Annotated in this window: 47 protein-coding genes, 3 tRNA genes, 2 pseudogenes and 1 riboswitch (2 of these 53 cut by a window edge); of the genes and pseudogenes, 18 read left to right on the top strand and 34 right to left on the bottom strand. The window is 42.9% G+C overall.

What is annotated here, in order from left to right; translation table 11 throughout:
• The 3 genes from glnD to Xets_RS04055 form a co-directional block, all read left to right on the top strand.
• Positions 1-440, top strand: the 3' portion of a protein-coding gene (glnD, locus tag Xets_RS04065; protein WP_187651190.1) for a bifunctional uridylyltransferase/uridylyl-removing protein GlnD. It extends 2,239 nt beyond the left edge of the window; only the last 440 of its 2,679 coding nucleotides appear in the window; its start codon lies off the left edge, out of view; its stop codon occupies positions 438-440.
• Between the two features lie 13 nt (positions 441-453).
• Positions 454-1,278 carry a 2,3,4,5-tetrahydropyridine-2,6-dicarboxylate N-succinyltransferase gene (gene dapD, locus Xets_RS04060; RefSeq protein ID WP_099133475.1) on the top strand — a complete coding sequence of 275 codons (825 nt, stop codon included), beginning with the start codon at positions 454-456 and terminating at the stop codon, positions 1,276-1,278.
• A gap of 292 nt (positions 1,279-1,570) precedes the next feature.
• Positions 1,571-1,957 (top strand): DUF3461 family protein, encoded by a 387-nt coding sequence (locus tag Xets_RS04055; RefSeq protein WP_099133473.1) that lies wholly within the window; start codon positions 1,571-1,573, stop codon positions 1,955-1,957.
• An 82-nt stretch (positions 1,958-2,039) separates the two neighbouring features.
• On the opposite strand, the gene Xets_RS04050 is transcribed toward Xets_RS04055, so the two are convergent.
• From Xets_RS04050 to syd, 4 genes are all read right to left on the bottom strand, one after another.
• Positions 2,040-2,486, bottom strand: coding sequence for a flavodoxin (locus Xets_RS04050; RefSeq protein WP_099133472.1), 447 nt, complete (start codon positions 2,484-2,486; stop codon positions 2,040-2,042).
• Positions 2,487-2,521: 35 nt separating this feature from the next.
• Positions 2,522-3,274, bottom strand: coding sequence for a tRNA pseudouridine(65) synthase TruC (truC, locus tag Xets_RS04045; protein ID WP_099133470.1), 753 nt, complete (start codon positions 3,272-3,274; stop codon positions 2,522-2,524).
• Position 3,275: 1 nt separating this feature from the next.
• Complete coding sequence (locus Xets_RS04040) at positions 3,276-3,602, bottom strand: YqcC family protein (RefSeq protein ID WP_099133468.1); 327 nt, start codon at positions 3,600-3,602, stop codon at positions 3,276-3,278.
• A 613-nt stretch (positions 3,603-4,215) separates the two neighbouring features.
• On the bottom strand, positions 4,216-4,767 hold the full coding sequence (gene syd / locus Xets_RS04035; protein WP_099133466.1) for a SecY-interacting protein: 552 nt from the start codon (positions 4,765-4,767) through the stop codon (positions 4,216-4,218).
• A gap of 312 nt (positions 4,768-5,079) precedes the next feature.
• Between syd and Xets_RS04030 the strand changes: the two genes are divergently transcribed.
• The 4 genes from Xets_RS04030 to xni all read left to right on the top strand — a co-directional run bounded on the left by Xets_RS04030 (position 5,080) and on the right by xni (position 10,189).
• Positions 5,080-6,771 carry a cholesterol oxidase substrate-binding domain-containing protein gene (locus tag Xets_RS04030; RefSeq protein ID WP_187651189.1) on the top strand — a complete coding sequence of 564 codons (1,692 nt, stop codon included), beginning with the start codon at positions 5,080-5,082 and terminating at the stop codon, positions 6,769-6,771.
• A 263-nt stretch (positions 6,772-7,034) separates the two neighbouring features.
• Positions 7,035-7,880 (top strand): NADPH-dependent 7-cyano-7-deazaguanine reductase QueF, encoded by an 846-nt coding sequence (gene queF, locus Xets_RS04025; protein WP_099133463.1) that lies wholly within the window; start codon positions 7,035-7,037, stop codon positions 7,878-7,880.
• Positions 7,881-7,993: 113 nt separating this feature from the next.
• A complete protein-coding gene (gene ppnN, locus Xets_RS04020; RefSeq protein ID WP_099133461.1) occupies positions 7,994-9,361 on the top strand; it encodes a nucleotide 5'-monophosphate nucleosidase PpnN in 1,368 nt (455 codons plus the stop codon).
• A 72-nt stretch (positions 9,362-9,433) separates the two neighbouring features.
• A complete protein-coding gene (gene xni, locus Xets_RS04015; RefSeq protein WP_099133459.1) occupies positions 9,434-10,189 on the top strand; it encodes a flap endonuclease Xni in 756 nt (251 codons plus the stop codon).
• Positions 10,190-10,331: 142 nt separating this feature from the next.
• Here xni and Xets_RS04010 read toward each other — a convergent pair whose 3' ends face one another.
• The 10 genes from Xets_RS04010 to Xets_RS03965 form a co-directional block, all read right to left on the bottom strand.
• Positions 10,332-11,747 (bottom strand): TolC family outer membrane protein, encoded by a 1,416-nt coding sequence (locus Xets_RS04010; RefSeq protein WP_187651188.1) that lies wholly within the window; start codon positions 11,745-11,747, stop codon positions 10,332-10,334.
• Positions 11,748-11,752: 5 nt separating this feature from the next.
• Positions 11,753-13,090, bottom strand: coding sequence for an HlyD family type I secretion periplasmic adaptor subunit (locus Xets_RS04005; RefSeq protein WP_099133456.1), 1,338 nt, complete (start codon positions 13,088-13,090; stop codon positions 11,753-11,755).
• A gap of 51 nt (positions 13,091-13,141) precedes the next feature.
• A complete protein-coding gene (locus Xets_RS04000) occupies positions 13,142-14,914 on the bottom strand; it encodes a type I secretion system permease/ATPase (RefSeq protein ID WP_099133454.1) in 1,773 nt (590 codons plus the stop codon).
• A 175-nt stretch (positions 14,915-15,089) separates the two neighbouring features.
• Positions 15,090-15,674, bottom strand: a complete 585-nt coding sequence (locus tag Xets_RS03995) for a tetratricopeptide repeat protein (protein WP_099133453.1) — start codon at positions 15,672-15,674, stop codon at positions 15,090-15,092.
• Entirely contained in the window at positions 15,671-16,999 is a 1,329-nt protein-coding gene (locus Xets_RS03990; RefSeq protein ID WP_187651187.1) for a hypothetical protein, read from the bottom strand. Before Xets_RS03990 ends, Xets_RS03995 begins: the two co-directional genes overlap by 4 nt.
• 179 nt (positions 17,000-17,178) lie before the next feature.
• Positions 17,179-17,508, bottom strand: coding sequence for an AprI/Inh family metalloprotease inhibitor (locus Xets_RS03985; protein WP_099133449.1), 330 nt, complete (start codon positions 17,506-17,508; stop codon positions 17,179-17,181).
• A 170-nt stretch (positions 17,509-17,678) separates the two neighbouring features.
• Positions 17,679-19,112: a serralysin family metalloprotease gene (locus Xets_RS03980; protein ID WP_187651186.1), complete on the bottom strand. Its 1,434-nt coding sequence runs from the start codon at positions 19,110-19,112 to the stop codon at positions 17,679-17,681.
• 528 nt (positions 19,113-19,640) lie between these two features.
• Positions 19,641-20,738 carry a 23S rRNA (cytidine(2498)-2'-O)-methyltransferase RlmM gene (rlmM, locus tag Xets_RS03975; RefSeq protein WP_099133446.1) on the bottom strand — a complete coding sequence of 366 codons (1,098 nt, stop codon included), beginning with the start codon at positions 20,736-20,738 and terminating at the stop codon, positions 19,641-19,643.
• Entirely contained in the window at positions 20,731-21,126 is a 396-nt protein-coding gene (locus tag Xets_RS03970; protein WP_099133444.1) for a DUF423 domain-containing protein, read from the bottom strand. Before Xets_RS03970 ends, rlmM begins: the two co-directional genes overlap by 8 nt.
• A 29-nt stretch (positions 21,127-21,155) precedes the next feature.
• Complete coding sequence (locus Xets_RS03965; protein ID WP_099133442.1) at positions 21,156-22,079, bottom strand: transcriptional regulator GcvA; 924 nt, start codon at positions 22,077-22,079, stop codon at positions 21,156-21,158.
• A 406-nt stretch (positions 22,080-22,485) separates the two neighbouring features.
• On the opposite strand from Xets_RS03965, the gene csdA reads away from it, so the two are divergent.
• A complete protein-coding gene (gene csdA / locus Xets_RS03960; RefSeq protein ID WP_099133530.1) occupies positions 22,486-23,694 on the top strand; it encodes a cysteine desulfurase CsdA in 1,209 nt (402 codons plus the stop codon).
• A gap of 317 nt (positions 23,695-24,011) precedes the next feature.
• On the opposite strand, the gene Xets_RS03955 is transcribed toward csdA, so the two are convergent.
• On the bottom strand, positions 24,012-24,458 hold the full coding sequence (locus tag Xets_RS03955) for a VapA/VapB family virulence-associated protein (RefSeq protein WP_187651185.1): 447 nt from the start codon (positions 24,456-24,458) through the stop codon (positions 24,012-24,014).
• 477 nt (positions 24,459-24,935) lie between these two features.
• Between Xets_RS03955 and csdE the strand changes: the two genes are divergently transcribed.
• Positions 24,936-25,394: a cysteine desulfurase sulfur acceptor subunit CsdE gene (gene csdE, locus Xets_RS03950; protein WP_099133048.1), complete on the top strand. Its 459-nt coding sequence runs from the start codon at positions 24,936-24,938 to the stop codon at positions 25,392-25,394.
• Positions 25,395-25,400: 6 nt separating this feature from the next.
• Here csdE and tcdA read toward each other — a convergent pair whose 3' ends face one another.
• Positions 25,401-26,213, bottom strand: coding sequence for a tRNA cyclic N6-threonylcarbamoyladenosine(37) synthase TcdA (gene tcdA, locus Xets_RS03945; protein WP_187651184.1), 813 nt, complete (start codon positions 26,211-26,213; stop codon positions 25,401-25,403).
• Positions 26,214-26,288: 75 nt separating this feature from the next.
• Positions 26,289-27,386 (bottom strand): murein transglycosylase A, encoded by a 1,098-nt coding sequence (gene mltA, locus Xets_RS03940; protein WP_099133046.1) that lies wholly within the window; start codon positions 27,384-27,386, stop codon positions 26,289-26,291.
• Positions 27,387-27,613: 227 nt separating this feature from the next.
• Between mltA and Xets_RS03935 the strand changes: the two genes are divergently transcribed.
• The 3 genes from Xets_RS03935 to Xets_RS03925 all read left to right on the top strand — a co-directional run bounded on the left by Xets_RS03935 (position 27,614) and on the right by Xets_RS03925 (position 28,045).
• A tRNA-Met gene (locus tag Xets_RS03935) sits at positions 27,614-27,690 on the top strand.
• A 133-nt stretch (positions 27,691-27,823) separates the two neighbouring features.
• Positions 27,824-27,900, top strand: a tRNA-Met gene (locus Xets_RS03930).
• Between the two features lie 68 nt (positions 27,901-27,968).
• Positions 27,969-28,045: transfer RNA gene (locus Xets_RS03925), tRNA-Met, on the top strand.
• Positions 28,046-28,226: 181 nt separating this feature from the next.
• Here Xets_RS03925 and amiC read toward each other — a convergent pair.
• A complete protein-coding gene (gene amiC / locus Xets_RS03920; RefSeq protein ID WP_099133045.1) occupies positions 28,227-29,474 on the bottom strand; it encodes an N-acetylmuramoyl-L-alanine amidase AmiC in 1,248 nt (415 codons plus the stop codon).
• Between the two features lie 239 nt (positions 29,475-29,713).
• Here amiC and argA point away from each other — a divergent pair, with 239 nt between their 5' ends.
• The gene (argA, locus tag Xets_RS03915) at positions 29,714-31,048 is read left to right on the top strand and encodes an amino-acid N-acetyltransferase (RefSeq protein ID WP_099133044.1); all 1,335 of its coding nucleotides are present in this window, start codon (positions 29,714-29,716) and stop codon (positions 31,046-31,048) included.
• A 28-nt stretch (positions 31,049-31,076) separates the two neighbouring features.
• On the opposite strand, the gene recD is transcribed toward argA, so the two are convergent.
• The 15 genes and pseudogenes from recD to rppH all read right to left on the bottom strand — a co-directional run bounded on the left by recD (position 31,077) and on the right by rppH (position 51,312).
• Positions 31,077-32,993 carry an exodeoxyribonuclease V subunit alpha gene (gene recD, locus Xets_RS03910; RefSeq protein WP_187651201.1) on the bottom strand — a complete coding sequence of 639 codons (1,917 nt, stop codon included), beginning with the start codon at positions 32,991-32,993 and terminating at the stop codon, positions 31,077-31,079.
• Positions 32,994-32,998: 5 nt separating this feature from the next.
• On the bottom strand, positions 32,999-36,646 hold the full coding sequence (recB, locus tag Xets_RS03905; RefSeq protein ID WP_187651183.1) for an exodeoxyribonuclease V subunit beta: 3,648 nt from the start codon (positions 36,644-36,646) through the stop codon (positions 32,999-33,001).
• Positions 36,643-39,528 (bottom strand): pitrilysin, encoded by a 2,886-nt coding sequence (ptrA, locus tag Xets_RS03900; RefSeq protein WP_187651182.1) that lies wholly within the window; start codon positions 39,526-39,528, stop codon positions 36,643-36,645. Before ptrA ends, recB begins: the two co-directional genes overlap by 4 nt.
• 19 nt (positions 39,529-39,547) lie before the next feature.
• Entirely contained in the window at positions 39,548-42,976 is a 3,429-nt protein-coding gene (gene recC, locus Xets_RS03895) for an exodeoxyribonuclease V subunit gamma (RefSeq protein WP_099133040.1), read from the bottom strand.
• Entirely contained in the window at positions 42,969-43,340 is a 372-nt protein-coding gene (locus Xets_RS03890; protein WP_187651181.1) for a prepilin-type N-terminal cleavage/methylation domain-containing protein, read from the bottom strand. The genes recC and Xets_RS03890 overlap by 8 nt, the downstream gene beginning before the upstream one ends.
• Complete coding sequence (locus Xets_RS03885) at positions 43,337-43,795, bottom strand: YgdB family protein (protein ID WP_099133038.1); 459 nt, start codon at positions 43,793-43,795, stop codon at positions 43,337-43,339. The genes Xets_RS03890 and Xets_RS03885 overlap by 4 nt, the downstream gene beginning before the upstream one ends.
• Before the next feature lie 22 nt (positions 43,796-43,817).
• The gene (locus Xets_RS03880) at positions 43,818-44,429 is read right to left on the bottom strand and encodes a prepilin peptidase-dependent protein (RefSeq protein ID WP_187651180.1); all 612 of its coding nucleotides are present in this window, start codon (positions 44,427-44,429) and stop codon (positions 43,818-43,820) included.
• Positions 44,426-44,932: a prepilin peptidase-dependent protein gene (locus Xets_RS03875; RefSeq protein WP_222941501.1), complete on the bottom strand. Its 507-nt coding sequence runs from the start codon at positions 44,930-44,932 to the stop codon at positions 44,426-44,428. Before Xets_RS03875 ends, Xets_RS03880 begins: the two co-directional genes overlap by 4 nt.
• A gap of 230 nt (positions 44,933-45,162) precedes the next feature.
• Positions 45,163-45,957 carry a thymidylate synthase gene (gene thyA, locus Xets_RS03870; protein WP_099133035.1) on the bottom strand — a complete coding sequence of 265 codons (795 nt, stop codon included), beginning with the start codon at positions 45,955-45,957 and terminating at the stop codon, positions 45,163-45,165.
• Positions 45,954-46,844 carry a prolipoprotein diacylglyceryl transferase gene (gene lgt, locus Xets_RS03865; RefSeq protein WP_099133034.1) on the bottom strand — a complete coding sequence of 297 codons (891 nt, stop codon included), beginning with the start codon at positions 46,842-46,844 and terminating at the stop codon, positions 45,954-45,956. The genes thyA and lgt overlap by 4 nt, the downstream gene beginning before the upstream one ends.
• A gap of 410 nt (positions 46,845-47,254) precedes the next feature.
• Positions 47,255-47,647 (bottom strand): hypothetical protein, encoded by a 393-nt coding sequence (locus tag Xets_RS03860; protein WP_187651179.1) that lies wholly within the window; start codon positions 47,645-47,647, stop codon positions 47,255-47,257.
• Between the two features lie 2 nt (positions 47,648-47,649).
• Positions 47,650-47,916 (bottom strand): annotated as a pseudogene (locus tag Xets_RS03855) (DUF2778 domain-containing protein); the annotation flags it as partial.
• Between the two features lie 422 nt (positions 47,917-48,338).
• Positions 48,339-48,467: a hypothetical protein gene (locus tag Xets_RS23630; RefSeq protein WP_255430561.1), complete on the bottom strand. Its 129-nt coding sequence runs from the start codon at positions 48,465-48,467 to the stop codon at positions 48,339-48,341.
• Positions 48,468-48,525: 58 nt separating this feature from the next.
• The gene (gene ptsP / locus Xets_RS03850; protein WP_187651178.1) at positions 48,526-50,772 is read right to left on the bottom strand and encodes a phosphoenolpyruvate--protein phosphotransferase; all 2,247 of its coding nucleotides are present in this window, start codon (positions 50,770-50,772) and stop codon (positions 48,526-48,528) included.
• A gap of 9 nt (positions 50,773-50,781) precedes the next feature.
• Positions 50,782-51,312, bottom strand: a complete 531-nt coding sequence (gene rppH / locus Xets_RS03845) for an RNA pyrophosphohydrolase (RefSeq protein ID WP_099133032.1) — start codon at positions 51,310-51,312, stop codon at positions 50,782-50,784.
• Positions 51,313-51,434: 122 nt separating this feature from the next.
• Positions 51,435-51,539: riboswitch (TPP riboswitch) on the top strand.
• Between the two features lie 134 nt (positions 51,540-51,673).
• On the opposite strand from rppH, the gene thiB reads away from it, so the two are divergent.
• The 4 genes and pseudogenes from thiB to Xets_RS03825 form a co-directional block, all read left to right on the top strand.
• Positions 51,674-52,687: a thiamine ABC transporter substrate binding subunit gene (thiB, locus tag Xets_RS03840; RefSeq protein ID WP_370588203.1), complete on the top strand. Its 1,014-nt coding sequence runs from the start codon at positions 51,674-51,676 to the stop codon at positions 52,685-52,687.
• Positions 52,663-54,267, top strand: coding sequence for a thiamine/thiamine pyrophosphate ABC transporter permease ThiP (gene thiP, locus Xets_RS03835; RefSeq protein ID WP_099133030.1), 1,605 nt, complete (start codon positions 52,663-52,665; stop codon positions 54,265-54,267). Before thiB ends, thiP begins: the two co-directional genes overlap by 25 nt.
• The gene (gene thiQ / locus Xets_RS03830; RefSeq protein ID WP_187651177.1) at positions 54,260-54,955 is read left to right on the top strand and encodes a thiamine ABC transporter ATP-binding protein ThiQ; all 696 of its coding nucleotides are present in this window, start codon (positions 54,260-54,262) and stop codon (positions 54,953-54,955) included. The genes thiP and thiQ overlap by 8 nt, the downstream gene beginning before the upstream one ends.
• Before the next feature lie 328 nt (positions 54,956-55,283).
• Positions 55,284-55,457 (top strand): annotated as a pseudogene (locus Xets_RS03825) (transposase); the annotation flags it as partial.
• A gap of 30 nt (positions 55,458-55,487) precedes the next feature.
• On the opposite strand, the gene Xets_RS03820 reads toward Xets_RS03825, so the two are convergent.
• A complete protein-coding gene (locus Xets_RS03820; RefSeq protein WP_187651176.1) occupies positions 55,488-57,191 on the bottom strand; it encodes a glycosyltransferase family 39 protein in 1,704 nt (567 codons plus the stop codon).
• Positions 57,192-57,518: 327 nt separating this feature from the next.
• On the opposite strand from Xets_RS03820, the gene Xets_RS03815 reads away from it, so the two are divergent.
• Positions 57,519-57,671: the 5' end (the start) of a DNA polymerase II gene (locus tag Xets_RS03815; RefSeq protein ID WP_187651175.1), read on the top strand. 2,196 nt of this gene lie beyond the right edge of the window; 153 of the gene's 2,349 nt are visible here — the first part of the coding sequence; it begins with the start codon at positions 57,519-57,521; the stop codon falls past the right edge of the window.

Here is a 57,671-nt window from a genome sequence, read left to right as displayed (position 1 = left end):
TGGTTTTAGATCCTAACGGCCATCCACTGGCATTTGATCGTCACGAACCTATCCGCCGTGCTTTATTGCAAGTTGTGAACGATCCACATCCTAAAGTACCAAAAGCACGTAACCTGCCTGCCAAGTTGCGCCATTTTAATGTCCCAACCAACGTTAACTTTTTACCAACAAAAAATGCTCGCCGTACTTATATGGAGTTGGTTGCATTGGATCAGCCTGGATTATTGGCACGGGTAGGCAATATTTTCGCCGAATTGGGTGTTTTCTTACATGGAGCCCGCATTACGACTATTGGTGAACGTGTGGAAGACTTTTTTGTATTAGCGGATAAAGATCAAAACGCATTACATAAAAAAATAAGGGATGAACTATCAGAAAGGTTGACAGAGGCCCTCGATACACAGGATAAACTACAACAAGATTCTCTTAACAGAAATTAGGAACCGCATACTTATGCAGCAATTACAAACGACGATCGAAAATGCATTTGAAAACCGCATTAACATCACCCCAACTACCGTTGATAGCGCAACCCGCGATGCCATTAACCAGGTGATTCAAATGCTGGACAGCGGCAAATTGCGTGTCGCTGAAAAAATCGACGGAGAGTGGGTAACTCATCAATGGCTGAAAAAAGCGGTATTGCTTTCCTTCCGCATTAATGACAACCAGGTGATGGAAGGTGCTGAAAGCCGCTATTTCGACAAAGTTCCGATGAAATTTGCTGACTATGATCAGGCTCGTTTCGAAAAAGAAGGATTCCGTGTCGTGCCTCCTGCGGCCGTCCGTCAGGGAGCTTATATCGCCCGCAATACCGTATTGATGCCATCTTACGTCAACCTCGGTGCTTACGTGGATGAAGGCACAATGGTAGACACTTGGGCGACAGTCGGTTCCTGTGCACAGATTGGTAAAAATGTTCACTTATCCGGTGGTGTTGGCATTGGCGGTGTCCTGGAACCATTACAGGCCAATCCAACCATCATTGAAGACAACTGCTTTATCGGTGCACGCTCTGAGATTGTAGAAGGTGTTATCGTAGAAGAAGGCTCCGTGATCTCAATGGGTGTTTACATCGGCCAAAGCACCAAAATTTATGATCGCGAAACCGGCGAAATCCATTATGGTCGCGTACCTGCGGGTTCCGTCGTCGTATCCGGTAATCTTCCGTCGAAAGATGGCAGCTATAGCCTATATTGCGCTGTTATTGTGAAAAAGGTTGATGCTAAGACCCGTGGTAAAGTAGGTATTAATGAACTGCTAAGAAATATTGATTAAATTAAAAAGTAACAAGGCCACCCATTGGGTGGCTATCGACATTCATGCTGATTAAGTGTTTTTAACGTAGTTGACAAATTGCTAGGTTTTCTTCCTGAAAGCCCAGAAAGCGCGGCTATAGTTTCTGGCTTCTGTTCATCCATCATGCGAAGTAAAGCTTCGTATTTATTCTAATTTTTGTACGGATACCCTCCATCCCCATTCTCCAATTGACTTTTAACGATGACGAAATGGATAATAAATCCACTATTTTTGGCCTTTCCATTTCATTTAGATGACTAGGTGGCGCGCTATGTACGATAACTTGAAAAGTTTGGGGATCACACATCCTGAAGATATTGATCGCTATAGTCTCCGTCAGGAAGCGAATAACGACATTCTCAAGATTTATTTCCGCAAGGATAAAGGCGAATTCTTCGCCAAGAGCGTTAAATTTAAGTATCCACGCCAGTTAAAGACCATCTCTGACGCACACTCTAGCCAGGGTTATAAAGAAGTCAAAGAAATCAACACTAACCTACGTTATGTTATTGAAGAGTTAGATCAGATTTGCAAACATGATCAGATCGAAGTGGATTTGCAACGCAAAATCCTCGACGACTTACGCCATCTCGAACATGTCGTTGCAAATAAGATTGCAGAAATTGAAGCTGATTTGGAAAAGCTGACCCGTAAGTAATTATGTCAGTTTGTCATACACCGCTTATCCTCCCCAATTCTCCAATCCAATAAAGGCATAAGCGGTGTCGTAGAGCATTTCCTTATAACAAAGTTCCCCACTTCCCAACCCAGTCTTGAGCAAAGACTTCTGGTTCAACTATCTCTATGGCATCAATCAGTAGAACCTCACCGATTCGTTTGGCTCCCTGTTCCTGTAACAGGTCATCAAAAGTACGGCCACCACCACAGAAAGTGTCATAACTACTGTCACCTAGCGCAATCACGCCATAGCTCAGATCGGGCTGATAGCCCAACTTATCATTTAACTCTGTATAGAGCGGCTGGATATTATCCGGTAGATCACCCTGCCCTGTCGTCGAAGTGACCACTAAGACAACTTCCTGCAAATACTTTTGCCATTGTTCTAAGGTTGCATCTTCAAAAACCTCAACCTTATGCCCCTGCTGCTCAAGTATCTGCTGTGCTTCTTCCGCAACCGCTAACGCATTGCCATAAACTGTACCAACGAAAACACCAATCTTTGCCATAGATATTGATCTCTTTAATCGGTTTGATACTGCGTTCATTCATGAATAGTCAAACATTCCAGATCAGGTACAATACCCTGCCAGCCAAATTGCTCAAGCAAATGCTGCCATGGTTGATCCCAGCGCGCAGTGAGGAGAAGGCGCTTTTCTGTCACGGGATGCTTGAGTTGAAGGCGGCTGGCATGCAGCATTAACCTGCCAGTCTGATAATATTTAGCAACTCCTCGATTTTGTCGCAAATCGCCGTGCGTAGTATCCCCAATGATCGGGTGTCGAATATGTGCCATATGTCGCCGTAATTGATGCTTACGACCCGTTTTTGGCATCAGCTCCAACAGACTGAAACGAGATGTTGGATAACGCCCTATCTCAACCGGACGCTCTACTTTTGCCAACGAACGGTAATAAGTAACGGCTGGTTGCGCTGCTCTATCTGTATCAGCAAATTTATCCGCAATTTTATCCAACTGTTCCATTAGGGCGTAGTCGATAATATCATCACCTTCAACATAACCCCGCACAACTGCGTGATACGTTTTTTGTATATCGTGGAATTCAAATTGTTGTGCAAGTGTTCTGGCGACTTCACTTGAAAGCGCCATCAATAAAACGCCCGATGTTGGTCTGTCCAGACGATGGACGGGAAAAACATGCTGTCCAATTTGATCGCGCAATGTCTGCATCACAAAAACAGTTTCATGACGCGCCAGCCAGCTCCGGTGAACCAACCATCCGGCAGGCTTATTAACTGCAACAATATGCTTATCCTGATAAATAATCTCCAGCATATCAGGTATCCTGCGTAAACAGGTTGTCCAATGCCCGTAAGTGTTCAAGTAAAGGAAAAAAACGCTCTACTTCTTCTTTATACACTTCTTCAAAATACGGAGCGATGGTAAATGCCGTCGGCAAACAGGCTTCTTGTTCTATCAAGGCGCGCATCCGTGGAATTAATACCCACTGGAGCCACTCTTCTGCTGACATCGTATCAATGGAAAAAGGTTCAGTGCTTTCAAAGGATTCTGGTTTAGGTGGATAATTTTGCCATATCCCCACCGTTTTCATGGTAGCTTCAATTAATTGCAATTTACGTAAAATTTGTTTCTCGATACTCATGATGTTTCGTCTGATGCTTGTCTGTTGCTCAGATGACAAAAATTGCCACCGTATCATTGGGACGTAAGAGTATCATTGATACGATTGCAGCGGAAAAATTACAGTAGGAAAAATTGCGGTAATAGTTAACAGCAAATAACTAAAAGCAAATAGTTCAAAGCAAATAGAAGTGAAGTAAGAGGAGAGATTTTCCCTCTCCTCTTGAGTGGCTGTCATAGCAATCCTGCTACTTGGGGTGCTTCCTGCTGATTTCCCTGACAAAATACATCCTTGTCTACTATCCTTTATTCAATCATTATACTGATAGTTTTTAGCGTTCCTGCCTGTACCTAGTCATCCTTTGTACCATCTTCCCGATGGATTTATTCCCTGGTTATTGTTTTGCAATGGTTCCTTGCGGAACAGTGAAAGGATCTACGATCCAGCCTCTTGAAACAAGCAACTAAATCAGCATCGTAAGAGATATGAAAAACTCACACTAAGGGAACATTGCGCATCTTATTGATATAGAATGAAAATAATTTCACTGAATAATATTCACGCTATGATTAAAAGAGATATCTCACATTTCATGTGAGATATCTCTTACAAAAAAGCCAATCAATATCTGCAATCAACCATACACAACAGGATTGATAACCGAAAGGAAACTGGCTAAATCTGCGGATAAAATTTTCCTTTCATGGCTACCAAACTGTTCAAAAATCACTTGCCCTGTCAAATTACACACAGAGATCAACCCCATATCGGAATCAGTCGTCCCAATAAAGACGGTAGGCGAGAGTTTTAACCGTTTTTGTGTAATCAGATGGCCAATCAGGTTTTCCTGCAAGCGAATAAAATCATCTTCACTCCATACCTGAATCAGACTGAAATTTTGCTCTGCAAAACTGGCTGTCATATCACCCGCTAACTGCATCACATAGTAATCATGGATGGAGTCCTGCAAACGGATCTCCAGTGCAGTTTCTACCTTGCTAAGCTTTTCTTGGGCAGAAAACGGCCGTGGAAGCCAATGCACCACATCATCTCCCGTGCGCTCGATACAGGGTGAAGATATGCCATACAACTCACTGCTGGCTGGTGGAAACCCTGTTTTCTTTTGCCATAATTCAACATAACGTCGGGTAAAGTCAGAGAGTGCCTCTGTCACATTAAAGGTCATATGATTATATCATCCACATTTTCAGGCTTTATAAGGCTAATGTTACCATCTATCTTATTAAATTATAAAATTTATCATGGTTTTCTATTCTATATCCCCTCGATTTTAACTTAAAATATACAGGATATAGCATTATCAAATAAATAGCAGATATATTTTTATATCGGTTATTTATCAATTTATAATATTAACAACCTACTCAAATGATGAGCTGAATTTTATTCTCATAAAACAATTCTTAACAAATAGATTTATTATTGAATTTATATTAAAAAGTCATCCCCTACAGATTAAGAACTAAGGAAATAGAACATGCCATCATCAGATTCAATTAAACAAGAAGATATTTATTTACAAAATGAGATAATTACCAAAATAGAATATCACTTACCCAATTTTCCCAAAGAAGTCACCTGGAAAATGATTAACTTTAAAAATTGGTCAGGAGAAATTCACGCCGATAATATACCGTGCTGTATACCCAGAACTATTGAAGAGGTTATTTCCGTTATCAATTGGGCATGGAAAAAGAATTATAAATTAAGACCCATCGGGCAATCACATAACTGGTCACCACTGATATTGAAATCAGGGCAAAGTTTCAAAAATCGCATTATGTTGATGGATCTTTCCTCTCATTTTACTCATGTCAATATCGAACATCGCTCTCAATTTTCCATAGTAACCGCACAAACTGGCGTATTGATGGAAACGTTACTAACCCAAATGGAAGAACAGGGTTTAGGTTTTACTGCTATCCCCGCTCCTGGTGATTTAACACTCGGTGCTGCTCTCGCAATAGACGGGCATGGAACTGCCATTAAAGCCGTTGACGAGATCCCGCTTCCTGGACACACATTTGGCTCCCTCAGTAATACGATATTATCCCTATCTGCTGTTGTATGGGATAAAGAAAATCAGCAATATACCATTAAACGCTTTGAGCGAGATGAACCTGATTGTGCTCCCCTATTAACTCATGTCGGGTGCGCTCTGATTTTAGAAGTGCAATTTCAGGCAGGTAAAAATCAACGCCTTCGCTGCCAAAGTTTCACCGATATACCAGCAGATGAGTTATTTTCTCTTCCAGAAAATCCAAAAGAAAAGCGGACTTTTAGTTATTTTCTGGATAAAAGCGGTCGGGCCGAAATAATTTTATTCCCTTTTACAAAAGCACCGTGGCTAAAAGTCTGGAATATAGCACCAACCAAACCAGCTTCCAGTATTGAAGTTAAAACGCCCTATAACTATCCATTTTCCGATAATATTTCATCAACCCTATCGGATATTGCAGATAATATTCTTGCTAACTTCCCGCTAATTACACCTCTTGTCGGTGAAATGCAATATCAACTGACACATGCAGCCTTGCAAAACTATGGAAAAGATATCTGGGGTTGGAGTAAAAACTTATTGTTATATGTAAAACCAACAACATTGCGTGTTACGGCAAATGGTTATGCAGTATTAACCCAACGGACAAATATCCAGCTTGTACTGAATAAATTTTATACCCAATGGAAGAAATTAATACAACACTATGCTAACCAAGGAAAATATCCCATTAATGGCCCCCTTGAAGTCAGGGTTACGGGGTTAGATGATCCTGCTGAAGTGATGTATGCAGGAGCAACGGTTTCCAGCTTATCCGCTATTCGTCCCCGTTTGGATCATCCAGAATGGGATGTCGCCGTTTGGCTTGATGTCTTAACCTTTCCAGAAACACCCTATGCGATTGAATTTTGCCACCAATTTGAACAATGGCTATTCAACGAATTTGATGGTTCTTATGCCTCTGCTCGTGTTGAATGGAGTAAAGGTTGGGCTTATGGTTCTAACACCGCATGGGAGGATAAGGAAGTATTAACCAAAACAATCCCAGCGTCATTTACTGATGGTTTGCCTGCTGATAACAACTGGGCTTCAACCGTTTCAGCATTGCAGAAGCACGATCCACATCACATATTTAGATCGCCATTATTGGATACCTTGTTTTCTAGTTAACCGCTTTCTGATTAGAAAACCCTAATAAATAGCAGATATAGAAATATATCTGCTATTTAAGTTCAATAATACTGATACTTACTCAGCCCATCACGTCAATAATATCGACAATGACGTTGGCTCAGTGAACCTGAGGGATAATGCGCAATAAAAATACGAATCATCATGATTCCTTGATATAGTACAGATAATTTTAGTCACCAAGACGCTCTTTGTCGTAAAGACTATCTGAATGTAAGATTTTTTAGCCTTAAGGAATCCTAATGTCTTTATATCAAGATAATCACGCGCTTTCCCAACTCACATTGGGTAAACCAACCCCCTACCGCGATAACTATGATCCTACTTTATTACAAGCGGTTCCCCGCAGTATGAACCGCGAACCACTTGGGCTATTTCCTGATAATCTCCCTTTTCATGGTGCAGATATCTGGACCATGTACGAACTCTCCTGGCTCAACGCACGTGGCGTTCCTCAAGTTGCCATCGGTCATGTCAGCTTAGATGCGGCCAGTGAAAACCTTATCGAATCAAAAAGCTTTAAACTTTATCTAAATAGCTTTAACCAAACTCGTTTTGCTGATTGGGAAACAGTACAGAAAACCTTGCAACAAGATTTATCTGCTTGCGCCAATGGCAACATTGAGGTTGTTCTGCATCCCCTGCACGATTTCAGCCAACAACCAATTGGCGAATTTGCAGGAAAATGCATCGATAATCAGGATATTGACATTGATGATTATCAATTCAATCGCGATTACCTTAACAACGCAGCAACTGGCCCTGTTGTTGAGGAAACCCTGATTAGCCATTTGCTAAAATCAAACTGCCTGATTACCAACCAGCCCGATTGGGGATCGGTTATGATCCGCTATCAAGGCTCAAAAATCGATCAGGAAAAACTATTGCGCTACTTAGTTTCTTTCCGACATCACAATGAATTTCACGAACAATGTGTCGAGCGCATATTCAATGACCTAATGACGTTATGTGCGCCTGAAAAACTCACTGTTTATGCACGCTATACCCGTCGGGGAGGATTAGATATCAATCCGTGGCGCAGTAACGAAGCGTTTATTCCAACAACAGGAAGGTTAGCCCGCCAATAATCGAAATAACCTGATTAATGACCGCTAGCTAAACTGTTGGATGAAGTCAGCTATACCCAATAGGGTATAAATCATTACTGAGGAATCCCCACAAGGGGTAAAAGGAGTCATTCTTGATTACACATGTCAATCCATTAGGATCAATGGATTTACTCTCTCAGCTTGAAGTAGATATGCTTAAGCGTACCGCAAGCAGTGATTTATACCGCCTTTTCCGTAACTGTTCACTGGCGGTTCTCAATTCAGGTAGTCAAATAGATAGCAGTAAGGAATTACTATCAAAATATCAGAATTTTGATATCAACGTACTGCGTAGAGAGCGTGGCGTAAAGCTGAAACTCATTAATCCCCCCGAAAAAGCCTTCGTTGATGGTAAAATCATCCGTTCTCTGCAAGCCAATCTTTTTGCAGTACTGCGCGATATTTTGTTTGTCCACGGGCAAATTACCGATGCACAGAAGGCACATAATTTGGATATGGGAAATGGTATGCATATTACCAATACTATTTTCTCTATCCTACGCAACGCCAAGGCACTGCATATCTCAGAAGAGCCTAATATGATTGTTTGTTGGGGCGGCCATTCCATCAATGAGAAAGAGTATTTATATGGGCGCAAGGTAGGCAATGAGCTTGGATTACGTGAACTGAATATCTGTACGGGTTGTGGTCCTGGTGCAATGGAAGCACCGATGAAAGGTGCCGCAGTGGGACATGCCCAGCAGAATTACAAAAAAAGTCGTTTTATCGGTATCACAGAACCTTCAATTATTGCGGCAGAGCCACCTAATCCGCTGGTGAATGAGCTAATCATCATGCCTGATATTGAAAAACGTCTGGAAGCCTTTGTCCGTATCGCCCATGGCATCATTATCTTCCCTGGCGGAGTGGGAACGGCAGAAGAATTGCTGTATTTGTTGTCTATCCTGATGCATCCTGAAAACAAAGATCAGGTTCTGCCGCTGGTCTTGACTGGCCCAAAAGAGAGCGCCAATTACTTCCAGGTGCTGGATGAATTTATCGTTAATACCCTGGGGGAACAGGCTCGCAATCACTATCACATTATTGTGGATGCCCCCTCAGAAGTCGCACGTATAATGAAAAAAGCCATGCCGAAGGTCAAAGAAAAGCGCCGCGCGACCGGAGATGCCTATAGCTTCAACTGGTCACTGAAAATCAGCTCTGATCTACAATCTCCATTCACTCCAACCCATGAAAACATGGCTGACTTGAATTTATACCCAAACCAGCCATCGGAAAAACTTGCCTCCGCACTGCGACGCGCATTTTCTGGTATTGTGGCAGGCAATGTCAAAGAAGTGGGTATTCACGCCATAGAAAAACATGGGGCATTCAAGATCCACGGCGATGCAGATATCATGCATCGCATGGATAACCTCCTGCAAGATTTTGTCGAGCAAGATCGCATGAAACTCCCTGGAGGCGCTGCTTATGAACCATGTTATGAGATAATCAAATAAATCGCGGATACCTTTGCTCAATTCAATGAGGCGGGTGCCAGGGAATAGCGCCACGGATGGAATATAACGACCATGATACACCTTTTGATTGTAGATGCCTTAAACCTGATTCGACGCATTCATGCAGTACAGGGAAGCCCTTGTATTCCTGCCTGTGAACATGCGTTAAAACAGTTAATCATCCATGCATCACCAACCCACGCTGTTGCGGTATTCGATGAAGATGGCCGCAACCATAGCTGGCGCCACCATCTTTTCCCTGATTACAAAGCGGGTCGTGCTGCCATGCCAGACAACCTACAGCAAGAATTGCCCCTAATTAAACAGGCATTTAATGCGTTGGGAGTCGCTTGCTGGCACGCGGAAGGGCATGAAGCGGATGATTTAGCCGCAACACTGGCAACCAAAGTCGCTCACAGCGGGCATAATGTCACAATCGTTTCGACCGATAAGGGCTATTGCCAGCTTCTTTCTCCCAATATTCAAATTCGGGATTACTTCCAAAAGCGCTGGCTGGATCTGCCTTTTGTCCAGCAGGAGTTTGGCGTTGAACCAGACCAACTTCCCGACTATTGGGGACTTGCAGGTATTAGTAGCAGTAAAATTCCCGGCATTCAGGGAATTGGCCCAAAAACCGCCGCCACCCTGCTGCAACAAGCAGGTTCACTGGATAATTTATTTCAAAATTTGGACGCCCAGCCAGATAAATGGCGAAAAAAATTGGAGTCTCACAAAGAAATAGCTTATATCAGCCGTGAAATCGCTTCGTTAAGAACTGATTTGTCTCTACAGGGTAATTTGCAGCAATTGCGGCTTATTAGTAGATAAAACCCGGCTCTTTCTATCGGTACGTGCGCCTATAGGTGTATATACCTAGATGTATGTGCGTGATACCCGTTTCTATTATGCGGATCTCAAGGATAAAGAAAACGTGGTATCACACTTTAATCATTTCAATAATGCAATCATCTCAACCAAAATAATCAGCAACTAACTTAATATGTTCACTCTGTAGTTGACCGGATTCATCTAATAACCCAACCCATGCTTTCATATAGTCATATTTTGCCTGAGAGAGTTCACGACGGGCGGTATAAAGCTGTTGCTCAGCATTCAATATATCGACATTCACTCTCTGCCCCAATGCCACACTTTTTTGAGTCGCTTTCACTTGTAATGCAGCCGCTTCCACCGCCGTTTCATAGGCTCGTATCCGCTTTTCACCATTCACGCAAGCGTTATAATTACGCCGCAGTGCATTCAGAATTTCTCCTGTCTGGGCATCCATTTCGAATTTAGTCTTACCATAATTTGCAGCTGATTGGCGCACCGCTGCCGCAGTACCTCCGCCATTATAGAGATTCATGGATATCCGCAATCCAATGGAATCTGTCCGGTATTTTTGGTCGATGCTGTTGTCGCTACTAGATTTATTTTCGCTATGGGAAGCATATAGCTCCAATTTTGGCAGATATCCCGCCCGGTTACGCTCAATATCATGATACGCCACATCCACTTTCTGGCGGGCAGCAGCCAGTTGTGGATTCTGACGTAATGCCAGTTGTTCCCAATCGGCATAGTGTGCTAAATCCAGTTTGATGGTTTTGAATCGCGGAGAGTCGGATAAACGATTAACAGGCACATCTGCTGGCAACGGTATGCCAACTAATAACTGTAAGCCACGAATAGCAGCATCCAGCTCATCTTGCACTGTTAACTCATCAGCCAATACCTGACTGTAACGCGCCTGGGTTTCCGCTACATCGGTACGGGTGCCTTCACCGGAAGAAAATAATTTCTGGTTACGTTCCAGTTGCCCCTCATAGGCTGCCCGCTGTTGGGCAACCTGTGCTAACCGATCTTGTGCATAAGCTACGGCCACATAACTGTTCACCACTCTGACTGCCAATTGCTGGCTATCAACCCGAAAGCGGCTATCACTCATCAAAGCATAAGCCTGACGGGTTCGATAACGCGCCCATGCCTCGAAATCGATCACGGGTTGGGTCAAAATAATCGCACCACTATAGCTATCATACTGTCGATCACGGCTCTCCTTGACGATCCTTCCCCGCTGATCCAAAGATTGCGAATCCATCTTCTGCCAATTTCTAGGTGCATTCTGGTAACTGAAAGATAGCTTGGGCAACAGTTCCGCCAGCCCAAGGTTTTTCTCCTCTCGCCCCGCTTCCTGCTCTTTGATAGCAGCCTGAAACGTCGGATCGTGCTGTAATGCCAGCGCATAAGCCTCCGTTAAGGAAAGCGCACTGGCAAAACGGGGAAATATCAATATCGACACCAGTAATACTGATGCTGGCAACAATGTCCTGGAAAATAGGGGAGATAAATAAGTCCGTCTATTGGCAAAACTGTGATATATCAACATCCCCATTACTCCTCAATCAGCGAGGTAGACGTCCTGTCCATTAATGGCTTGAACAGATAACTCAACAACGAACGCGAACCTGTTTTGACAAATACCTCAACAGGCATCCCCGGTTTGATATTCAACCCTGCCAGTTTCTCCATGCTTTCAGGACTGACTTTCAATCGCATCTGGTAATAAGGTTCTCTTGTCAGACCATCCACCAAACGGTCAGCAGAAACCACCATTACCTTACCCGTGACTTTCGGCGTCCGGTTTTGGTTAAATGCGGTAAACATCAAATCAACATCTTGCCCCACAGTAACTTTATCAATCAGGTTCACCATTAAACGCGCCTCGACTTCCAGCGCACTCTGGGTCGGCAGGATCTCCATTAATTTCTCACCAGAAGCCACCACACCACCTTGGGTAAACACGGTTAAGCCAACCACCGAGCCATCTACCGGAGCAATAATAGAAGTATGTGACCGATCAAATTGTGCCGTTTCCAGCTTATTTCTCAGCTCATTCGCCAAGACCTGTACATCAGCTAACTGGCTGCGCACTTCACGTTGATAATCCGCCTGACGCTGGATAACTCGCTGCTGCGTTTCCTGCCGCTGTTTTTCAAGTTGGCCAATTTTTCCGGTCATTTCCGCGATACTGCCACTTAATTCACTTTGGTTACGCAGTAATTCCAGATAGCGGTTGCGGGGGAAATAGCCCTCTTCCGTCAGGGGCTGCAAATTCGTCACCTGTTCCTTGAGAGAGACTTGCTGCTGCTGTTTACTCACCAGAGCTTCACGCAGCCCCCTGATTTGAAAATTCAGTCCCTCTTCGGCCTGCTGCATTCCCGCCAGATCACTACGCAACATTTCACGACGTGATAAAAAGAGCTGTTTTTGCAAGGCCAGAGTCTCATTAATACGCGGCTCCGATTGTTGATTCAGTAACATAGGTGGAAAAACAATGGCATCTTGCCCTTGCTGTTCGGCCAAAAGTCGGGCTTCTGTTGCCAATGTGGTGTAAAGCTGCTGTTTCAGGGAATCAATTTGTGCATTAACCTGCACCTGGCTGAGCTGAACCAAAACCTGTCCAGCTTTCACTTGCTCCCCTTCTTTCACCTGAATTTGGCTGATAATGCCATTAACCGGAGACTGTATCGTTTTACGGTTACCATCAACCACGACAGTACCAGAAGAAGCCACCCCTTTATCGAGTGGCGCAAATGCCGCCCAGATGAAAAACCCCACAATGCCGATCCCAATAATCAGCCAACCTATTCGCAGGTAACGATTTGCATCCAGCGGCAATAATTCCGACACCTCATTTTGGGCGTCCTTTGCGTGAGTCTGATAGGACATCTTTACTCCCAGATAGAAATATCCCAAGGATTGAAATATGGCTGAATCATGTTACGAGGCACGTTCGACCGCTTTTAACTGTGATTGTGACGAAGACTGAGATTGGGATAGCGCCGCCATTACTTGCTGGGAAGGGCCAAACATTTTCATTTTCCCCTGTACCAACAGCAAAATTTTGGTTGTTTGTGAGAGCAATGAAGGTCGGTGCGTGATAACTATCACTGTCTTACCTTGTTCTCGCAATTGCGCGATCGCATGGCTTAAGGCTTTTTCGCCAATATCATCCAGATTCGAGTTAGGTTCATCCAACACCACAAGCGATGGGTTGCCATACAAGGCACGCGCCAAACCTATTCGTTGTTTCTGTCCACCGGATAACCCCATGCCACCCGCACCGATTACCGTGTCATAACCCCGCTCAAGATTAAGCACCAACTCATGAACACCGGCTTTTTTCGCCGCCTCAATAACTTTTTCAGGTTCAACGTCATTAAAGCGTGCGATATTTTCCGCAATCGTACCGCCAAACAGTTCAATATCCTGTGGCAGATAACCAATGGATGCCCCTAACTCATCTTTGTTCCATTGGTAGATATCAGCATCATCAAGCCGTACAACACCTTCTTGCGCCGGCCATATCCCTACCAGCAGGCGAGCCAATGTCGATTTCCCCGACGCACTGGGACCAATCACACCCAGAACATCACCGGCATTCAAGGCTAAATTGATATCCTGCAAGACATATTGATTATTTGGTGATAATCCGTTTTGCGAGGCCTGGAGTGCCCGTGTTTTACTCGGTGGCATTGCCGATACTTTTTCCATCAGCAACACGCCCTTAGGCGCTGGCAATGACATGCCACTTTTGCGTTCTGGCTGCGCTTTTAGTAACTTATCCAGCCGCTGCCAGGACAAGCGGGCAGCATTCCAACTCTTCCATGCCTGTATCAATTGTTCAATCGGCGACAACGCTCTTCCCATCAAAATGGAACCCGCAATCATCATGCCGGGGGTAATATTCCCTTCAATCGCCAACCAGCCACCCAAGCCAAGAATCAACGACTGCAAGGCCATACGGATCGTTTTGGTCAGTGCCGTGATAGCGGCCGAACGTTCACTGGCAATACGCTGAAAATTGAGAAAACGCTGATGCAAGCCAAACCAACGACGGCGCAGTGCTGGCAACATACCAAGTGCTTCAATCACTTCGGCATTACGCAAATTGGTACTGGCTAAATTGGCTGAGCGCAAAGAAAGCTTACTGGCTTCTGCCAAAGGTGCTTGAGATAACCACTGGTTCAGCACCGCCAGCGCGATCAATATGATCGCCCCAAGTAGCGCCAACAACCCCAAATATGGGCTGAACAGGAAGATGACGCAAAGATAGACAGGGAACCAAGGGGCATCAAAAAAGGCAAACAGGGCATTGCCGGTTAAGAACTGACGGATGGTCGCCAAATCATTAAGCATTTGCCCTGCATCAGTGGAACCATTTTTCAGGTTGGATTCATAGGAAGCGGTATAAACCCGTTGATTCAGGCACATATCAAACTGACTGCCGATGCGGATCACCACCTGACTTCGGATATACTCCAGCCCGCCCATCATGGCGAACATACCCAACGTGATCAACGTCAGCATCAGCAAGGTCATTTCATTACTGGATGGCAGTACTCGATCATATACTTGCAGCATATAAATGGAGGGAACCAGCATCAGCAAGTTGATAAATGCTGTAAATAATCCAATAGTCCAGAAGACCTTACTGTGTGCACGGATAACCTCCGTGATTTCATTCCCTTGCTGCTTGAGATTACTTACCATTCTTCTTTTCCTGCTTAAAACGCAATCAATTATAATTAACAACAAAAACAGCAATAATTAATTTTTAACTCGGCTGTTTATTCATCATACGGCGGCTATCATTCCCTTCTTTGGCCGCCGTATTTTTAGATAATTTTCATGAAATCAAATTACGCTATTTATTTCATGTCTAAATTTATTTTCCTGATTTTTTTAATTTAACGACATCATTCCAATTGTTAATAAAGTACGTGCATTCATTACACCCAATTTGACTTGCTTTCTTATAATACTCCTTCGCTTTATTAAAATCTTGTTTTACGCCTATTCCATTCAAATAATTAGTCCCAATAGTGCGGTAACCTTCAAAATAGCCATTTTCTCCAGCCTGTTCAAAAAGAGCGCGTGCTTCAGCGAATTTATTTTCTTCTTCAAGAATAAATCCTAAATTAACCATAGATTTTAGCTTAAATTTATCATTTCTAGAAATAGATAAATGATATCTTTCACTGGCCTCCTGATGATTACCTACAGTGTTTTGTATTACGGCAAGCATCCAATTTGCTTCGGGATCTCCAGCATTTGCTTTATTTACCAACTCAAAATATTCACTTTCATTTTTAGGCATTGGAATAGGTAATGCTGATAAAAAATCATCCGGATAATTAAATATAGCCGATGGAATATTATGATTGGTCATGTTTGAACTCTGCGCCATAAAAGATAAAAATAATATGGAATAAATGAAATTCTTTTTATTTTTAAAAAATAAACCAATCATAATATAACCTCGCTAAAAATATCATTTACTCCTACTATGTCAATGTGAGAGGTAACTGATTCAATTGTCTTATTTTTATCCACTGCAAAATACATATCAACTATCTTAGTCACATTTCCATTATCCCAGTTCACGGTGCTTTCCAGCCCATGAATGTTACCGTTAATATCTTTGAATCCGTTTTCCTTATGCGCAAGATTGATAGAAGAAATCCCTGATTCACTTAATTTATGTAACTCTCCGCTGTCAGTTATCGCATCATGATTAGCATCAATCCATAACTCTAATGAGTTCCACAGACTATCATTTTGATCAAAAATACCATCATTATTATCATCGAGATCGGCTAATGCCGCGAATCCATGATCTGCTTTGGTGCCATTTTTTAAGATCGAGTTATTCCCAAACAGTTCATTTCCATTGTTTATTTTCCCATCTCTGTTTTTATCCCATACTAAAAATGCACTGTTTGACTCTATCCATCCTGAGCTTTCAATAATTCCGTTATTATCGTGATCAAAAAAGAGGTTACCGTTTTCTGCTATAGTCGTAATACCATCACCAGTGAGATCAATAACAAGTGGGGTTTCTTTGTTTTCAAATTCATTAATGTGTTGTTCAATAATCTCTTTCACTTGATTTAAATCTAAACCTAGAGGATGTATTATCCCATCTGGAGTTAATCCGTGTAATGGTTGAATATAATCTAAATAATGTGCATCATTATCTGCCTCTGTGACTGCTAAAATAGAGTTTACAAAATCTATACAATTATTGGTAAGGAGATTATAATTTTCTTTGAAATCTGAAAAATTCGCCCAATCATTATCAAAATTACCATTTTTCAATTCAGAGATGTATCTTTCTATATTACCAACAACATTCTCTGAATATAATGGATATGTGACACTGACAACCTTTGATGCATCGTATGCCATAGAATCTCTAAATGTTAGGTTATCAACTCCTCCGACTCTTTTGTCATCACCTAGACCCCATCCGATAGATTCTCCCTGAAATTCAACCCATGCATGTCCAAAAGGAGATGCGCTAACGATTCCTGCTTCATTCGTATATTTCGTCCCTGATGGGGCTATTTTTATTGTTATACCACCATGGTATGGCAATAAGTCGGCATCAGTTCTGTTATGATATGTACCTGGAGACTTTCCACGCATGACGTCGTAGGCCCCAATAAATCCATATGAGTGTCCAGAGGGTATTGGCGACATAGGTCCAGATGGTATCGATGTCGGTGACCAAGGCTTAGTTGTTACAGGTGACATAGGCCCAGATGGCGTAAATGGAAATGGAAAAACTGGCATAACGGTTTCCTTATTGAAAGTTAAAGAAATTTCACCTCACCCTGAGGGAAGATTAATGATAATAGAAATCATTTTCAATAAAAATATTAATAATTGCCAACCAGCCACCTAAGCCAAGGATCAACGACTGCAAAGCCATACGTATAGTTTTGGGCAACACCGTGATAGCGGCTGATCGTTCACTGGCAATACGCTGAAAATTGGGAGAATGTCATGACCAGTTCCCTGCCATCAACAAAGTAAGCAATCCACTGTTCTGACTCATGACTAAAAAAAGCCACACTATTGCCATCATCATCAGTCAATGTTATGCCATCTGGAGATGGATACCATCCTTCAACAGGCTGCCCAATCAACTCAGTCACACACGCATTACCTTTTAAAGCCCAAATTGAGCCTTCGGGTAAACGGACATCGGTCAATTCAATACTGCACAGCTTATTTCCATCGGAGAGTTGCCATAATCCTTTCAACTCACCTGCGGTTGGAAGCCTCAAACTACTCGCCATACATCCTCCTGCCAAAAAAAGAGAGAAAATTATCGATAAGAGCAATTTCGATCTATAAAACCGACAGCCACAACGCAAGAAGTTCACCATTTTCACCTTTCCATCATGTCCATAATATTGCCGTATCCTGAGGGGAACACGGCAATATTCTATTAATGTGATGACATCAATTAGACGATGAAATCTGCTTCAGTTAACGGTTGACCGACCACTTTCACCAGAAAATCGTTGCCCGCCAGATCACCACCAAGGCTGATTTCCAGATCAGTTACCTCCTTCACTTCGTCATAAGTAAACAGGACTTCGCCTGCCTTACCTGAGAACGAATCCACAAATTTGATATCGCCATTACCACCGAAATTGAATTCAGACAAATCGATCTTATCCTCACCAGAGACGAAATCGTGGATCCAGTCTGGATTATCTTTCAGCGATTCTTTTCCATCCAGATAAACAAAGGTATCGTTACCTTCTCCACCCCACAGATGATCACCGCCCAGACCGCCATAAATGATGTCATCGCCTGCGCCACCTTTCAGGGTGTTGTCTGCACTGTTACCGACCAGAATATCGTCGCCGCTGCCGCCAATCGCGTTCTCAATAACGACACCACGGGCAATAGAAACGTTGCCTTTCAAACCACCAACGTCAGAGAAAGCGCCTTCATTCAGGTTGATACGCTGATTTTGGGTAAAGCCGGAGAAATCAAAAGTATCTTCACCCCCCGCATCCCAGACACTGAACACCAGTTTGCTGTTCGCATCAGTGGCCGTCATAAAGTCGCGGTCGGTATTGGAATTAAAACCATATATGGTATCACCCGTACGGGTTTCCATATTTGCACCATACAATTTCTGAATGGCAGAGATATCATTCAACAGAGGCGCCGATGAATATTCATATTTAAAATCTTGGCCTGTATATTTTTCAGTGAAATAACTCATGACCGTATAGGCACGAGTATCTTCAAAATATTCTGCTTTAGTGATATAGCCTGGCCGCACTTTATCAGAAGCATCATAATCGGCAGGGTGCTCCAATCCTAGTGCATGGCCAATTTCATGGGTGAAAGTCTGACGAGCATAACCATTCACATCAATATCATTGTCTACAAAAGTATGGCTTGTAGCGTCATACCATGTAAAAGCGTTTTTTTGTCCTTGTGGCAGAGTTGCAAATGCATAATCATCGTTGTCACTATGATCAAAGAAACCAAAAGTGATATTCGCTTTTTTAGCACTACTTACTTCGGTAAATTTAATATTGGCAACATCAGACCAGGATTGTAAAGAAAGTTTCGCTGCTTCTTTTTGTTCTTCATTAAAAGCACTGAAGCCAGAAATTTCAAACAACGGCATTATAGCCGGTGTCGACTCCATGAAATAGTACGATAATTTCAAAGTGCCAGAAGAATCAACATACTTATTGGACCACTTATAGTGGCCTCGCAGAAGCTTATCAGGTGCATTGTCTCCTAATGGCTCATGAGCAACCCGAATAGAGGTGTCGTAATTTGGAACATAGGCTTTAAGAAATGAATTAACTTCCTGAACGGAATTGGAATCAGATAACCCTGTATAGGTATACTTTTTCTTTGAGGCCATATAAATCTCCTGTAAAAACAAGACAAATATCCTAAAAACCCGAAATTTTGATAATAACGGAGGTAAAAGTTTTAAATTCTTTCTAAGCCCCACTTAGAAATAAAACTCCAGAATAAAATAGCGTTAGTTACTGTCTGTGTAAAAATAATTAATATACTTTTTTAGAATACATATTGAACAAATTTAATTTATGTAATTAATTATTAATTTCTCAATGAAATTTTTTTGATAATAAAAAAACAACATGATTTAGTAATAAATAATGTTGTTTTTATCTGCTAAAAATTGATCTTAAGAAAGAATTATCTCTTTACCTTTTTTTCTCTACTTTTTTAAAGGCGGGTTGTTTTTTGTTCAACTTGAAATTAATTCCATATCCCTGGATTTCACATTGTGTATTTGCGATAAGGGTAACTGAAATAGTTGAATTAAGTGGTATGACAACAGATAAATAGGATAATAAGACGATAGATAGAATAAATAAGTGCTGCCAATAAGGCAGCATATTTAACACAGTAAAGGATTATATCAATAATCCCGATCAGCAGCATACAGAGACCAGATACGACGAATGTGTACAGTGATCTCTTCACGATCGTGATACAGGTGTTTCGCCTGAATCTGCGCATTCACACCATTCTCTTTCAATTGCTGTTCTATTTTTTGCAATAGATGAGCGACTTCCTCATAACGCTTTTTCATCGGCAATTTAAGATTGAATATAGCCTCACGGCACCAGCTTTTTACCAGCCAATCTGTCATAAGTTGGGCAACTTTGGCAGGTTTCTCAACCATATCACAAACCAGCCAGTAAATATTTTTCACTGATGGTTCAAATTTAAAACCATCCACACGATGATGCTTTACTTGGCCTGTTTCCATCAAACTATCAGCCATCGGGCCATTATCTACCGCATGAACCATCATACTGCGTTTTACGAGTTGGTAAGTCCATCCTCCCGGACAAGCACCGAGATCCACTGCGTGAAGGCCGCTACCCAGACGCTCTTCCCATTCGTCATAAGGAATGAATATATGAAAGGCTTCCTCCAGTTTCAGCGTGGAACGGCTTGGTGCATCTGAAGGGAATTTCAGGCGAGGAATGCCCATATAAAAACGGGAGTTATTATTGCTATAGGAATACCCCACATAACAACAGCCCGAAGCGATGAAAAAGACATGGATAACAGGACGACTATAATTTTCCTTTGCCAGCAAAAGCTTTTCCTGACGCATCGCATTACGTAACGGAACCGTAAACTTACGGCAAAACTTCATCAGCTCCTTGCTTTCATTGGTATCCGGCACCTCGACACGCAGTTCACCTGCCCTCTCAATGACACCAATCAGCATACCGACAATCGGGGTAATGCGATCTTCCTGCGGTAAATCTTTCAGCAATTCGCCTACAACCAACATTTGACGAGCAAAAACCAATTCACCGAACGGTATTTCACGGATCAGGCGATCCGCATCATCGGGCTGATAACACTCAAACAGCACATATCCACTGTTCTCTTTCACGCGGGCAAAACCGTAAATTTCTTTTTTACCCGCCTTATCGGTAATTTCTGCTGCACACTCTTTTTCAAAACCTGGGCGGCAATATAAAGCAACTTTATTCATGGCTAGGCGCCGATTTCCTTAGACGCAGAGCGCCAATTAATACACATAACCAACCAATGAGAAAACTGAACCCACCGATTGGTGTCAAATAAACCAGAAATTTTAGCGGTAAAAAGACCAGACAATAAAGACTGCCACTAAACAGCACAATTCCCGCCGTGAAAAAAATCCCACTCCAACCAAACGGTGCTACAGGCTCGCGCATCGACAAAGCTACCAGAGCCATCATGGCGAGTGTATGCAGACCTTGATATTGCAGGCCGGTATGAATCCATTCCATCTGACGTGGTGTCAGGATAGGTGCTAACATATGTGCTCCCATCGCGCCCAATGCCACGTAGAAAAAACCACTGATCCCAACAAAAATAAGCATAGTTCGACTGCACATCACAGGCTCCTGTCTCTGTTTGCCAGTTATTAGGGGTGCTGGGTAATAAATCCTAACCTTTCTTGCTCAGTTGCAGCCTGGGTTAGTATCCACTTGCGGAAAGCCGCGATCTTGCCCAATTCTGCCTGATTATCGTGACAAACCAAATAAAATGCATTCTTGCTGACCAAAACATCATTAAATGGGCAGACAAGACGACCCGCATCAATTTCATTTTGGGCCATAACATTATTGGCTAGCGCAACACCTTGACCATGTACAGCCGCCTGAATCACCATCGCACTATGGCTGAATATTGGTCCCTGCTGGACATTAATTTGTTGCTGCATATCAAGCTGGCGAACATAGGCTTGCCAATCCCGGCGGGATGAATCATGCAACAAAGTATGCCTGGCAAGATCTGCGGGAGTTTTCAATGGGCGATCACCCGTCAGTAACGCAGGAGAACAGACAGGCAGCAGATATTCGGGATAAAGGCGATCGGTACGCAACCCCGGCCAGTTGCCTCGGCCATAAAAAATCGCGACATCGACATCATCAGCCAGTTTATCTTCTTCCCGATCCACTGCCTGAATGCGAACATCAATTCCCGGAAAACTCTGATTAAAACCTGAAAGCCGCGGCACTAACCACTGAATCGCAAAACTGGGGGATAAACTGACCGTTAACGCCCCCTTAGCACTACGAGCCTGAAGTTTGCGAGTCGCGTCATTGATAGCAGTAAAAATCTCCTTGATATCGAGATAGTAACTCTGCCCATCTTCCGTCAACAATAGCGAACGGTTACGGCGACGAAAAAGCTTTAATCCCAGAAAATCTTCCAGACTTTTCATTTGATGGCTAACAGCGGCCTGAGTCACAAATAATTCTTCTGCCGCTTTAGTAAAACTTAAATGACGGGCCGCGGCATCAAAAACGCGTAACGCATTGAGTGGAGGTAAACGTTTAGACATGTTCGTTTCTTATGTAGTAGTGACGATACCGGTAACTCTTTTCATTCAGTTATTAGTTTTTGTAATCCGAAGCATTATAATTTGTCCATTGATGATATACCAGCAAATCCCTATAGTGTGCGCACTTCCTAAGCCGGAACGAAAAGTCTCTTTGTAGCGATACATTGACGCTTTTGGCTTTGTGGTTGTGATGTTGTGTTTGCAAGTTGTCTGGGAAACCAGGCTTTGTAGCATAAGCTACTGTTTTTTTTCACTTCCTGTACATTTACCCTGTCTGTCCATAGTGATTTTTTATTGCACCGCAATGGCGGTGCTTTTTTTCCCGACTTTCTCCTGTAGAATTCCTCATCTCTTGGTTAAAGAAAAACTTATTCTTTATCACACAACGATTAAATTAGCGCCGTTTATGAAAGCCTTTGACTCAGAAAAATTCCGCCTGCAATTTCCTGCCCTGCAACAATCCACCACATTTTTGGACAGTGCAGCCACAGCATTAAAACCGGCATGTATGATTGAGGCGACCAAGCACTATTACCAAAACCACAGTGCAACAGTACACCGCAGCCAGCATGCCACTGCGCAGGCCATGACGGCTCGTTATGAGCAAGCTCGTTCACTGGTAGCAGAATTGATCAATGCGCCATTACCTGAAGATATTATCTGGACAAAAGGAACCACGGAGTCTATCAATCTGGTTGCCCAAAGTTACTTTCGCCCTCGTTTGAGCGCAGGTGATGAAATCATTGTCAGCGAACAGGAACACCACGCTAACCTGTTACCGTGGCTGATTCTGGCGCAACAAACCGGCGCCAAAATCGTTAAATGGGCGATTGGTAATCGGCACCAACCAGAAATCGATACTCTGGCAGAACTATTGAATGAAAAAAGCCGCTTAGTTGCCATCAGCCAAATGTCTAACGTTACCGGCGCCGCAGTAGATTTGGCGCAAGTCACTACACTCGCTCATCAATATGATTGCCGTGTTCTGGTCGATGGTGCTCAAGGTATCGTTCACGCGCCTGTCAATGTACAACAACTGGATATCGACTTTTATGCCTTCTCTGCTCATAAACTGTATGGCCCAAATGGATTGGGTGTGTTGTATGGCAAAAGTGAATTGCTGAATACGATGTCACCGTGGCATGGCGGCGGAAAAATGCTGACTCAAGTCTCGTTCGATGGTTTCACACCGGAAGCCGTACCTTATCGTTTTGAAGCGGGAACACCCAATGTTGCCGGCGTGGTTGGCTTTGCCGCGACCCTGGAATGGTTGAAAACGATTGATATCCAGCTCGCTGAATCCCATGCGATTGCCCTGACGGATTACACCGAACAGCAACTCAGTACGCTGACGGGATTTAACAGTTACCGTGTGGTGGATTCCAGCTTGCTGGCTTTCAATATCACCGGAATACACCACAGTGATTTAGCGACACTGATTGCCGAACAAAATATCTCTCTGCGTTCAGGACAACACTGTGCCCAGCCATTGCTGGATGCCCTTGGGATCAGCGGCTGTCTGCGTGCTTCGTTCATGCCTTATAATAACCAGCAAGATGCAGATAGATTGATCAGTGCCGTAAAGTTTGCGCTAGCGCTGCTGATGGATGATTGATATTGTCCTATTATTAATTACCCCATTATAAAAGCCTATCAAATATATTTTGGTGGGTTTTCAGCTTAGTAGCAGATAACTATTGAACTTTAAAGTCCCCTTTTGCTGATCAATATTTAATGAAATTAAATTATTTTAAGTTGATGAATTCGGTTAATATAATAAATACGACATCATTAATCTGGAAATAAAGTAAATAAGCCCATATTCCTTTAAATAATCCATAGTAATGATCCTTGCTGTATAAAGTATTACACAGCAAGGACATAGCATTCTACTAATCATTGGGCTTAACTAAAATTATATATGATAGATAATTAACTCCATGAACCTGTTCCACCACCCAAACCTGATATCGTGGAAATAGCAACGCCTTGGAAATGACCAAGCAGATGACTGTGTGAATCAAAGAAAAGTAAACTAAAGTATGCGATTGATGCATTAAACTCAAAACTTACAGTATCAGAATAGAGTTTACCTAAATCATCTGTATAAATATAACCTTCTATCCCGGCAAAACCGGGAAAAGTCAGCCCACCAGCCTTCCCCCTAAAAGATTTTTTATCAATATCCACTTCCAGGCTAAACAGTAGGAAAAACATGACGCTTTGTACATCACCTGTAGCGTAATATTTATCATTACTTGAAGAAGCTATTTTTTTTACGGCCTCACCAATAACATTGGGTTCCAATTTACCCTTTGCATATTGTTTAAAATCCTCAATGATTTTAAATTTTATTTCATTGTGTTCTACTTCGTTCATAATATTATCCTCTTTTATATTCCATAAAATGGAGAAAAACAACAGGTAAAATATATTATTTTATTATTTGATTTAATACCTCATAACAATATATCTTCCTATATATTAGAATTATTTATGGTGAAATGATGCACTGATATATCTATACAGTATGGTGAATTATTTATAATAGACTAAATAATATTTTATTATATTTATAATATTCTTATACACAATGATAATAGATTGATTTTTCCATTGGGAAATACCCATAAAAATCAAAAAATAATATCTATTAAAAATAGGAAAACATCTAAATAAACTCTCAAAGCATTGGTCATGTATTCAAATGTCAGGGTGAGTTGCGTTTCCTGATCCTGATGGGTTATTTCGTGCCCAAGCAACACAAATAACTTTAGCTTAAAAATATAACTGCTATGATCCTGAAACCTCACCCAGAGGAAATCAGCAACAAGCCCACTATAAGATAAATAACCCATGACACAACTCTCAGACACTATCCTGGCTCCGCATCCATTCGGAACAGAAATCACGGAACAGCAACTTATTGAAAACTTTCAGCAATGCAAATTGTGGGAAGATCGTTATCGGCAGCTCATCGGCCTGGCCAAAAAGCTGCCTCCTTTAGCGGATGAACTAAAACAAAAAAATATCGAAAGATCAGGCTGTGAAAATCGCGTCTGGTTGGGGTATCAACATCTCGTAGACGGCCGATTGCATTTTTATGGCGATAGTGAAGGCCGTATCGTCAAAGGATTATTAGCCATCCTGCTGACCGCCGTAGAAGGCAAAACCCCAGAGCAGGTTATGCAAATATCTTTGGCCGAGCTATTCCAACACCTCGGCCTGGAACAACAACTCAGTGGCTCAAGGCTCAATGGTGTGAAATCCCTGATAAATACCATTCAGGAAATAGCGAACACTTACACTCATTAGGTTCGCTTAAAACGCATTTTCCCGCTCAGCTTTCGCCACCATTTTTTTCAATGCGTGGGATACAGCAACAAAACCAAAAGTCGCCGTAACCATCGTTGCGGCACCAAAACCAGAAGCACAATCCATTCGCTTAGAACCCTCCGCTGTGCTCTTGGCAGCACAAACTGTACCGTCAGATTGTGGATAAACTAACTGTTCCGTTGAAAAAACGCAGTCAATGCCTAACTTACCTTTGCCGTTTTTCACTATGCGGTAATCCGACTTCAAGCGCTCCTTCAATTTCGCCGCTAATGGATCTTGCACCGTTTTTGCTAAATCCACCACCTGGATCTGGGTAGGATCAAGTTGCCCACCCGCTCCACCAGTCGTCACAAGCGGGATCTTATAGCGGCGGCAATAGGCTAGTAACGCCGCTTTTGGCCGTACGCTATCAATAGCATCAATAACATAACTAAACCCTGTCGACATCAATTCAGCCACATTATCAGGGGTGACAAAATCATCAATGCAAGTGATCTGGCACTCAGGATTAATCGCTCGTATCCGTTCCGCGATGACTTCCGTTTTTGGTAAACCCACATTCTGTACCAAAGTGTGCAACTGGCGGTTGGTATTGGTGATGCAAACATCATCCATATCAATCAACGTAATAGCACCAATACCGGTACGCGCCAGCGCTTCTGCCGCCCATGAACCCACACCACCAATTCCTACAACACAGACATGTGAACGGGCAAATAATGAAAGTGCTTTCTGGCCATATAACCGCGCTGTACCAGCGAAACGCTGAAGATAAGCATCAGAGAGAGAAATTTGCATTGCTAAATAAATCCTGCATAAAACCTACCTCTATTGAGATAGGTTATCGATTGATGGTTTGAACTGGAAGGGATCTTACTGGTTTGCCGCCAAAAAACCAGATGATGCTTTCTTCAATACCCAAACACGGCCATAGTGATTATAAAAACCCGCCATTTCACCCGCTTTCTCCCCAACACCGTGATAAATATCAAAATGGTTCCCTTTGATGGCACCACCAACATCCAGCGCCACCATCAGACGCATTCGATACTGGCCGGTAAATTTGCCCTTTTCATCCAGCACAGGCACTTCCGCCAGCAATGCTGTTCCGGGAGGGATTAATGATTTATCAGATGCTACCGAGGCTTTTGCAATAAGGGGCACAGCACTGGCTCCCCGCACAAGGGTATAGGATTCAGGTTTAAAGAAAACGAATGAAGGATTCTGCTCCAGCACTTCTCTCACTTCGGCCTCGCTGTGTTGTTCTCCCCACTGACGGATAGCCTTCATCGACATTTTTTCGCTCGGTACTTCTCCACGGTCAATCAGCACCTTGCCAATACTGCGATAGGCCTGTCCATTTTTCCCCCCATAGCCAAAAAAGGTCAATGGACGTCCATCCCCAAAATCGACATAGCCACTCCCTTGTACTTCCATCATAAAATTATCCATCAGGGAGTTACTGTACCCGATAATAAATTTCTTGCTCAGAGCACCTCTATATATCTCTGCGCGACTTGGCAAACGGGAACGTAAATGAGTTGGCATACGATACAGTGGATATTTAAACTCCCCTTGCCTGGTATGTCGTGCTTGCAAAACAGGTGTGTAATAACCGGTAAACTTCACGTTGCCGTATTTATCTTCACCCTCCATCTGATAAGCCAGTAAACCGAACTCATTTAAATCACGGGTATCACCACCAGACAGCATCCAGTGCTCAATGGCATTAAATAATTTACGGTTATTGTCATAAAGACGAGGAGAAGCTTTGCTGATATATTCAACTTGAGTAGCAAAATCCCTGGCATTAACCGGAGAACCTTCGGCATTAGGGATATTAACCAACTGGAGGTTTCGGGTAATTCGCCCATCCTTATACTGCTGCGCCTGATCAGTGGGTCGAAAATGGCATCCCGATAATAACGAAATGACAAATCCAAATAAAAGATATTTCCCCCAAACTCTCATATTAATGCCTTATCTCTGACCATCACTCACTGGGAGCACGAACAATACCAAACACTCATAAATAATGAAATGTAGTTAGATAAAATAGCTTACCGTTTCAGCCAAACCCATCGGGCAAAAACAAAACAACCAGGCCATTTTTAAATCAAAAAACAAATAAATTTAGTAAATATCAATAAAAAAACTTGCAACTGCTTCGTTCCAGAGTATAGTGTGCCGACATCAGACGCGGGGTGGAGCAGCTTGGTAGCTCGTCGGGCTCATAACCCGAAGGTCGTCGGTTCAAATCCGGCCCCCGCAACCAACTCGATTGTATATCATCCCTAGTATGATGTAGCGTCGATTTGCTCTGGCAACAGAGACAATCTGGTAGTAAAAATGTCATCATTTAAGTGTTTGCATTCATGATTGCTAATCAAGGTTTGCAGATAGACGGACGCGGGGTGGAGCAGCCTGGTAGCTCGTCGGGCTCATAACCCGAAGGTCGTCGGTTCAAATCCGGCCCCCGCAACCAACACTATATGATGTCATTATTCAGTGTTTGCATTCATGATTGCTAATCAAGATTTGCAAATAGACGGACGCGGGGTGGAGCAGCCTGGTAGCTCGTCGGGCTCATAACCCGAAGGTCGTCGGTTCAAATCCGGCCCCCGCAACCAATTTTTTCATTTTTTCCCTTCAATTTTCATCTCTGCTTTCATTTCCTAGCTTGTTACCTTGATTACCTAATTGCCACTGATTTTTAAATTCATATTTAAATATTATTTCATTCCGGTTTAAGCATGAATATAAAGTAAATAACCATCATTTCATCATAAGCAATCAGCCTTAGCGGATATTTCACCGCCGTGCCAATTCAGCCCCATTCTTGAAATACGCCTTAATACCAGCAAAAATGGATTCTGCCACTTGTTGCTGGAATTTCGCTGTCTTAAGTTTGCGTTCTTCTTCCAGGTTACTGATAAATGCGGTTTCTACCAAAATAGAAGGAATATCAGGGGCTTTCAATACCGCAAATCCCGCCTGATCGACGCTATTTTTATGCAATTTATTGATTTTTCCCACCCGCTTGAGCACTTCTTTACCAAATTTCAGGCTATCGTTAATCGTTGCGGTTTGAACCAAATCCAACATGGTATGATCCAAATATTTATCGCCACTTTTGCTGACTCCACCAATTAAGTCTGCCTCGTTCTGAGTTTGGGCGAGAAAACGGGCCGTATTGCTGGTGGCACCCTTAGTCGAAAGCGCAAACACGGATGAACCCCGTGCAGAGCGATTTGTAAAGGCATCCGCATGAATAGAAACAAAGAGATCAGCCCGCATCTTACGCGCTTTTGCCACCCTCACCGTCAAGGGGATAAACACATCTTCATTACGTGTCATGTAAACTTTCATGCCCGGCTCACGTTTGATGAGTGCCTGTAAACGACGGGCAATCTGCAACACGACATCTTTTTCACGGGTTTTATATTTCCCAATTGCTCCAGAGTCTTCACCACCATGACCGGGATCGAGCATAATCACAATCGGCCTGTCTTTGCCTGCCTTGCCGGGTTTACGTGTTTGTGCAGGCAAATGTTGTTCTAAACTCCCACTGTTATACTCTTCAAGCAGGGCTAATAAAGGATCATTAGCCACATCAACAGCCTTTTGGGGATACAGATCGAGTACCAGACGGTGTTTAAACTTCGCAATGGGCGGCAATGTAAAAATATGCGGGGAGACAGGCTGTTTGATTTCAAAGACTAAACGCACCGTTTTAGGATTAAATTGCCCTGCCCGCACTAATTTTAGGTAAGGGTCACGTCGCTGAACCTGTGCCCCCATACTGCTCAAAATGCGATTAAGCTGGATACCCTGCAAATCAATGACAATACGATTAGGGTTTGAAAGCGAAAACTGGCGATATTTAAGTGGAATATTAGACTCCAGCGTCACTCTGGTATAACTTGATGCAGGCCAAATACGAACAGCAATAACTTTTGAAGTCGCTGCATAACCTATTGGGCTGATGCTTAATAACCATACAGCGGCTGCGCCTTTCAGCAGGCGACGACGTGAAGTATTATGGTCTGAATGACTCATTGTTTATTCCGCTTAAAAACAACCAAACGCAGTAATCTTTACCAAACATAATAGTGAGGCAGGAACTCTAATTAATTAGCAAACTTCTGTCATCAAAAAACGTATTTTCTGATAATCTAATTTATTTATACCAATATAAATAATAACGTTATTTTTATCCATGTTTCCTCTTGCCATTTCCCTCCAAAAAGAATAAAAATACAAAAAATACGAATAAAAATTCAATCAGAGAGGGTTTCATGAGCGAACGCAGTACCGAATTGGTTGAAGTCTTACGTCACTCGGTTCCGTATATCAATGCACATCGAGGTAAAACCTTTGTCATTATGCTGGGAGGTGAAGCCATCGCCCATAAGAATTTTTCTAATGTCGTCAACGATATTGGATTACTGCATAATCTGGGCATTCGTTTAATCGTTGTTTATGGTGCCCGTCCACAAATTGAACAGAATATTGCAGAACACAATTGCCAATCGGTTTACCACAAACACACCAGAGTAACCGATGCCAAGACACTGAATTTGGTCAAACAGGCAGCAGGCCTATTACAGCTAGAAATTACAGCTCGTCTTTCCATGAGCTTAAACAATACCCCATTACAAGGCGCTAATATTAGTGTCGTCAGCGGAAACTTCGTTATCGCCCAACCTTTGGGAATCGATGACGGCGTCGATTATTGCCATAGTGGCAGAGTCCGTCGTATTGATGAGAAAGCAATCAACCAACAACTGGATAATGGTGCTATTGTGCTGATTGGGCCAGTTGCGGTTTCCGTTACAGGAGAAAGTTTCAACCTCACTTCCGAAGAAATTGCAACACAACTGGCAATCAAATTAAAAGCAGAAAAATTAATTGGATTTTGCTCATCTCAGGGCGTACTTGACGCTGAAGGCAACACTTTATCAGAAATGTTTCTTAATGAAGGAGAAGCTCACCTGCACAAATTGGAAAACGCTAGTGATTGTCATTCAGGAACCGTGCGTTTCTTAAGAGGAGCGATTAAGGCCTGCCGCCGTGGCGTTCGCCGCTGCCACTTAATCAGTTATCAAGAAAATGGCTCGTTAGTGCAGGAACTCTTTTCCCGCGAAGGTATCGGCACTCAAATAGTTATGGAACGTTCCGAACAGATACGCCGCGCCAATATTAATGATATTGGTGGCATTCTTGAACTTATTCGCCCATTGGAGCAACAAGGTATTTTAGTACGCCGTTCACGTGAACAACTGGAAATGGAAATTGATAACTTCACTCTGATTGAACTCGATAATATCACTATCGCCTGTGCTGCCCTATATCCCTACCCTAATGAAAAAATTGGAGAAATGGCCTGCGTTGCTGTACACCCAGATTACCGAAGCTCTTCCAGAGGTGAAATTCTGCTAGATTCTATTTCCAGCCAGGCAAAACAAAAAGGATTGGAAAAACTTTTCGTGCTCACGACCCGCAGTATTCACTGGTTTCAGGAGAAAGGCTTTAAGCCCGCAGGGATAGATATGTTGCCCGTGGAAAAACAAGCGCTGTATAACTATCAGCGCTGTTCCAAAATTTTGATGCTGGATTTACAGAATTACTAGCCATACAATCCTTAGCCGCATCGCCTTCTTATTGCGGGTTGAACCAATCTGCCAACCCGCTTCGTCGCTGTGTTGCTGTGGCCACAGCTTTATCCAAAACTGGCTTATTGGCATAAATCGTTAGTTTTTCCCTCGCCCGCGTCAGTGCGGTATACACTAACTCCCGACTGAGTATTGGTGAGTATTGAGTTGGTAACACCAAGGCCGTATGCTCAAATTCAGACCCTTGAGATTTATGCACTGTCATCACATAAGCCGTTTCATGTTGAGGTAATCGACTCGGCTGAAACCCTTTAATCTGCCCATCAGACAACTGGAAATAAGCTTTCAGCTCATTATCCTGATTTTTGAGCATAATCCCGATATCTCCGTTAAACAGTCCAAGGGTACTGTCATTACGCAATATCATGATAGGTCGCCCGACATAACCACGGCTCTCCACATGTTTGGGCAGGGTAATCACGCCTTTCCTGTGCAGTAATTGTTCCATTCGTTGGTTCAGCCCCGTAACACCAAAAGGGCCTTCCCTTAACGCACACAGCAATCGAAAGCGATTGAATTCCGCTAAAATGGCTTTTTCTGCCGCCCGTTCATTTGCCATTGCCAAATATTGAGAATAACCAGCAGCGGTTTCCGCCAACAGACGCTGATAATCTTCATCCACTGCAAGTGGATAAAAATTAACATCGGGAAAAAACTGATTCAGCACTGCCGTGACTCCTCCGCGATCTCCTTGATTCACAGCTGATGCCAATCGCCCAATGCCGGAAGCCGAGTTGAAGCGATAGCTTTTGCGCAGCAGACACAGGCTATCCCGCACAGCAGGCGTATCTTTATCAGAATGAGAGGTGGATAAAGTGGAATAAGATGTTAACTGACATCCAGTCAATCGTTCCAATTGCTCAGCCCGCTTGGCGCTATAACCTTGTTCAGCAAAACGGCAAATATCTCCCAATACCGCTCCGGCTTCAACCGATGCAAGCTGGTCTTTATCCCCTAAGAAAATCACTTTCGCCCGTGGCGGCAAAGCATCAACCAAGTGAGCCATCATCGGTAAATCTACCATTGAAGCTTCATCAATGATCAAAATATCAAGGGACAGCGGATTATCACGCCCATAACGCAGTTTCTGGCTATCGGGTTGCGCTCCCAGTAAACGGTGGATAGTTTGCGCCTGTTCTGGAATGCTATGCCACTGTTCTGGCGTCAAATCGAGTTTCTTGACCGCTTCTCTCAGTGATTCAGTTAATCTGGCCGCTGCCTTACCGGTTGGCGCAGCCAATTGAATACTTAATTTTTTCCCTTCATGCAACTTGATCAAGGCAGCCAACAACTTAGCTACTGTCGTAGTTTTACCGGTTCCTGGCCCACCAGAGATCACAGAAATACGGCTCGTTACAGCCACTGCTGCCGCAACCTTCTGCCAATCAATATCCCCTTCAACAGTGACACCAAAAAGCTCATCCAAAATGCGATGTAGCTGGATTTCATCAAGAGCCGTTTGATCATAGGAAGTTTGAGCAAAAGTATCGGTTAGCTCCACAGCAGCAAAAAAATCCGCCACCCGCCGTTCACTTTGCCACATACGTTGTAAATATAGGCGGTAATCACTCTCCCTTTGATGGGAAAGGATCATCGGTGCCGGAGATTCCCCCGTACTTACCGCCGGACATGTCTGTAAAACAGCCAGAATTTGCTGTTGATCGGGTTCTCCGACCAAAGACCAAAGCGATACAGCTAACTCCGGCTGCCTGCCTTCAAAAAAATATTTTGGCGAAATCCGCTCCAGTGGCAAACAGACATGCCCCGCGCCTGATTCAGCACTTAACAAGGCCGTAATCAACAGCAGTAGCGGGTTTTCATCCTCAATCATCGCATAAGCAAACTGCACATCCAAAGGACGCAGCAGCTTCTGGCTCACCGCCTGTTGCAAGAATGACATCATGGAATTCATACGCTTTGTTCCTCACCAACAGCACTGAAAAGCGTATCCAGTTCGTCAATAAATTCAAAGGGAGGCAAGTAGGAGTAAATACCATGCCCTGGATTATCTTTATCAATACCACGCAAAAACAGATAGATCACGCCACCAAAATGGCGGTGATAATCATAATGAGCTAACCGATGACGCAAATAACGGTGCAGAGCTAAAGTATAAAGCTGATACTGGAAATCGTAACGATGCTCTATCATGGCTCTTGCCATCGCTTCTTGCGTATATGACTGGCTGTTCTCACCTAACCAGTTTGATTTGTAATCCACTACGTAAAACTTATCTTGCCAGCAAAAAACCAAGTCAATAAAACCTCTTAACATGCCTTTGACTTGCTGAAAGGATAACGGAGCACATTGCGCAGACAGCGGATCATAACGACGGGCTAGTGCATCCATTTCCTTTGCATGTAATAGCTTATCTACTGGTAGGTAAAACTGCATTTCACTTTGCTGACAATGACGAGGCACACCGACAAGTTTCATTCCCTGCTCATTCAGCTCTGCGCCCAGAATATCCTCTATCCACAGTTCCAATACCGGTGCCCAGTTTTCATCAAATCCTGACGCTGTCAGTTTTTCCACCAACCACAACTGATCCGGGGGATTGCCGAAATCCAGATCTTCTAAAATACTGTGCAGGAATGTGCCCGCAGACGCCCCACGTGGAAAAGTATGCGGAGTCATCTGTAATGATTGTTCTCCCTGCTTTTCACCACAGGCATCAATATCCAGCTTCGGAGAAATGGATTGCACTATCACATCAACTGATTCCCCAAATGTACCAGCATAAGTAGGAGAAATAGCGTGAGAAGCGGTGTATCGTAACCCCGAATAACTCGTCACCCGCCAGTCATCCCGAACAGGACGTTGCAATTTTTTGGCTGCCAACGACAGAGTATTTTCATTTTGTGGGCACCATTGCAAGTCAGAGGTATCCCCCACTTGCCTTATCTCTATGCCGTTATCACAAAGCTCATTCAAGCTGTTAACCAGTAATTCTGCATCACCTTTCTGTCCCTTTTGCAGTAAGTACCCAAGGGCAGATAAATGCAAATCAGTATCGCCTGCTTTCCCTCTATTTCCTTTAATAAGCGGGGCTACCCCGACGCTACAGTGATAAACCGAACGTGTTAATGCAACGTAGAGCAAGCGTAAATCCTCAGCCAAGCGTTCTTCATCAGCCAGCTCCAAAGCTTCTTTCAACGCTTCATCATCATGGGAAATATTAAGATGAGCCTCAAAATTATGGCGCTCATGATAAATAGCCTGCTTCTGCTTCCTGTAACCACAAACAAAAGGCAAACAAACCAGCGGATACTCCAACCCCTTAGATTTATGAATGGTACAGATCTGCACCAGATGCCGATCACTCTCCAGTCTCAGTTGCTGGTTTTCTGATTGCGGATTAGGTCGTGAAATCTGTTGTGCCAGCCAGCGGGCAACGGCATGTTCGCTATCTAATTGTTGAGATTCCTCCTGCAACAACTCACCAATGTGCATAACATCGGTAAGCCGACGTTCACCATCATCACCTGCCAGCAGATTTTCTGCTATCCGGTATTTCACCATTACTGCCCGCAACATGGGTAATACGCCACGAGTACGCCATAAGCGGGCATAGCCATCAAATTCATCAACCAGACGATCCCACGCCATTTCGTCGTTATTCAACTGATCAATTTGTTGTGCACTTAAGCCAAATAAACTACTGGCTAATGCACTTCGCAATTCACGGGCTTTTTCCGGTGCCAATACTGCCTGTAACAACCACAGCAAATCTTTCGCTTCTGGGGTATCAAACACACTTTCTCGGTTGGAGAGATAAACCGATGGTATCTTCAGCGCGTTCAATTCGTTACGGATTAACGCGGCTTCTCGGCGATCACGCACCAACACCGTAATATCTGCCGCCATCACCGGACGGCTTGCTTCTGTTGATTGATTTTTTGCCTGATATAAAAGCGCCTTTCCTTCTTGCCCTGCCTGCAACCAATCCCGTATCTGGGCAGCACATTGTCGCGCCATAGTTTGCTCATATTCCCCTTTGGAAACACCATCACCAGACTGTAACCAAAATCGTAAAGCAGCTTGCTCCTCACCATGTAAGGAAAATCTCAGCCCACAATTTTTCTCTGCGGCATTAGCGTCAAGAAATGGGATTTGTGCAAACAAAAACGGGAATTCCGGGCGAGAAAACAATTTATTGACAGACTGCACCATTGACGCAGAAGAACGCCAGTTCGTTTCCAGCGTGTAATGGGCCTTAACGTGAGAACGAGCACGAATGTAGGTAAAAATATCTGCCCCACGAAACGCATAAATCGCTTGTTTGGGATCGCCAATAAACAATAAGCCGGTTTCGTTTTCAGCCCGTTCATTTTCTGATTGATGGCAATATATGGCCTGAAAAATGCGATATTGTTGTGGATCGGTATCCTGAAACTCATCAATCATTGCGACGGGATAGCGCTGCCGAATGGTTGCTGCAAGCTGCTCTCCTCCAACACGTTGCAAGGCACTGTCCAGACGTGTCAGCAAATCATCAAAACCCATGTAACCACGGATCAGCTTCTCCTGACTAACCGATTGGCGAACTTCAACAATCGCTTTGGAGAGGATGATATCTTTCAACGTCAATGGGTACTGATATAAACCATCAATTGCTGCAAACAGCACATGCTGCGGAGCTTCCCCTTTTTTAGTCTTTTCTAATAAGCGAGATTGACAAAATTTATCCAATTCTTTGGGCAACAGGTAATCTTCGGTTGGTGATTTAGCCCATTCAGAAACACTATTCAGCCAATTAGGTAAATTTTTTTTGCTGTAGCTACGCTTATCAACACCTGAATTAGTAATCAGTTCTTCTAACCCAGAAACAGTGTCATTCCACTGGTGTTTTATCGCCTCAATCTGCTCAATGATTTTCTGATGACGACTAAACAGCGTTTCATCATCAGGGGCATTAAGGATATACGGCATATCTCCGTGTAAATAGCTCGAAATATCTTTTAATAGTGCTTCCGGCCCACTCCATATCCGGCTGACTTCCGCAGCGATTGGCAAGGGTAGGGGATAACAGTGACGCCGCCAAAAATCGGCACAGCCTTGTTTACGTAACTGGTTTTCATCCTGAATTAGGGTTTGATCAAACAGTACACCAGACTCAAACGCATTGTGTACTAGCATACGCTGGCAAAAGCCGTGGATGGTATAAATCGCCGCCTCATCCATCTGGCGTTCAGCGGCTAATAACCAACTGGCTGCACTTTCCTTATCAGGAATTTCATCCAGTAATTGCTGATAGATCGGATCGCTAGCCGCTGTTTCTTCCCGTATACAAGCCAAACGGAGCTGGTGGATGTTTTCGCGGATACGTCCACGCAATTCATTTGTCGCCGCTTGGGTAAAAGTAACAACCAGAATCTCTTCGACATTCAGCGGGCGGGAAAAGGCGGCAGAACCACCTAATCCCAGTAATAGCCGGAGATAAAACAAGCCTATCGTATAAGTTTTTCCCGTTCCCGCAGAAGCTTCGATCAACCGCTGACCATACAGCGGCAATGTTAACGGGTTAAGCTTATGAGAGGATATTTCTTTGCTCACTGAGCATTCACCTTAACCGGTAATTGTTTCTGGAAATCTGACACATAGTCGTAAGTTCGCCAGCCTTTCAGCTCTGCATATTGATGAGCTGTACCTTTTTTCCCGGTAATTTGGGAAACCAGTGCCAATCCCTGACGTTTAAGCACCGCTTTTTCATAAAAAGCAATAACCTGTGCTTTAGTGACTTTCTCCATCGCTGCAATGACTTTCTCACGTGTATCAAATTTGAAGTTGTTGCGCCCAAAATCTGCATCAAAGCTAGCCACTTCTGAATAGAAAGTTTGTGGCGGCTCCCGCATTTCTGTCAGCAGTGATTTTTTATACTGTTCAAACTCAGCATCAGGCATCGCTTTCAACTTTTTATCAGCCTGTTGATAGAAACTCTGGTAGCGTCGATGCAGGTAGTCCGGTTGCTTGCTGTTACTTTGCAGTAAGAAACCCAATCCCCACTGTTTACCGATATTTTGGTTGAAAGCAAAAACCGCATAACCAAGCTGTTCTGTCGTTCTCAATTGATCATAGAACCACGGTGACAAAATGCTACTCAGCAAATTGGAATAGACATATCCCTTGATACGGTCATACCCCGTTGGAATAAAAATTTCGGCCAGAGCGTTATCTGTGCTATTCGCAGTGCCATTGAAATTAGCCGCATAATTACGATCAATGACAAGACGCTCGCCAGTCCACCATACTGTTCCTTGGTTAGCGAGCTGCTTCTGTGCTGACTGAACGATGTCAATACTCTGCTGTTCAGTGAAATTACCGAAGACCAAAGCCTGTAATGCCGCGTGTTGGATCATGCTCTGACGGTATTTCACGATGTCATCAACAGTGATGGTATCCAACACTTTCAATTTTTCTGCCTGTTCAAAGTAAGGGACACCAGAGAGGCGGGAAATGGGTTGCATAGCCATTTGAAAAGCCTTGCCATTATTGGCGACTTCCATTTTTTCCCTATACCATGATTTCGCTTGAGCCAGTTCTTCTTGAGTCGGTATAAACGAAATATATTGATCAATCGCTGAAGATAACAACTCTGGTAAGTGTTGCGTATAACCATTAACGCCGATCTTCAAACCATCAACATAGCTTGTATAAACCCCCATTCCCCCAACCGATGCCTGATAGCCTAGTTGATCAAGTGTAAGTGCAGACAAATAGCTCAATAAGGTATCTGAAACCTGATCTTTGATGTTTTTCAATCCATTGGGGTTACGCATCTCCAGTGTAATACTGCCTTTAGGTTCATCCGCAAAATATTGGCTCGGCATATACAGCAAGCGAACATTGGGCTGTTCCAAAATCATTTTAGGGTGTTCTTGGCTGCCAGATGTTTTAACCAGGGATAAATTATCAGGAATATAGGGATTCAACTCAGGCAAAGAGAATAAGTCTCCCTGTTCGAGTTTTTTCCATTCCGCTAACTGTTTTGACGTAATTTTATTGACTTGATACTGAGCCTGCACAAAGTAAGCTTCTTTATTATGTGGCTCTGTTGGGCTGATAAACCAGATACGCGCATTTTCAGGCGTTAATTCTTCCAGACGGCTAGCTATCGCTTTTGGATTAAACTCATCTGCAACATAACCCGCATCCAACACATGGGATATAGGCAATACCAACATGGCATCAGACAGCCCTTCAATGTAATTCATATTCCGTACGATTGATGCATACTGGAAAGACAAATTCAGAACCTTAGCCATTTCATCGAAATAACTCTTATTAATCCCCTGTTGTTTTAGCAGGTTAATGTAAGAAAAGATGGCTGCGATAACTTGATCACGATGTTCAAGGCCCTTATCCGTTAGCGAAACATAAATATCAAACGTCCCTGAATTACCATCAGTTTTGGGGTTTGCACTAGCACCAATACTTTCGATTAATCCCTGCTTTTGCAACCAGTCAGACAAGGTATTTTGGCTGCGATTACCAATCAAATACCCGACATATCCATCTGTTTTGCTGAGAAAATCTGCACTGTTATCAGCAATGCTAAATTCTAGTCGTAACGCTTTGTAAGGTTGTGCGGGCACATAATGGATAATGGTGCCTTTTTCTTTATCTGTGATAGCCGGAACTGTAATAGCAGGCACCGAAGCATGTCGGTTCGGAATACGGCCAAAGGTTTCTGTCGCAATCTGAGCCAATTTGTCGATGGATTGATTGCCATACATAACCCCTTTCATCAGATTAGCGGAGTAATAGCGTTGGTAAAAATCAACCAGGGCCGTCTGTAATTTGCTGTCAGGTTTATCTTTAAGTGTTTCTAAATTTCCGCCAGCAAAGCGGGCATTAGGGTGAGTCGGATTGATAGTCTCAGAACGGATTTGCCATAAGCGATGCCCTTCACCCGCACGAGCGATAGTCATTTCATTATCAACAGCATGGCGTTCACGATCAGCATTGACTGGTTCCAGTAGAGGCTCAGCAAGTGCATCCGCAAGACGATCAACCGCTTCTGTTAAGGAGTCATTTTCAACTTCCAGATAGAATGCAGTACGATTGGCAGTGGTACTGGCGTTACGGCTTCCCCCATGTTTTTGCAAGAATTCAGCAAACCCTCCTGGTTGCGGGTAACGCTTGGAACCCATCAATACCATGTGCTCAAGATAGTGGGCCAGACCAAGCTGATTATCTGGATTTTCCATATGACCAACCGGAAGAGATGCGGCAGCCAATGATTTAATCGCTTTTTCATCAGAAACCAGCAGAACTGTCATGCCATTTTGCAATTTAATGGCTTTATATTGACGAGGATCGCGATCACTTTTGTGGATCGTATCTGGCAATGGCTGCCAGGGCGATTGTGCATATGCAGTAACCCCAAAAAATAGCAAAAAGAGCACCGTCATGATGCGGATAAGACATTTAGGCATAACCTAATATTCTCCCTAATTATTTAAATAATGATCCATTGGAATAGCGTGCCATCGGCAATAAATAGCGCTGAGTTTCACGCTTCATTCGCTCCAAAAGTGATTGATCAGCTTGCCGGAAAGCCCGTTGTACGTAGTGATCAGCGCTTTCCCCTTTTCTGTCATGTGTTCCCAGCCAGTGTTCCATTAATTTATTTTCAGCACCTTGTTGAACCTCTTCACGAAAATCGATTTCACGACTTTCCTTATCAAAACAGTCAACTAGCCATGCCCAGCCGCTTCGGCAAAACAAAGGGAGAGGTTCAGACATTCCTTGAAAATAGCCCTCTATCATCTGGTTCAAATATTGTTTCGCATCATCCTGTTTTAGCGGTAAGAAGCGATATTCTGACACCTTTTTATCTTCCTTCTCTTTTTTTCCCTTTTTACCTGTTCCATACATGCGGCTTTCACTGGTTCCACCTGAAAGACAATAGGCAAGGTGTTCAATCCATAATTGGATACCATCATTGGCCGTTAAGTTCGCTGGTCGCCAACGTAAAATTCCATCAGGCTGTACCTGATTAATTCTGCCAGCCAATATCACCGTGTCTAATGGCTCATATAGGTCAATAGAAGAAGAGGCCGTTCTCTCTTCACGCACCCTGGAGGCCAAAGGCTGCATGGATTCCAGTTGCTCCATCCAATAAACTTCGCCAAAGGAACCATATGGCAACCCTCCCGACGCACGGAGATGGTGAAACAGAGATTCAGGTGCTCCCTGTTCAATCAGGATGCTTAACAGTAGTTGGTTAAATTGGTAACGTTGCAGGTTATCCAGCACAAAAGGTTCTTCTTCAGGTAACTCCATCTCTTCAATGATAAAATGCACCTTCAGCCTTTGCTGAAAAAACGCCCGGACAGGGTGTCGATAAAAGCGGATCAATTCATCTAATGCAACTTCTTTTATTTCACTGCGATCGAAAGCAATCGGCTGGCAAAAGTCAGTTGTTGAAACACCCTGTTGTGTCGCGGCTGGCAACCATTCTGTAGCATAACTTTGTAAGTGATGGTCAGGTAAGAAATTTTCCGGCGCAAAAGGCACACGGGTATGCTGTGACAGCAAATGTTTTCTGACATTTTTGGCGCTGTCATCAACATTCAACATTTCATCGCCGGATAAGCAAAAACTCTGGCAAATATAATCCAGTAACTCGTTGACCAATACGGATGGATTGCACTCAGTATCATCGCGAATCGATTTGCCAATATAGCTAATATAAAGAAATTGCTCAGCCGAAACCAACGCTTCCAGAAAGAGATAACGGTCATCGTCGCGCCGTTTCCTATCCCCTCGCTGGTTTTTTTCTGCCATCAGATCAAACCCAAGTGGCGGGATAGTACGTGGATAAACCCCATCATTCATTCCCAACAGGCAAACAACCTTAAAAGGAATGGAACGCATAGGCATCAGGGTGCAAAAATTGAGTGTCCCTGCAAGGAAACGCTGGCTGATCTTCTCATCATCAAAACGAAACGCCAGCTCATCGCGCAGCAGCACTAAAGGGATGCTTTCGTCATAATGTGCATTCAGTCCATTATCAACTACTTTTTGCCATTGCTGCGTAATAAGCGCCAGAACCAGTTCAACATCGTCATCCGCTGCAAAAAAAGTTTCCAGCAATTGCGGACATACAGCCAACCAATCCGTCAATCGCTGTTCTTCACCCAAAATGTTACGCCAGCGATTCAGTGCCATTAAAAACTCAGCCAATTGCCCTGCCAGTTCAGCAGCAAGACCACTGGATTCATCATAAGGCAAAACATCATTCCACGGTCCGGCATGACTATCCATCGCATAACCCAATAGCATACGCGTCAGACCAAAGCGCCAGGTATTCTGCCCTGTGGCAGGCAACGATAATGCTTCAATATTGTCATCATCCAACCCCCAGCAAATTCCCGATTCTTTTACCCAACGCCGCAATAAACGCAACCCTTCTTCCTGAATCGCGAATTTGTTAGCTAAAGCAGGGACTTCCAATAATGCCAACACCTGTTCTGCCGTAAACCGACTCTGCGGCAAATCCAGCAAGGTAATAAATGCCTGCAAGACAGGATGTGCCTGACTAACTTTACGGTCAGAGATAGCAAAGGGGATATAACGATCATCGGGTGCATTACCAAAAACAGCCTGAATATAGGGGGCATAGCTATCAATATCTGCCATCATCACAATGATGTCCCTCGGTGTCAGTGAAGGATCCTCATCCAATAAATGCAGAATTTGATCCTGCAATACTTCGACTTCCCTCTGCGGGCTATGGCATGAATGAAAAGTCAGTGAGCGCTCAGCACCATTAAATGAGCGCTTTTTCAGACTGTTTTTAAAGGAATTTTCGGTAGAACCAATCTGGGCATGATCTTCAAGATTAAGAATATCTCGCTGGATTTGGTGCAAGATAGAATCAGGTTCTAATTCAACAAAAGCATGAATATCGGAATCTGGCTCCAATTGTGACAGTAGGTAGAGGTGATCTCTTCCCAATTTTCCCCAAGATGCCAGCAATGGGTTATTCAGAACCTGCTCTCCTTCGGCATTAAAGAGCGATGGCGCCTCTTCGGGGTTTTTGAATCTTTCCAGCAATTGTTTGCTTTTATAATGTTTTGGCTTACGGCTAGTTAACTTGGCAAGAAAAGCGTAACTCTGGATATCGCCCCAATAATATTGGCATGGGTTAGTGAACATAAGATGAATATCAATATGTTTACCCAATGCCTTTAACACTTGCAGGTAAGCGGGAGGCAATACAGATATGCCGCAGATGAAAATACGTGGCGGAAGATCCTCCAATGGAAAATTCCCTTCTTCCAACGTCGAGATAAATCGTTGGTATAAATTGGCGCGGTGCCACAAAGGTTGTTGTAACTGACGGGTATAGGCTGTCAGTTCAAACCATAGCCTTTTTTGCCATAACTGGTTGCTGTTGCTGCCCAAACTATCAACTAATTGACCATTTTCCCAACTTTCTAACCATTGGGGACGATAAACCAGATATTGGTCAAACAAATCGGCAATTCGGCCAGCTAGCTGGTGAATTTTGCGTTTATCAATATCTTGATCAAGATAATGCTTGAGCGCTGAAAATTCCGGCTCCATCAACAAATCTGGCAGTAAGGTCATTAATTTCCACTTCATGGCATCCTTACTGAAAGCACTGTCTTTGGGAACATCAAGCAACACTTTGGTAAACATCTGCCAGATAAAGGTTGCCGGCAGTGGGAACTCCATATTCGCAGCAATACCCAGTTTTTCTGCCAACTGAATTTGCAACCACTGTGACATCCCTGGACTTTGAACCAAAATCACTTCTTTGCCAAATGGGTCAGAAAGGGGATCTTCTCCGATCAATATCGCCATCAACTCCTTGAGAATATCGAGCTGATTTGAATGATAAACTCTAAACATCAATGCTCCCACTTGCACAAAACCAGCGTTCCAATTTACTTGGTTTATTGTAATGTACTGTCAGCTTAATCGTTACCTGATAGCACCCCCAAGAACGAAATTCTCGCTGAACCTCCATTTTCCAACCCCGCTGTATAGCTGCCTCTTCTTCTGTTTTCTGCAAATCAATCTGGCCTGACAAACGTTCATACTGTTCCAACTGATTATGGACATATCGTACTGCCTTAAGCTGCCCCCAATATTGTTGAAAATTAGCTGACAGTGCTTGATGGTAACGCATTAAACCCAATAAAGAGATCGCAAATACGGCAAATGCAATCATGACTTCCGGTACACTCATCCCCTCTTGTCGTCCGGTTTTCATAAACAAAACTCAGCTTGAGCAACAGGGCAAAAATCCAACCAACCGCTTTCAATAGGAATCAGTTCAACAGGAATAAGTGTATCTTGATTTAAAGGTTTCATCTGTTTCATCCATTGATAAAGTTCAAGCTTTTCTCCTGATGCAAATTGAGCAACACCTTTTAATAAAAAAAGGTTGTCTGAATAGTGCTTGAGGCAACTTTTTAAATTAAATTCAGTATATTGCAAACAAGACCAAGCTCCTGTTTCTTGCTGATTGATCTGCCATGACTGCGCCTTTCCCCATATCAATGATGATTCAGCCCGCCAAAAAGCCTGCAAATAATTTTGTTCATCCATCATCATAAGCATCGCACTTTCCTGTTGGTAATGAAGCGCTTTCAACATCATCAAACTCAGCGCCAATAGCATCATTATCGATATCAGCAGAATATTTCCCTGTTGTTTATCTGCCATATATTTTCTTTTCCCGATATCTTTATTTTCGGATATTACGCAGCCGAATTGTGGCTTGATGGCGGTACACAATTACTGGGGATTTCAACCAATGGGCATCAATGGACAAAGTGACAAAAATCACCCCATCTTTTGCTTGTGATTTCTCAAGATGAAAGACATCAATGACAATCTCTTTTGGATCAAATAGCCTTTCCCAACCACTTTCCTGACAATCTCCTACCCCTCTCCCCCACTCAAGAGCCCGGTTATTCAAACGATAACCAAAAAATTCAGATTCAATGTGTCCCGGTTTTTCCCATTGATTATTTAAATTGAGATCAAATGCAACAATAAAACAGGAGTTGGTAATTTCTCTATTTTTATTGTTAATTATCAATGGATCACCTTCGCACTGTTCTCTATCCCGACAATAACCTGCCCGCCGAATATCTTTCTCCATCAAATAGGCCGTTCTGTTAACCAAATAATGCAATCTATATTTACGATAAAGATCGAGAATTTGGCCTGATAAAACCGGATACGTTTTTGCCATGGCAACAAAAATTACGCTACTGATTAGCAGAGCTACCATTATTTCCAATAAAGAGAATCCTGCCTGTTTTTGCTTGCAACAAAAAATAGTCAGAGTCATGGGATTTTTATTCCCTCACAATTGGGAAACGGGCTAATTGTATTACTGCATGTCCTGATTCGCCCACGTCCAGAAACGATGACACTAATTTCACCTGCCGAGTTTGCCAGCGTGAAACTGGCTGGTATTGCTGTATTTCTGATCCCGTAAAAATCAATGCGATCAGTCGTGGAAAATGACAAAAATACATCTTCATGAGGAGAATCAACGCGTTCCCCATCACCTTCATCACAAGCAACGATTTTGGTGACAGACGAGATTAAACACCAAGGCTGTCCTATCACTAACCATAAGGTACGATCCTGATTTAAATAATTTGCTAAAGACTGCTGCCTTTCCATAAAAGACAACACATTATGCACCGCTGATTGTAAACGCAGGCGGCTTTGATATTTCCCCCAATGATACAACCCCCAGGACAAGCTAATCGAAATGATGAGCATTGCTATCATTAATTCTAATAAAGTAAACCCGTTGTGATTGTTAATATATTTATATTCCATTATTTTCTGACGTCTATATTCAGCTCAATTTTTCTCAAGGGGAATATCTACTATTAGAAACTCAATGAACAGTGCCACTATTTAATTATGCGAAGAGCTTTGAAAAGAAAATAGATATTTTATTTTGTTGCATTTTAATTGCGTGGTAGCTCATAAAATGAATAAGATGAACAATTGATAGGGGAAAATATGAGTTTTCCATCCTCAAATTTGAGGATGGAAAAAGAGGATTAAATTGCAACGGGTGCTTTAATACCAGGATGCGGATCGTAATCCACAATTTCAAAGTCTTCGAATCGATAATCAAACAATGAGTCTGGCTTACGCTTAATGACTAACTTAGGTAACGCGCGTGGCTCACGGCTTAATTGCAGTTTGGTCTGTTCAAAATGGTTATTGTAAAGGTGAGTATCGCCACCAGTCCAAACAAAATCACCGACTTCAAGATCGCACTGTTGGGCCATCATGTGCACCAACAGGGCATAGCTGGCGATATTGAATGGCAACCCTAAGAACACGTCACAAGAGCGCTGATAAAGCTGGCAGGAAAGTTTACCGTCTGCCACATAGAATTGGAAAAAAGCATGGCATGGCGCCAATGCCATTTTATCCAATTCCCCAACGTTCCAGGCAGAAACGATGATCCGACGTGAATCAGGATCACTTTTCAACTGCTCAATAACCTGGGTTAATTGATCGATTTGACGACCATCCGCAGAGTCCCAGGCACGCCATTGTTTACCATAAACAGGCCCTAAATCGCCATTTTCGTCAGCCCATTCATCCCAAATAGACACGCCATTATCATGCAGGTATTTGATATTGGTGTCGCCATTCAAGAACCACAACAATTCATGGATAATGGAACGAATATGGCAACGCTTGGTTGTTACCAACGGGAAACCTTCCTGCAAATTGAAACGCATCTGATGACCAAAGATAGAAAGTGTTCCCGTTCCCGTGCGGTCATCTTTTGCCGTGCCTTCTTCCAGCACTTTTTTCATTAAATTCAGATACTGTTTCATTTTGCCTCTTGTACCTTGTTATTGCGTGTTTTATTGCCAGGGCATTTATGCGCCCATATCATCAAAAATATTCCCGCAAAAATCATTGGGACAGAAAGGATTTGCCCCATACTTATCCCTTCAAACAACCCAAGCTGTGCGTCAGGCTGGCGGAAAAATTCGACTATTATGCGAAATGCACCGTAACCAATCAGGAATAAACCTGAAACACTCCCCATCGGGCGCGATTTACGGATAAATAAATTGAGGATGATAAATAATACGATGCCTTCAAGCACCATCTCATATAGCTGTGATGGATGGCGGGGTAGGACACCATATTTTTCCAAAATAGGCCATAACGAAGGATTAGCGGTGGCTATTGCAATATCTTCACTACGGGAGCCTGGGAATAACATCGCCCACGGCGTATCAAGCGTAACACGCCCCCACAATTCTCCATTGATAAAGTTACCAATACGCCCCATTCCCAAACCAAAGGGAACCAATGGAGCAACAAAATCCGAGACTTGCAAGAAGTGGCGCTTGGTGCGGCGCGCAAACCACCACATGGCGCAGATAACCCCTACCAGTCCACCATGGAAAGACATTCCTCCATCCCAAACTTTAAACAGATAAAGCGGGTTATCAAGGAACATTGGAAGATTATAGAACAGGACATAACCGAGGCGCCCACCGACGAAAACCCCGACAAATCCTGCATACAGTAGGTTCTCAACTTCGGTTTTGTTCCAGCCACTGTTTGGCTTTGCCGCATGGCGATTTGCCAGCCACATGGCAAAAACAAAGCCAACCAGATACATAAAACCGTACCAATGGAGGGATACAGGCCCGATTGAAAATATGACTGGGTCAATATTAGGAAATGCCAGATAGCTAGTGCTCATCGTTCCCCACTAAAAATATGTTGTGTGAATGAATGATCTTGTGCAAATAAATTATATGACTTGAATGGCTTAAGACAAATAATCGCAGATGATAACACAGGCAAGTGACTTGCTCCCACCACTAAACCGCAAGTGGCAAGCGCTAAGATCTTTCGTACAGTATCTGTGCTGATAGCGGTCACTGCAAAGAGGGTTTTATGACAGCAAGATACATTCGCACAAAAAACGCCAGCATGGCTGTATCATCAGATACCGTACTAACAGGCAAAACAGATAGGGAGGAAAAATAACATCAATTAAGTTGTATTTTGGGTTACATTAGATCGGGTTTCTTCAACAATGACCAATGAAATATTTTCCCGCCATGAATTATATTTTCAGTAATAATGATTGTTAAATAAAAAATAAAACTAATACATTTCAGGAGTTATATTAAAGTAAGCCACTTCTGTTAATGAACACTCTTCTGCTGATATGATTGATGATGCGATGAAAATAACAGGTTTTTTGTGATTATCGATATACGGAATAGAAACTTCTATTGTTTGAGTGTACAACTGCCCCCAGTCTTCGAATGTGATTGGTTTCTTTCCTTTTACCAATTTATGTCTTTCAATTAGAGAAGAAGTCGCTTTCATTCGATCAAGCTGTTTATTTCTCTCGACTGCTGCATCTATCACTTTTTGAGCAGCCCAAGATTCAGTTGTAGCACAATAATCTAAAGCTTCTTTTGTTGCATCTTTCGTTGAAGATAATGCAATACCAGGAACAAATAGCATTGCAAGTAAAATCAGTTTTTTCATACTTATTCCACCACTAAATCTCTATCTACAGAGCTGATTATTTCTCTTCTTGCATCTGGTCCTACAACGATACAGCCTTCTGACGCTTCTCCTGGGTGCTCTCTACTATCACCTTGAATTATAAAAAGATCTCTTCCATACATATTATTGCAATCACATGGTTCTAAAATTATAGTCATCGGTCCCTTACTATTCGTATATCCTCCTCTAGGGATAGGGCCCTTTCCGCGTACTGATTCTGATGCTGGGTTGTTTTTATGTTTTCCTTTACCACTATAACCACGATCAACTAATCTATCATTATGATATAATTCTCCTGAATATTGATGATAAACCCAAACCGTTTAAAACTCCTTTTTAGACTCCTATGAGAATAAGTGATAATTATAATTGGCGCATTGAGTACAAAGTATTACATACAGTTATTCTATCATTTGATTATTTTAATATTCAATAAATCTCATTATTAACTTTAAGAAAAAATATCACTCATAAATCTTTATTTATTATACTAGAACATTCTTCTTTATATTTTTAATTTCAGTTAAATGAACTAAAGTTGGAATTAGGTCAGCCTAATCAATCTCTATTTGAACTTAATTGTCTTCTTAATTATTTCAATATTTATTATATTCGTGAATATTACTTATTAAAAAGTTATTCAATCCACATTGAAGGAAGGTAAACACGATCATGATACATACTGATAGGCTCTTCGTGCCAGATCGGTAATATCACGATAGCCTCTTTGGTAAGGCAATGCTGCTGCCATTAACTTGTCGTTAGGTATCGGTGAGTTCCAATCGTTCATTTTCGTCAATGATCTTTCGTGTTCTACTGGCAATACATTGCGGACTACAAATTCGTTTAAGAATCATCTAAATACCCCCTCGAATCAGGCCTCCCAAACCCTGTGATTCCATAAATTCGGCTGACAATACTTTTACTTCATGGCTGGTTTCAGCTTTTAATACCAATTCAATAAGATGCTCAAGTTCTTTGGCATCCAAGTGGCGCAATAAATACTTAATACGCGGAATACTGTGACCACTCATGCTCAGGCTACGGTAACCTAAGCCAAGCAATATGAGTGTCCCCATTGGTAAACCAGCCATTTCTCCGCATATGCTAATCGGGAGATCAAGGCGCTGACATTCATCAAAGGCGAATTTCAAAGCCTTAATTACCGCAGGATGTAAATTATCATATAGCGAAGCTACGTGTGTATTATTACGATCCACCGCAAGCAAGTATTGGGTTAAATCATTCGTACCAATAGAAACAAAATCAATCCGTTGCTTTAATTGGGGCAGCAAAAAAAGGGTAGAAGGTACTTCAAGCATCATACCAATCTGGGGCATTGTGATTGTCTCGGCTAACGTCTGCTCTACTTCAACTTTCGCTCTCTCCAGCAGTTTTCGGGCTTCATCAATCTCTTCAATACTGGTTACCATCGGCAAGAGTATTTTTAAATTGCCCGTTTGTGCATTGGCTTTTAGCATCGCCCGCAGCTGAATCAGGAATATTTCCGGTTGATCCAGCGTGATGCGAATTCCCCGCCATCCCAGACAAGGGTTTTCTTCATTGATGGGCATATAGGGAAGTTGTTTATCAGCGCCAATATCCAGAGTCCTCAATACCACTGGCTTATCAGGGAAAAGCGCCAGTATCTCTTGGTAACGATTTTTCTGCTCATCTTCTGATGGGAAACCGCTATGCAGCATAAAAGGGATTTCTGTGCGGTACAGTCCAATACCGTCAATATTATCTTCTATCTGCCGTTCATGTTTCAAACTCAAGCCTGCGTTGAGCTGTACCAGAACCCGTTCTCCACTTTTTAGCCGTGCTTGTTTCTGCTGTTCATATTCAGCCAGCTTGCTGAGAACCTGTTCTTCTTCAATGATTTGTTGGTATTCCTGGGCAACCAGAGTCTCTGGTTCAATAAAAATCTCTCCACGATAACCATCAAGAATTAGTGTCCGATTGTGTAATAACTCAGGCTGGATATCCGCCCCCATGATAGCGGGAATACCCATCGCACGAACCAATATTGCAGAATGGGAGTGAGTCGCACCATCTCGTACAATCACACCAACCAATTGTTCTTGTGGCAACTCAGCCAACAAGTTGGCGCTGAGTTCATCAGCAACCAGAATAAAGCGTTCCGGCCACTGCCTGATCCCCGTGGAGGAACCATTCAGATGAAACAACACCCGTTGACCGAGCGCCCGCAGATCCGATGCCCTCTCGCGCATATAAAGATCTTGCAAACTGGCAAACTGTTCAGCATATTTTTCAATCACAGTTTTAATCGCCCATTCCGCCACAAAACCGTTATCAACGGCACAAAACAGATCCCGCTTGAGTTGAGGATCATTTAATAGATGGGAATAGAGATCAAAAATAGCGGCGCTTTCTTTCTGTGAACTGGCAGTAAAGCGCTTGCTGATACGACGGCATTCAGCGGTTGCTTCTTCAAGAGCCAAAGTCAGCCTGGAACGCTCAGCCTGATAATCCAGCGTCAATGCTTCAGTAACTTGTTCCAACAAAGGTTGGGAGCGATCTTGCCATCCCTGTGCCATAACAATGCCATTAGAAATAGCAAGCGCCTTAATACGGGTCTGACGATACTGGTCAAACAACCCTTTTGTTTGCGCCTGAGCGAGAACAGCAGCAAGCTGCATCGCCAATGTCACCATGAAAGATTCTTCACTTTCATTAAATAACCGTCGCTCATATTGCTGAACAACTAGTATTCCCTGCAATTGGCGACGATAAATAATCGGTACACCTAAAAAAGCCCGCAGACTTTCTTCTCTTACTTGGGGAATATATTTAAAACTGGGATGGTCACGGACATCAGCAAGATTAATTAATTCGGACAAACACCCAACTTGCCCCACAACGCCTTCATCAAAGGAGAGGCGAATTGCTTGCCCCTTGGGTTTTCTTAACCCCTTGGTTGCCATCAGGTAATAACATTGCCGTTGATGATCCGCCAAATAAATAGAACAGACATCCGTGTTCATTGCCAGACACGTTTCATTGACTAATAACTCAAGCGCTTCAGACAAATTAGCTGCCATCGCAACCTTTTCGACAATTTCCCGCAAGCGCATGAGCATAGCAATTACCTAATTTTTTCTACGACGATGTAAATAAGGTGAATGGAATAATGAAACCGGCTCCTGTGTTGACATCACAATAGAAGAGAATTCTTTCATCACACGGCGATATACATCTCGTTTAAAAGAAACGACCTGCCGGACAGGATACCAATAACTCACCCAGCGCCAACCATCAAACTCTGGTGTCTTACTGCGCTGCACATTAATATCCGCTTCATTACACAATAACTGCAATAAAAACCAACGTTGCTTTTGCCCGATACAAACAGGCTTTGTATCCCAACGCACCAAACGCTTGGGTAATTTGTAACGCAACCAACTCCGGGTTGAGGCAAGCACCCGTACATCTTTGCGATTTAAACCAACTTCTTCGAACAACTCGCGATACATCGCTTGCTCTGGTGATTCCCCTGGATTGATCCCCCCCTGAGGAAACTGCCAGGAATGCTGCCCATAACGGCGGGCCCACAGAACCTGCCCTTGGCGATTACAAATTACAATTCCTACATTCGGGCGGTAGCCATCATCATCGATCACCAGACTACCTCTCGGTATAACAAATTTAAAAAGATAGCTAATTGTTTCACACTCATCTCAAGCGGTAAACCTAAACCTCTATGATTAGACTTTGCAGACGTAGCCGAAATCTCTACAATACCGCCATCTCAACGGGGTGCGGCTGTCGCAAAACAGTATTGCTGAGAACAAACCCGTCGAACCTGAACCGGTTAGTACCGTCGTAGGGATTTGAGACGCTAATCATTGATATAACAGATGTCATTTTCATTTAGCATCTTCTCAGATCCTTTGCTATCTGCTAATAACAAACATTAGTCATTAATGTATATAATCATCAATATTTTTTAACTATTGATATATGCAACTATAGGAGAGCAAAGTGTTTACGAAATTATTTTCCAGCTTTATGGCTATCAGCCTGCTGTCTCTTTCTACCAGTGTCTTTGCTCAGACAGCTCAGACGAAACCTACCCTGACAGTTTATACTTATGATTCATTTGCCTCTGAATGGGGACCAGGGCCTGCCATCAAAAAAGCCTTTGAAGCAGAATGTGGCTGTGAACTGAAACTTGTTGCGTTGGAAGATGGTGTATCTTTGCTGAACCGTTTGAGGATGGAAGGCAAAAAAACACCCGCAGATATTATACTGGGGTTAGATAACAACCTGATTCAAGCCGCTCAGCAAACAGGGTTATTCACACCGAGTCACGTCGATACCTCAAAATTGAAATTACCCATCACATGGCACAACACGACGTTTATTCCTTACGATTACGGTTATTTTGCCTTTATTTACAACAAAAATACCCTGCCTCATCCACCCAAAAGTATGGATGAATTAATCAATAGCCACCAGAATTGGAAGATTATTTACCAAGACCCACGCACCAGCACGCCAGGCTTAGGACTACTGCTCTGGATACAGGAACTCTATGGCGACAAAGCCGTTCAGGAGTGGCAAAAAGTTTCCAAAAAGACACTCACCGTCACTAAAGGCTGGAGTGAAGCCTATGGCCTGTTTCTGAAAGGTGAAGGTGATATGGTGCTGAGCTATACCACATCACCTGGCTATCACATTATGTCAGAGAAAAAAGATAACTACGCCGCCGCTATCTTCAAGGAAGGACATTATTTGCAGATTGAAGTGGCCGCTCAAGTGGCCTCAAGTAAACAGCCAGAACTGGCGCAAAAGTTTATGAATTTCATGCTCTCTCCGGCATTTCAGCAAGTCATTCCAACAACTCAATGGATGTATCCCGTTATTGATATCCCGTTGCCTGATGTTTTCAAACAACTTCCTGTTCCTGAGAAATCGCTGCAATTCAACGCAGATGATGTGGCAAAACACCGTACAAAATGGATCCGTACATGGCAAAGCGCTGTCAGCCGTTAATCGCGGGTTGGTTATTGCCGGGGGTTATTGCCTCCGGCCTGTTAATTATGGTTGCCCTGTCAGCATTCGGGACGCTGTGGTGCAATGCGCCTGAAAGCCATTGGCAGGAATTCTTGCATGACAGTTATCTCTGGCATGTCATTCGATTCACCTTCTGGCAGGCATTTCTATCTGCCGTCTTATCGGTAATACCCGCTATTTTTCTGGCGCGAGCACTTTACCGTCGCCATTTTCCCGGCAAGACACTATTTCTGCGCTTATGTGCCATGACATTAATTCTTCCTGTTTTGGTTGCTCTATTTGGCATTCTCACTGTTTATGGTCAGACTGGCTGGTTGGCTAATATTTCCCAATGGATAGGCGTTGAATATCGTTTTACACCTTATGGTCTACAAGGGATTTTACTGGCGCATATTTTCTTTAATATGCCAATGGCTACACGGTTATTGCTGCAATCTCTGGAGAGTATTGCCATTGAGCAGCGCCAACTTGCCGCTCAGCTCGGTATGAGCGAATGGCAACATTTCCGTTTTATTGAGTGGTCTTATCTGCGCCGCCAAATTTTACCGACGGGCGCACTGATTTTTATGCTGTGCTTTGCCAGTTTCGCGACGGTTCTTGCCCTCGGTGGTGGCCCAGCCGCAACGACCATTGAACTTGCTATTTATCAGGCTCTCAGCTACGACTACGATCTTGGTCATGCCGCCCTGCTTGCCTTGATACAACTTTTTTGTTGTCTCGGTTTGGTGCTCCTTAGCCAAAAACTTAAAGGCGCACTTTCCGTTGGTTATGGGCACCAACAACAATGGCGTAATCCACAGGATTCATGGCTGCAAAAATTATCTGATGGTTTACTGATTGGCATCGCGTTACTGCTATTAATTCCCCCTTTATTGGCGGTCATCGTTGATGGCCTGAACCGTGATATTTTTAATGTTTTAAGCCAAACAGCTTTATGGCAAGCCCTTACAACCTCCATCATCATTGCTCTGGGCGCAGGATTACTGTGTGTTATTCTCACCATGATGCTGCTATGGAGCAGCCGAGAATTACGCTTACGCCATTCCCCGCGATGGGGGCAAGCAATGGAAACCAGCGGATTGTTGATCCTTGCTATGCCAGGGATCGTTCTTGCCACAGGCTTTTTTCTCTTGCTGAACACAACCATTGGTATACCTCAATCACCTTACGGGCTGGTTATCCTGACCAACGCATTGATGGCGATCCCCTACGCGCTAAAAGTATTGGAAAACCCAATGCGCGATCTGGCAGAGCGTTATAATCCCCTATGCCACTCCCTCAATATTCAGGGAATGCACCGCCTGTATTGGATCGAGCTTAAGGCATTAAAAATTCCATTGGCACAGGCGTTGGCTTTCGCCTGTGTATTATCCATTGGCGATTTTGGTGTGATCGCCTTATTTGGCAATGAAGATTTCCGTACTTTGCCTTATTACCTTTCCCAACAAATTGGGGCATATCGCAGTCAGGATGGTGCCGTGACCGCATTTCTGTTGCTCCTGTTGTGTTTTGTTTTATTCACTGTGATTGAACGCTTACCGAGCCGACGCCATGATTAAACTTGAAAATGTCATTTATGCTTATGAACACCTTGCCATGCATTTTAATGTGAGCGTCAAAGCCGGAGAACGCATTGCAATCCTCGGCCCTAGTGGGGCAGGTAAAAGCACACTGTTAAGTTTAATCGCGGGTTTCCAGTTTCCAGCACAAGGTGATATCTGGTTGGATGACGAAAATCATACGCATACTTCACCTTCCAAGCGGCCGGTTTCGATGTTGTTTCAGGAAAATAACCTGTTTTCCCATTTAACTATCGCGCAAAATATTGGTTTAGGATTACACCCTGGCTTACGGTTAAATGCTGAACAAAAGCAAATGCTGCAACAAATTGCCTCTCAAGTGTCACTGGAAGAGTGTTTATCACGCCTGCCCGCGCAACTTTCTGGTGGACAACGCCAGCGGGCAGCGTTAGCACGTTGTTTAGTCCGCCATCAACCGATTTTATTGCTGGATGAACCCTTTTCGGCACTTGATCCGGCTTTACGCAATGAGATGCTGGAATTATTGGATCAAATATGCACCGAACAGCAAATGACTTTACTCATGGTGTCCCATAATCTTGAGGATGCAGCCAAAATCGCGCCACGCTCTTTGCTGATTGTGGATGGAAAAATTTATTATGATGGTGCGACGGCGAAGCTGGTGAGTGGCGAGGCTGCTGAGGCGGTGGTTTTGGGGATTGGTTGATGTTGATGTATAAACTATCCTCCTCCGAAAAATAATGAATATGGCTTATGGTTAAAGAAAAAATCCCAGCGCTGTGGCTGGGATCTTCTTTTAGTCAGCCTTCGTATTATCCCATTGATTAATAGTATAATATTTTTGATTTAATGAAGGCAGAAAGATCATGATAATCTGTCTGCCTTTTATTATGGGTATGACTAATCAGTTAGCTCAAAATACCATTCAATGAAGGAGTTAAAATCTTTCCATTGAGGTTTGAATTTTCCTTCGTAAAAATAGAGCATCTCTTGCCCTAACCCTATTTTTAGCACCTCTCCCGTTTTTCTATTATAGAAAAATCCATATTATTCTGGACGGTGCGGGTGACCACCGAACAGAATTGGTGAAAGATATTGCGTATGTCCTTAATATTGAATTGCATTACCTACCGCCTTACAGCCCAAACCTCAATCCGATAGAGCGATTGTGGAAGTATATGAACAAGTTTGCCAATAACTTGAAATGGCCGCTTAAACGGCCACTAATCAAACATAAATTACTCATTGTTCTTTATATCACCCAACCCCACTTTCTTATAAACAACTAAGTTCTCGCTATCTCGATTTGGCCTATGTCCATGCCAAAATAACGCCATCCCTTTGGGGGCGGGTTCTATTTCTTCGGATAATACAATCAACCAATCACATTTTTCAGGAGTTTCAAATTTACGCTGTTGTTGATGCAAAACACGGGCAAAGTAATAAAGCATTGGCGCTTCCGATTCCCCAATATAATACGACGCCATACAGTCATTATCTTTATACACTCCGGTCAACTTCTGTTTTAAATCAAGAAACGCCTCTTTATACCCCTTGGTATAATCAATCCAGCCAACAAATAATGTAAATACTAATCCCCAAACTGTAGCAATACCTAAAACCCAATTTTGGGCAGCGCGCAAGTCTGGTGATTTAGCAAGAAGCCAACTTTTAGCTACCCATACCGCAGTGATCAAGGCAGCGGCAGCAACGATAAATCCCGAAAAATGCATTTGATAACTCATTGGCAACCATCGGCTAAATGGCATTAACCAATGTTTGTAATCAGTGGAAAGAGATAAAAAATAACAGGCCCATAAAAATATAATCAGGACAGACCAAAACAGGGAAGATAATAGGGTTAAATATTTATAGATTATTTGCGGTATTTTAATGAAAATTCCTGTAGCCAGGATCGCCATGGGTGCAAGAAAAGGCAGCAAATATAATGCTCGACCAGAGGCTGATATTTGCAATAGAACAACCCCCAATACAACAAAGGCAGCACACAAAAAATAATGTTTATCTGACAGAATCTTAATTGGATTTTTCAATATAAAGATAAAAGCCAATATGCCTGATGGCAAGGCAAACAACAGCACCGCCTCAGGGATCATGGTCAAATTCCCCCTTGCCCCAAGATCTTCAACAGAAAAACCTAAAAAACGACCGATATTGTTATCCCAAATCCAGATTTTAAATAGATTAGGATGTTCAATAAGTAACATGATCGGCCACGGCAGGATTAAAACCAGCGCAATGATGCCTGACAATAAAGCTCTTAGCCAATATTGTTTGGTTCGGCAATGTTTAAGGAACACGGGCGCTAAGACAAGACAAATCCATAATAATCCCGGAATAAATACCCCTTTTGATAAGAGTGTTACAGCCGTACCGATGATCAACCATAAACAGGAGTAGCCTGTTTTTTCGTTTTTGATTAATCCCAATAAGCCATATAATCCGAGAGTTGTCCCTGTTATCAATGCGGTATCAGTAAACATGTCGTGGCTGTGGCGAACTAATCCAGGTGCACTTGCATACAAAGCAAAAGCTATCCATATTCGACTATCGGAAAAGTTTTTGACATCAAATACGCGACGCGCCAACAGTATAAAAAAGGAAAAATTGATCACTGAAAAGAATAAAGAGGCGGTTCTGGCTGCATCGTGCATCGGAAGCCAATGGGATAACAAATGAATAAATGAAGTCGCTGTCCAATAATACAAAGGAGGCTTTTCCATAAAAGGTTGCCCGGCATTCATGGTTACCAACCAATTCCCTGTTTCATACATGGTATGAATAATGCCAAAACTGTAATTTTCATCTTGTTTCCAGGGTGTATGTCCATAAACACCCGGCAACAAATACAGCAGAGTAAAAGCAATAAATAATAGTAAGGCTTTGATATCTGTTTGCGTCAATTTATTGGGATTATTCATCAATATTTACCAGATTCAATTAATGTTTCATTTTCTCAGTAAAAAATCGATAGAATATTACCCAATTAATAATAACAACAAAAGTGACTGACAGGCGAAAAAACAATTGACCCTTCTGATAATTTTAAAAGGTTAATATCTCTCTGGTAAAAATTTATTTATTATGAATAATATTTTTATATCCTTATTAATTAATCAAATAATAAATCCCCCTAGCTATAGAAAATATCCCAACACAAAACACTGTATAAATAAACATAACCAATGCTATGATTGAAATGCTCCCTATAACACTAAATATGGTTGGTTTCTCATAAGAGAAAGATTATGCAGATACATCACGTTGAACAAGGTTTTATCCTGACTCGTCACTGGAAAGATACCCCATCGGGTATCGAGTTGGTGTATTGGCTGGCGACGGAAGCGGGCGCACGCCGCATAACTATTCCTCACCAAAAAGCAATTGCCTTTGTCCCTCAA

It is taken from the genome of Xenorhabdus sp. TS4 (genome assembly GCF_014467265.1).
Taxonomy (GTDB): domain Bacteria; phylum Pseudomonadota; class Gammaproteobacteria; order Enterobacterales; family Enterobacteriaceae; genus Xenorhabdus; species Xenorhabdus ehlersii.
The sequence above is the reverse complement of the archived record's forward strand: the minus strand, read 5'-3'. Positions and strand labels throughout refer to the sequence as shown.

Excerpts from the sequence above, each read along its gene's own strand:
- Xets_RS04000 (WP_099133454.1), bottom strand. The coding sequence starts at position 14,914 with ATGGTAAGTAATCTCAAGCAGCAAGGGAATGAAATCACGGAGGTTATC.
- Xets_RS04005 (WP_099133456.1), bottom strand. The coding sequence starts at position 13,090 with ATGTCCTATCAGACTCACGCAAAGGACGCCCAAAATGAGGTGTCGGAA.
- Xets_RS03995 (WP_099133453.1), bottom strand. The coding sequence starts at position 15,674 with ATGATTGGTTTATTTTTTAAAAATAAAAAGAATTTCATTTATTCCATA.
- thiQ (WP_187651177.1), top strand. The coding sequence starts at position 54,260 with ATGATTAAACTTGAAAATGTCATTTATGCTTATGAACACCTTGCCATG.
- csdE (WP_099133048.1), top strand. The coding sequence starts at position 24,936 with ATGACACAACTCTCAGACACTATCCTGGCTCCGCATCCATTCGGAACA.
- Xets_RS03990 (WP_187651187.1), bottom strand. The coding sequence starts at position 16,999 with ATGCCAGTTTTTCCATTTCCATTTACGCCATCTGGGCCTATGTCACCT.
- dapD (WP_099133475.1), top strand. The coding sequence starts at position 454 with ATGCAGCAATTACAAACGACGATCGAAAATGCATTTGAAAACCGCATT.
- Xets_RS03860 (WP_187651179.1), bottom strand. The coding sequence starts at position 47,647 with ATGAAAAAACTGATTTTACTTGCAATGCTATTTGTTCCTGGTATTGCA.
- queF (WP_099133463.1), top strand. The coding sequence starts at position 7,035 with ATGTCTTTATATCAAGATAATCACGCGCTTTCCCAACTCACATTGGGT.
- Xets_RS03820 (WP_187651176.1), bottom strand. The coding sequence starts at position 57,191 with ATGAATAATCCCAATAAATTGACGCAAACAGATATCAAAGCCTTACTA.
- rlmM (WP_099133446.1), bottom strand. The coding sequence starts at position 20,738 with ATGAATAAAGTTGCTTTATATTGCCGCCCAGGTTTTGAAAAAGAGTGT.
- Xets_RS04010 (WP_187651188.1), bottom strand. The coding sequence starts at position 11,747 with ATGTTGATATATCACAGTTTTGCCAATAGACGGACTTATTTATCTCCC.
- Xets_RS04050 (WP_099133472.1), bottom strand. The coding sequence starts at position 2,486 with ATGGCAAAGATTGGTGTTTTCGTTGGTACAGTTTATGGCAATGCGTTA.
- mltA (WP_099133046.1), bottom strand. The coding sequence starts at position 27,386 with ATGAGAGTTTGGGGGAAATATCTTTTATTTGGATTTGTCATTTCGTTA.
- Xets_RS03965 (WP_099133442.1), bottom strand. The coding sequence starts at position 22,079 with ATGTCTAAACGTTTACCTCCACTCAATGCGTTACGCGTTTTTGATGCC.
- lgt (WP_099133034.1), bottom strand. The coding sequence starts at position 46,844 with ATGAGCACTAGCTATCTGGCATTTCCTAATATTGACCCAGTCATATTT.
- Xets_RS03880 (WP_187651180.1), bottom strand. The coding sequence starts at position 44,429 with ATGACTCTGACTATTTTTTGTTGCAAGCAAAAACAGGCAGGATTCTCT.
- Xets_RS03955 (WP_187651185.1), bottom strand. The coding sequence starts at position 24,458 with ATGAACGAAGTAGAACACAATGAAATAAAATTTAAAATCATTGAGGAT.
- argA (WP_099133044.1), top strand. The coding sequence starts at position 29,714 with ATGAGCGAACGCAGTACCGAATTGGTTGAAGTCTTACGTCACTCGGTT.
- ptsP (WP_187651178.1), bottom strand. The coding sequence starts at position 50,772 with ATGCTCATGCGCTTGCGGGAAATTGTCGAAAAGGTTGCGATGGCAGCT.
- tcdA (WP_187651184.1), bottom strand. The coding sequence starts at position 26,213 with ATGCAAATTTCTCTCTCTGATGCTTATCTTCAGCGTTTCGCTGGTACA.
- Xets_RS03970 (WP_099133444.1), bottom strand. The coding sequence starts at position 21,126 with ATGTGCAGTCGAACTATGCTTATTTTTGTTGGGATCAGTGGTTTTTTC.
- Xets_RS03875 (WP_222941501.1), bottom strand. The coding sequence starts at position 44,932 with ATGGAATATAAATATATTAACAATCACAACGGGTTTACTTTATTAGAA.
- thyA (WP_099133035.1), bottom strand. The coding sequence starts at position 45,957 with ATGAAACAGTATCTGAATTTAATGAAAAAAGTGCTGGAAGAAGGCACG.
- recD (WP_187651201.1), bottom strand. The coding sequence starts at position 32,993 with ATGATGTCATTCTTGCAACAGGCGGTGAGCCAGAAGCTGCTGCGTCCT.
- Xets_RS03885 (WP_099133038.1), bottom strand. The coding sequence starts at position 43,795 with ATGGCAGATAAACAACAGGGAAATATTCTGCTGATATCGATAATGATG.
- Xets_RS04055 (WP_099133473.1), top strand. The coding sequence starts at position 1,571 with ATGTACGATAACTTGAAAAGTTTGGGGATCACACATCCTGAAGATATT.
- Xets_RS03980 (WP_187651186.1), bottom strand. The coding sequence starts at position 19,112 with ATGGCCTCAAAGAAAAAGTATACCTATACAGGGTTATCTGATTCCAAT.
- csdA (WP_099133530.1), top strand. The coding sequence starts at position 22,486 with ATGAAAGCCTTTGACTCAGAAAAATTCCGCCTGCAATTTCCTGCCCTG.
- syd (WP_099133466.1), bottom strand. The coding sequence starts at position 4,767 with ATGACCTTTAATGTGACAGAGGCACTCTCTGACTTTACCCGACGTTAT.
- amiC (WP_099133045.1), bottom strand. The coding sequence starts at position 29,474 with ATGAGTCATTCAGACCATAATACTTCACGTCGTCGCCTGCTGAAAGGC.
- xni (WP_099133459.1), top strand. The coding sequence starts at position 9,434 with ATGATACACCTTTTGATTGTAGATGCCTTAAACCTGATTCGACGCATT.
- Xets_RS03985 (WP_099133449.1), bottom strand. The coding sequence starts at position 17,508 with ATGGCGAGTAGTTTGAGGCTTCCAACCGCAGGTGAGTTGAAAGGATTA.
- Xets_RS03890 (WP_187651181.1), bottom strand. The coding sequence starts at position 43,340 with ATGAAAACCGGACGACAAGAGGGGATGAGTGTACCGGAAGTCATGATT.
- thiP (WP_099133030.1), top strand. The coding sequence starts at position 52,663 with ATGGCAAAGCGCTGTCAGCCGTTAATCGCGGGTTGGTTATTGCCGGGG.
- Xets_RS04040 (WP_099133468.1), bottom strand. The coding sequence starts at position 3,602 with ATGAGTATCGAGAAACAAATTTTACGTAAATTGCAATTAATTGAAGCT.
- Xets_RS04030 (WP_187651189.1), top strand. The coding sequence starts at position 5,080 with ATGCCATCATCAGATTCAATTAAACAAGAAGATATTTATTTACAAAAT.
- truC (WP_099133470.1), bottom strand. The coding sequence starts at position 3,274 with ATGCTGGAGATTATTTATCAGGATAAGCATATTGTTGCAGTTAATAAG.
- recC (WP_099133040.1), bottom strand. The coding sequence starts at position 42,976 with ATGTTTAGAGTTTATCATTCAAATCAGCTCGATATTCTCAAGGAGTTG.
- ptrA (WP_187651182.1), bottom strand. The coding sequence starts at position 39,528 with ATGCCTAAATGTCTTATCCGCATCATGACGGTGCTCTTTTTGCTATTT.